This is a genomic window from Ruegeria lacuscaerulensis, from assembly GCF_013033355.1.
GTDB lineage: Bacteria > Pseudomonadota > Alphaproteobacteria > Rhodobacterales > Rhodobacteraceae > Ruegeria > Ruegeria lacuscaerulensis_A.
The window spans coordinates 1-54,550 of the sequence record NZ_WQDY01000012.1; the positions used below are offsets into that span (position 1 = coordinate 1).

Sequence of the window (54,550 nt, forward strand, 5' to 3'; positions counted from 1 at the left end):
CGGGCCTAAACGTTGCACTAAAGAAGGCCGTTCCACAGGGGCGGCCTTTTTCGTTGTGCCAGGCACTTCCTAGGTGAATCTGAATGTGTTCGAAGGGAGCAAATGCTTAGAAGGCCCGCCGTCGCCCAAGAACTGAAGCGGATTGAGGCTTCTTAATCCTTTGTCCACCTCACGCAAAGACAGGAAACCCACATGTGAAATGAAACAAAAAGTGGGGCGCGTATCTAGCGAACCGCTGAAGTAACCAGGAGGAAATCATGTTTGGTTTTGAATTCTTGAACTATGGAACGCAAATCCTTCACAGCAAGGATTTGGAGGACATGCGCGCCGCCATACTTGGAGACGACGATCAGGAAATCGAATGTGATAACAGCGACTTTTGCCGCGAGCGTAAGCGGTTCAAAGTCACGCTTGCGGAGTTGCCTAACGGAGCCTGACGCGTAAACGCGCGGCTAAAATAACTACCGTCAAGCTTCGTGCTGGTCGTTGCGTGGGGTGAAATCCATCAAGTGTCATTTTGGTTTTCTTAGGCTCAATGATTGTCGCGCGCGGGCTGTTTAGCTCATTCGTAGTCCTGCTGCGCACTATCGTTGCCAAGTTCAATCTAAAGACTGGTTTTTGGCGCCGGCTCCTGTCGCCCTTTTAGGTCCAACAAGGCCAACAAACCCCTTGCCAAACCCCACCAATCCAACTAATACGCGCGAGTTCTCGATAAGAACATCAAGGCGGGGTGATTCCCGCCTTTTGGGTTCGAAGAGGGTTGGCGATGCGCGTCTGTCCTCCTCTCAACCTCAACGCCTGATAAAAGGCTGTATCTATGCAAAGCCAAAATATCCGTATTCGGCTGAAGGCATTTGACTATCGCGTTCTGGATGCCAGCACGCAAGAGATCGTCAACACTGCCAAGCGGACCGGCGCGAACGTGCGCGGCCCGATCCCGCTGCCGAACAAGATTGAGAAGTTCACGGTTCTCCGTGGCCCTCACGTTGACAAGAAATCCCGCGACCAGTTCGAGATCCGCACGCACAAGCGTCTGCTCGACATCGTTGATCCGACCCCCCAGACCGTTGACGCGCTGATGAAGCTCGACCTCGCTGCTGGTGTGGACGTCGAGATCAAGCTGCAGTCGTAAGATCGGAGGGTATAGATTATGCGCTCTGGTATTATCGCAAAAAAAGTTGGCATGACCCGCCTGTTCATGGAAGACGGCAAGCAGATCCCTGTGACCGTTCTTCACCTGGACAACTTGCAGGTTGTTGCCCAGCGTACCGCTGACAAAGACGGCTACACCGCCGTTCAGCTGGGTGCTGGTGCGGCCAAAGCAAAACGCACCTCGAAAGCTATGCGCGGTCACTATGCTGCTGCAAAGGTCGAGCCCAAGCGTAAGCTGGCCGAGTTCCGTGTGTCGGAAGATGGCCTGATCGAAGTGGGTGCCGAGATTTCGGCAGAACACTTCCTGGAAGGTCAGAAAGTTGACGTTTCGGGCACCTCGATCGGTAAAGGCTTTGCCGGTGCGATGAAGCGTTGGAACTTTGGTGGTCTGCGCGCCTCGCACGGTGTTTCGATCAGCCACCGTTCGCACGGTTCGACCGGTCAGTGTCAGGATCCGGGCAAGGTTTTCAAAGGCAAGAAGATGGCCGGTCACATGGGTGCTGCCCGTGTTACCACCCAGAACCTGGAAGTCGTCAAAACCGACGCCGACCGGAACCTGGTCTTCATCAAAGGCGCCGTTCCCGGACCGAAATCGGGCTGGGTCACCGTCAAGGACGCCGTGAAGAAGAAAGCACCGGAAGGCCTGCCTTTCCCGGCTGCTGTGAAATCGGCTGCAACCGAAGCACCTGCGGAAGAAGCTCCCGCGGAAGGTGGTGAAGCATGAAACTTGATGTAATCAAACTGGACGGCGGCAAAGCCGGCGACATCGAGCTGAACGCCGATCTGTTCGGTCTCGAGCCGCGCGCGGACATTCTGCACCGTGTGGTCCGTTGGCAGCGCAACAACGCGCAGGCCGGCACCCACAAGGTGAAGACCCGCTCGGAAACCAGCTACTCGACCAAGAAGATCTATCGCCAAAAGGGCACCGGTGGCGCACGCCATGGTGACCGCAACGCGCCGATCTTCCGTGGTGGTGGTATCTACAAAGGCCCCGTCGTACGCTCGCACGGCCACGACCTGCCCAAGAAGTTCCGTAAGCTTGGCTTGCGCCACGCTCTGTCGGCTAAAGCCAAAGCAGGTGAACTGGTTGTGATCGAGAACGCCGAAGCCGAAGGCAAGACCGCCGCACTGGCCAAACAGGTTGCAAACCTGGGCTGGAAACGCGCTCTGGTCATCGACGGCGCGACCGTGAACGAAGGGTTCCTGAAAGCGTCCAAGAACATCGAAGGTCTGGATATCCTGCCGTCGATGGGCGCAAACGTCTATGACATCCTCAAGCGTGACACTCTGGTGCTCACCAAAGCGGCTGTCGAAGCACTGGAGGCTCGTCTGAAATGAGCGCGAAGGCAGAACACTACGACGTGATCCGCAAGCCGATCATCACCGAGAAGTCGACCATGGCGTCCGAGAACGGCGCGGTTGTCTTTGAAGTGGCGATCGACAGCAACAAGCCGCAGATCAAAGAGGCCGTTGAGGCGCTGTTTGGTGTGAAGGTCAAAGCGGTGAACACCACCGTGACCAAAGGCAAGGTCAAGCGGTTCCGCGGCCAGCTGGGCCGTCGGAAAGACGTCAAAAAAGCATATGTGACCCTGGAAGAGGGTAACACCATCGACGTATCTACCGGTCTCTGATCGGAACGGTCTATGGAAAGAATGGAAGACCCCCGCGAAAGCGGGGGTTTTTTTGTATGGCGGCGACACATAAATTTGACCTCGGATTAAAAGGCCAATTGCATAAATCGCTTGCGACGCCGGGTCAGAAGGTTATCCGGTTGAAGATAGAAAACACGGCAGGCGCATGACACATTCCATCCAACCGAACCCGGGCAATCCGCAAGTGACCGCAGCGCGGGATTGGGTGTCGACACTGGCCAAATACCGAGAGCCGAACCAGTTGCGTAGCGCGTTCGAGCTTGGCGTCAGCATCGTGCCATTTATTGCCTTGTGGGCGCTGTCGTGGATGTCACTGTCGATCAGCTACTGGCTGGCTTTTGCCATTGCAGTTCTCAACGCAGCCTTTCTGCTGCGTCTGTTTGCGATCCAGCATGATTGTGGGCACGGGGCGTTCTTCAGCAACCGGATGCTCAGCGACTGGACCGGTCGGGTGATCGGTGTACTGACCCTGACGCCTTATGATGTCTGGCGTCGTACGCATTCTACCCATCACAACAGCGCGGGTAATCTGGACAAGCGCGGGATGGGCGATATCCACACTCTGACCGTTGCAGAGTATCTGGCTTTGACGCCTCTAAACCGGTTTTGGTATCGGGTCTACCGCCACCCGGTCACCTTGTTTGGCTTAGGGCCCGGCTACCTGTTTCTGCTGCAGAACCGCCTACCGCTTGGCCTAACGGGTCTCCTGAAATTCTGGATCAGTGCCATGGCCACCAATCTGGCAATCCTTCTGGCTCTGCTGGCCATATACTATTTCGGCGGTGTGATGCCGTTGCTGCTGATCTTCCTGCCATCGACCCTGCTGGCCGCGACAGCGGGTGTCTGGCTGTTTTACGTGCAGCACCAGTTCGAAGAGACGCAATGGGATCCCGATAAGGACTGGCAATTGCACGAGGCCGCCCTGCACGGCAGTTCGCACTACATTCTGCCAACCGTATTGCAGTGGTTCAGCGCCAATATCGGCATCCACCATGTGCACCATCTGTACAGTCGCATTCCATTCTATCGCTTGACCGAAGTGTTGCGCGATCATGATGAGCTGGCCAACAGCAACCGGATGACCATCCGCGAAAGCCTCGCCAATGCGCGGTTGCACTTGTGGGACGAAAAGAGCCGTCGCCTGTTGTCCTTCGCCGAGGCGCGGGCGCTTTATGGGTAAGGGGCATGTCGCTTCTGACCTGACTTACCCATACAAAGCTATGACACGCGCTGAAGACTGCCCGTGGGATGGCACTGCAACGGTCGATCAGGGCGCTTTATGGTGCCAAATACATCCGAACTTTTAGCGAGGCGCAAATGTCCCCAAAGCGCTAGCCCGCCGGGACGGGCAGTCGCTGGCGCGGCGACCTTCTGCCGTGTTCCGCGCTTGGTTAAACAAATTTTTTCAGCCAAAATATTGCAGCGGTATCGGATGCTACTTCTATTTTGGCCCCGGTGGTACAGACTGCCGCCGAGGGTACTAGTTGGCTATGCGCTCCACACTATATCTACGAACATATAAGTTGATAGTTTCTAATCGTGAAGGATCGACGTTGTTAAGATGTGACCGGTAGATGCCAAAGTTAGGTAATGGGTCGCCGATATCAGGACCAGTGAAGCCATCGTGACGTGCAATGGTCCTGCCATCCAGTTTAACGTCTGCAAAACCGTCACGCTGGGCACTCCACTTAACGATTACTTCCAGAGCGTGCCATCTGTTCGGGCTTACTGGTTTGCCTGAGCGAACTTCGCGAACCTTTCCATCCTGAAATTCGAAATCTACTTTTGGACCCTGGCTCCGATAGTTTTTTGGTATCTCGACAGTGAGGTAAGGATTGAACCCAACCCCTCGCTTGTCACGGGGTTTGAGTTGAAAAAAAATAAACTTGGCTTCGAGCTGCCCATTTGGATCATCTATGTTTGGAAGCATGAATTGAAGTTTATAAATTACAGTTCCGCGTGCGCTACTAGAGTAATCTCTAAGCTCTTCGCGCTGGCGACCAGAAGCTTCCGCGGCGATTTCGCTTTCTCTACCATTCGGGGTCAATGTGAAATGCCACGCTTTCTCACCCTCGATTCGAACACGGCGGCTTTTTCCAACGGAATTGGATACTCGCTTAATCTTTTGGCGGATTTCTTGGGCAGAAGCAAAAAGTGGAAACTGTCCAGCCAAACCAACTGCGCCTAAACAAACCGCCTTAATGAAAACCCTGCGATCCATAAATAATTCCTCCTGAAAAATATCAATTCGTCATTTAGAAACCCAAAATCAGATCTGGCAACCTATTCCTTGAAGGTGCTCCCTCTTCAGCCCGATTCTTTAGGGCATGACTAAACAGAGAAACTTAGGCGCGCTTTCGTCCACATTGCGATCTGTGCCTGCAGCCTAAGACTTGAACAAGATTCCCCTATAGACACCCACCCCCAACACTGCTAAATGCTCCCAATCTTGCGGCCTCGGATTCGTTCCGGGGCCTCTGATATTTGTAACCGGGGACCTTCGGGGCCCTATACCCTTGGCACCTACGGGGGCCTATCACATAGCAGGGAAACCCCCTGCACTTGCTAAACGGAAGACAGAAAGCATGGCACTCAAGTCGTACAAGCCGACGACGCCGGGCCAGCGCGGGCTGGTGCTGATCGACCGTTCGGAGCTTTGGAAAGGACGTCCGGTCAAGTCTCTCACAGAGGGTTTGACCAAATCGGGCGGCCGGAACAACACCGGACGGATCACTTCACGCCGCCGCGGCGGTGGCGCAAAGCGTCTCTACCGGATCGTTGACTTCAAACGTAATAAATTTGATGTCGCGGCAACCGTCGAGCGGATCGAATATGACCCGAACCGGACCGCATTCATCGCACTGGTAAAATACGAAGACGGCGAGCAGGCATATATCCTGGCTCCGCAGCGTCTGGCTGTTGGTGACAAAGTCATCGCGTCGGCAAAAGCCGACATCAAGCCGGGCAACGCAATGCCGTTCTCGGGCATGCCGATCGGTACCATCGTCCACAACATCGAGATGAAGCCCGGCAAAGGCGGTCAGATCGCACGTGCGGCCGGTACTTACGCTCAGTTCGTTGGTCGCGATGGCGGCTATGCTCAGATCCGTCTGAGCTCGGGCGAGCTGCGCATGGTCCGTCAGGAATGCATGGCCACCGTTGGTGCCGTGTCCAACCCCGACAACAGCAACCAAAACCTCGGTAAAGCCGGTCGTATGCGCCACAAAGGCGTGCGTCCGTCGGTTCGTGGTGTTGCAATGAACCCGATCGATCACCCGCACGGTGGTGGTGAAGGTCGTACCTCGGGTGGCCGTACACCGGTTACACCTTGGGGTAAGGACACCAAGGGTAAGCGTACCCGCAACAAGAACAAAGCGTCCCAGAAGCTGATCATCCGCTCGCGGCACGCCAAGAAGAAGGGACGTTAATCCATGTCTCGCTCTGTTTGGAAGGGTCCTTTCGTCGATGCTTACGTGCTGAAAAAAGCCGAAGCAGCGCGCGAGTCGGGCCGCAACGAAGTCATCAAAATCTGGTCGCGTCGTTCCACCATTCTGCCCCAGTTCGTGGGTCTGACCTTTGGTGTGTACAACGGCCAGAAGCATATCCCCGTCAACGTCTCGGAAGACATGATCGGTCAGAAGTTCGGTGAATACTCGCCGACCCGTACCTATTATGGCCACGCCGCAGACAAAAAAGCGAAGCGGAAGTAAGTCATGGGCAAGGAAAAGAACCCCCGCCGCGTGGCTGAAAACGAAGCAATGGCGAAAACGCGCATGCTTCGCACCAGCCCGCAGAAACTGAACCTGGTTGCGCAAATGATCCGCGGCAAGAAAGTTGAGAAGGCTCTGACCGACCTGACTTTCAGCAACAAGCGTGTCGCGCAGGACGTCAAGAAGTGCCTGCAATCCGCAATCGCGAATGCCGAAAACAATCACAACCTGGACGTTGACGAACTGATCGTCGCCGAAGCATGGGTTGGCAAGAACCTGGTCATGAAGCGCGGTCGTCCGCGTGCCCGTGGCCGTTTCGGCAAGATCATGAAGCCGTTCTCGGAGATCACCATCAAGGTGCGTCAAGTTGAGGAGCAAGCCTAATGGGTCATAAAGTAAATCCGATCGGCATGCGCCTGCAGGTCAACCGCACCTGGGACAGCCGCTGGTACGCCGACACCAAGGACTACGGTGATCTTCTGCTGGAAGACCTCAAGATCCGTGAGTTCATCAACAAAGAGTGCAAGCAGGCCGGTATCGCCCGTGTGATCATCGAACGTCCGCACAAAAAGTGCCGCGTTACGATCCACACAGCACGTCCGGGCGTCATCATCGGCAAGAAAGGCGCGGACATTGAAGTTCTGCGCAAGAAGATCGCCCTGATGACAGACAGCGAACTGCACCTGAACATCGTCGAAGTGCGCAAGCCCGAGCTTGACGCGCAGCTGGTTGCCGAGTCCATCGCTCAGCAGCTGGAACGTCGTGTTTCGTTCCGTCGCGCAATGAAGCGGTCGGTTCAGAACGCCATGCGCATGGGCGCCCTGGGTATCCGGGTGAACGTCGCTGGTCGTCTGGGCGGCGCTGAAATCGCACGGACCGAGTGGTACCGCGAAGGCCGCGTGCCTCTGCACACTCTGCGTGCCGACATCGATTACGCACATGCCGAAGCGATGACCCCCTACGGGATCATCGGGATCAAGGTCTGGATCTTCAAAGGTGAGATCATGGAGCACGATCCGCAGGCACGTGACCGTAAAGCACAGGAACTCCAGGACGGCCCTGCACCTCGTGGTGCTGGTGGCGGTCGTCGTTAAGGAGGGAAAGATATGCTTCAACCAAAGCGTACTAAATTCCGCAAGATGCACAAAGGCCGGATCAAGGGTCTCGCCAAAGGCGGCTCTGATCTGAACTTTGGCACCTACGGCCTGAAAGCTCTTGAGCCTGAGCGTGTAACTGCACGCCAGATCGAAGCTGCACGTCGTGCCATGACGCGTCACATGAAGCGTCAAGGTCGTGTCTGGATCCGCATCTTCCCCGACACTCCGGTCACTGCAAAGCCGATCGAAGTTCGTATGGGTAAAGGTAAAGGTTCGGTCGACCGCTGGGCATGCAAAGTCAAGCCTGGCCGCGTGATGTTCGAGATCGACGGCGTCAATGACGACATCGCCCGCGAGGCCCTGCGCCTGGCTGCGATGAAACTGCCGATCAAGACCCGCGTCGTGGTTCGCGAAGACTGGTAAGCGATCCGGGGGCAACCCCGTTCGTTACAAGATCGACCCCCGTCGGGAAACCGGCGGGGGTTTTCTGTTGCGCTTGTGAAATTAAGGGCCGCAAAAACCGTCGACCTCGTCTCACTGCGCCCCTAGGCTGCCCGGTAGAAATGGGAGGGCCCTATGGTTCAGTTGCGCAAAAAAATGTTCGTCAAGGAAATCATAACCACCGATCAGTTGGGCCAGCCCTGCGATCCGATCAGCCGGGTTGCTGCGTTGGCGGTGTTCACGAACCCTCTAGCCAGCTGTCAGGCGGATGACCTTTCAGAGTTGTTTGAGATTGGTGCGCTTCTTGGCCCGGACCTCGCTTCCGAAGCGATATCCCAACTGGACGGTGCGCCGGTATCCTACGGCAAGGCAGCGATCATCGGTATAAACGGCGATCTTGAACAGGGCGGGGCGGCGATCCATCCCAAGCTTGGCGCGCCCATGCGCGCGGCAGTTGGCGGAGGAGAGGCCGTGATCCCTTCGAACGCCAAGCTGGGTGCGCCGGGTTGCACGATTGATCTGCCGTTGGGGCACAAGGACAATCCTTGGTCGTTCGACCATTTCGACACGATGACGTTGAACATCCCGGACGCACCTAAACCGGATGAGATCGTTCTGTGCCTCGCCTATGCCGATGGCGGTCGCCCGATTCCACGCTGTGGCAAAGGGCCCGTCAAAGGCTAATCGACTGGCCTTGCCGAAAACACTGGGGTATGCCCGGCCCATGGCACAGATTGAATCACTCTTCGTAACCCGTCTCTACCGCGCGTCCCTCTCCGAGTTCGATCCGAAGATCGACGCCCAGGAATTGGAAAGCTCATGCCTTGTCATCGCCGAGGATGATGAGGCCGGACAGGAATGGTGTGAAGAAAACGGCTATCCCGGCTACACCAGTTACGCCTCGCTGACCGATTTGCCGTGGCGGTTTCCGATCTTTGCCGATGTGGTCGCTGCGCTGGACCAGCACGTCGCCGCCTTTGCCAAGGATCTTGAGTTCGATCTGGGCGAGGGCGCGCTGAAGCTGGAAGACCTGTGGATCAACATCCTGCCCGAGGGCGGAATGCACTCCAGCCACCTGCACCCGCACAGCGTGATCTCGGGCACGACCTATGTGGCTATGCCCGAAGGCGCGAGCGCACTGAAACTGGAAGACCCTCGCTCGGGCCGCATGATGGCCGCGCCAACGCGGGTCAAAGGCGGGCGGCGTGATTTGCAGCCGTTCATCTATATGAAGCCGCAAGTCGGGGACGTGCTGCTTTGGGAAAGCTGGCTGCGCCACGAAGTGCCAATGAACATGGCCGAAGAAGAACGCATCAGCGTCAGCTTCAACTACAAGTGGGAATAACGTCGAAAGCGTGACCTCCCACGCTTATTGAAAAAGGGGCTCATCTGATTGAGCGGCTGTCTTCAGTTCTCCGATCATACGGTCGACGAAGGCCACTTGGGTGTGGGGCGACAAAAAGGTTTTGCGGCCAATTCCGATGACGTCAAATTCAACTTGCACGGGGCTGCCGTCCCGGAACACCAACCCGGTTTCCAAAATCTGACGGCGGATATTGTCTGAAACGATGACGATGGAATCAACGTAATGACCATGAGTGGCGATACCAAAGATTCCCCGTCCGAAATAGGTGATCATCGGCGCATGATCGCAAAGTGCGTCTGAGATGCACTCAGCGATATCGGTCACTTCGTCAATAAATTCCTGTGATGTGCATCTTTCATAGATGGACGCGATATTTGTAACTGTCAGGATTTGCAGCTTGGTCGCCCGGAACTTCAGCCTGCCAAGATGCGTCAGGTAGTTTTCAAAAGAATGTACTTTTAGAACCCCATCTACATCGTCGATTGTTATTGCGTCGCTGAGGGCAACGGCTTTGGTCATGTTTTGCGAAGTCGTGTCAAGTTGTTCAACACGCGCCGATGACTGCAATGCGTGCTTGATGCGTAGTCGCAGGTCATCGAAGTCCACCGGCTTGTTTACATAATCTGTCGCCCCTGCGGCAAAGGCATCGACAACATGTTTCTTGTCCGACATCGCAGTGACCATGATGATCGGCGCGTAACGATAGTCAGGCAAAGATCGAATCCGGCGGCATAGCTCGACCCCGGTCATTTTGGGCATTTGAATGTCTAGAAGGAACAAATCAAACGGACGGTCAGCGTGAGCGATTTTTTCCAAGCCCTGAATCGCGGACGATGCTGTCTCTACAGTGAAACTTCCATTAGAGGCCAGCCCAAGCGAAAGCACCTTCAAGATGTCCATATCGTCGTCGACTAAAAGAACTCTCATTGCAAACCTCCTGTATGGTTGGCGGTCTTTGGCTGAACTCAAATTTTGCTAGTTCTATGTGGTCACAAATGGATGCGACGCTGAATGCTGTTTTGAAAGTTGGTGCAACTTAAAGTGTTATTGCTTCTAGATGGTACCGTCAAAATTGCCGGACTGAAAAGATGTATTTTAGGCACAGCGCCTGCCATTGCGGATTTTCTTATCACTATCGGGTGAAAAGGCCATGCATATCGCCATCGCGACAGACAGGGTGAGTGGGAGAATGATCTTTCCCTTGCAAGCTATCCGCTAATACCTTGCGCGGCAGCATACTGCGACCTCTTGGTGTTATCATGCATCCGCTATGTCCAAGGTGGCATGCTCTGTGGTCGTCTGGTCTTTAAGGTTAAAAGGCAGGCCGTTAGGCCTGCCTTAGGTGTTTATTCGGTGATGATCTCGCCCGAAGGGCGGGGGGTCGTCGCCGTCTCGGCCGGCAGCACCGGATAAGTTACTTCAGGCAAAGTGCCGGTCAGGCTTTCCAGAAAGGCAACGATCTGGTTGGCTTCGTTGTCGCCCAGTTCCTCACCCAGTTGCGACTCGGCCATGATCTGAACCGCGACTTTCAGGTCCCATACTTTGCCTGAGTGGAAATAGGGTGCAGTCAATGCGACGTTCCGCAAAGGTGCCGCGCGGAACACATATTCGTCGTCCACGGTCTCAGTCACGGCAAAGCGGCCTTTATCGCCGACGGGCAGAACATCCGCGCCGGGTTTTTCGATCAGACCGAAGGGGTAGTACCCGCTACCGCCGACATTGACGCCCGAGTGGCAAGCGGCGCAGCCCATGTCCATGAATTGGGACAGACCGGCCAGCTGCTCTTGGGTCATGGCGTTGTCGTCACCGTTCAACCAGGCGTCGAACGGGGCAGGAGTGACAAGGGTGGCTTCGAATGCTTCGATGGCCTTGGCAAAATTGTCAAAGTTTACCGGGTCTTCTTCACCTTCGAATGATTCAGAGAACCACTCCACATATTGCGACATCGAATTTAGCGTTTGCACCAGATTAACCGGTGTGTTGGCCATTTCGACACCGGCCTGAACCGGGCCTTTCGCCTGCGCGGCCAAGTCTTCGGCGCGCCCATCCCAGAACTGCGCTTCGTTGAAAACCGAGTTCAGGGCCGTGGGGGAGTTGCGCGGGCCACGTTGCCAGCCGTGCCCGATCGAGGTTTCAAGGTTGTCGTCCCCGCCAGTCGCCAGATTGTGGCATGAGTTGCACGAGAACACACCCGATGCGGACATGCGCGGATCGAAAAACAAGGCTTTGCCCAACTCGATCTTTTCGACAGTGATCGGGTTATCATTCACCGCAGGTACGGTCGAAGGCAGGGGTTCAAAAATATCAAGCGCTTCGTTGCGCAAGTCATTCGCCTGAGCACCTGTAGCCAAGACCGCGATCATTGCTGCATGAGTGAGGCTGGATTTCAGTTTCATTGTTTGCTCCAATAACTGTAATCTCCCTGCTGAACTATTTAGTTTACTTTGAGTCAGGCACTTTGATTTAGATCAATTCTAAACTGGCTGCGCGGCACAATTTTAGACTTCTTCTAATTTGCTCTGGTGTTTTCTTAGGAACGGGTAAATACCGGTGTCATGTCCGCCGGTATTCGGGTAGCCCGGACGTGTTAGTTGGGTTAAGGACTCGCCGAAGTCTGACAACTGTCGATAGCTCAAACTTCCTCTTGCCACCTATCCCCTAAACCCTTATACGGCGGCATCCTGCGATCTCCCGGCGTTGTCGGGCGATTCGTATGTCTATCATTCATCCACCAGGTCCAAGGTGACCCTGTCAGGGGGCCTTCTGGTGTTTTGAGCAAAGGAAAAAGGCGATGAACGCCCAAGAACTGCGTGACAAGACCCCGGACCAGCTCCGCGAGGAACTGGCCAACCTGAAGAAAGAAAGCTTTAACCTGCGCTTTCAACAGGCAACCGGTCAGCTGGAAAACACTGCCGGCATCAAAGCGGCCCGCCGCAATGCCGCCCGTGTCAAAACCATTCTGAACGAAAAGGCCGCTGCAGCGGCATCCGAGGAGTAATCAGATGCCCAAGCGTATCCTGCAAGGCACCGTGACCAGCGACGCCAACGAACAGACCGTAACCGTTCAGGTAGAGCGCCGCTTTACACATCCGGTTCTGAAGAAAACCATCCGTAAGTCCAAAAAATACCGGGCTCACGATGAAAAGAACGCCTTCAAGGTCGGCGACACCGTACGCATCATCGAATGCGCGCCGAAATCGAAGACGAAACGTTGGGAAGTTCTGGAAGCGTAAGCCTCCGGGATTTTTCCATTTGTCGAAACCCTGGGGGATCTAACGAGACCAGCCCCCACAGGTCGGGAGAAACCACATGATCCAGATGCAGACCAATCTGGATGTCGCTGACAACTCCGGCGCACGCCGAGTTCAGTGCATCAAGGTCCTGGGTGGTTCCAAGCGTAAATACGCCTCCGTTGGCGACATCATTGTCGTCTCGGTGAAGGAAGCCATCCCGCGCGGCCGCGTAAAGAAAGGTGACGTCCGCAAGGCCGTCGTCGTACGCACCGCCAAGGAAGTCCGTCGCGAAGATGGCACCGCGATCCGCTTTGATCGCAACGCCGCCGTCATTCTGAACAACAACAACGAGCCCGTAGGTACCCGTATCTTTGGCCCCGTTGTTCGCGAACTGCGCGGCAAGAACTTCATGAAAATCATCTCGCTGGCTCCGGAGGTGCTTTAATCATGGCTGCTAAACTCCGCAAAGGCGACAAGGTCGTCGTGCTGGCCGGTAAGGACAAGGGCAAAGAGGGAACCATTTCCTCGGTTGATCCCAAAGCCGGTAAAGCTGTTGTCGAAGGCATCAACATTGCCATCCGTCACACCCGTCAGTCGCAAACTTCGCAAGGTGGTCGTCTGCCTCAGGCAAACCCGATCCAACTGTCGAACCTGGCGCTGCTGGACAAAAACGGCAAAGCAACCCGCGTTGGCTTCCGCATGGAAGGTGACAAGAAGGTGCGCTTCGCCAAGACCACAGGGGACGTGATCGATGCTTGATTCCGCAACCTACACCCCGCGTCTGAAAGCTCAGTACGTTGAAACCATCCGTGCCGCTCTGAAAGAAGAGTTCGGCTATAAGAACGACATGCAGCTGCCCAAGCTGGAGAAAATCGTTCTGAACATCGGTTGTGGTGCTGAGGCGGTCAAAGACTCGAAGAAAGCGAAAGCTGCTGTCGAAGATCTGACTGCGATTGCTGGTCAAAAGGCCGTTGCAACCAAGGCGAAGAAGTCGATCGCGGGTTTCCGCGTCCGTGAAGACATGCCGCTGGGCGCGAAAGTGACCCTGCGCGGTGACCGGATGTACGAATTCCTGGATCGCCTGATCACCATCGCGCTGCCGCGCGTTCGTGACTTCCGCGGTGTTAAGCCTTCTTTCGATGGTCAGGGCAACTTTGCCATGGGCATGAAAGAGCACATCGTGTTCCCGGAAATCGACTTCGACAAGGTCGACGAGGTCTGGGGCCTGGATATCGTAATTGCCACCACAGCGAAAACCGACGCTGAAGCAAAGAGCCTGTTGAAAGCTTTCAACATGCCCTTCAACGCTTAAGCGCCGCGAGGATTGAGACATGGCTAAAAAAGCAATGATCGAACGCGAAAAGAAGCGCGAACGCCTGGTGGCCAAATATGCCGCAAAGCGTGCCGAGCTGAAAGAAATCGCGAATGACGAGAGCCGCCCGATGGAAGAGCGCTTCAAAGCGCGTCTGAAACTGGCGAAACTGCCGCGCAACAGCTCGGCTACCCGTCTGCACAACCGTTGTCAGCTGACCGGTCGTCCCCACGCTTACTACCGTAAGCTGAAGGTCAGCCGTATCGCGCTGCGCGAGCTGGGTTCTGCTGGTCAGATCCCCGGCATGGTGAAATCGAGCTGGTAAGGGAGACATAGATATGAATGATCCTATCGGCGATATGCTCACCCGTATCCGCAACGCGCAAATGCGCGGCAAGTCCACCGTTTCCACCCCGGCTTCCAAGCTGCGCGGATGGGTTCTGGACGTGCTGGCGGACGAAGGCTACATCCGTGGCTATGAAAAGACGACCGGTGAAAATGGTCATCCGGCCATCGAAATCAGCCTGAAATACTACGAAGGCACCCCTGTCATTCGCGAACTGAAGCGGGTTTCGAAACCCGGTCGTCGCGTCTACATGGGCGTCAATGACATCCCGCAGGTCCGTCAGGGTCTGGGCGTGTCGATTGTCAGCACTCCGAAAGGTGTGATGTCGGACGCAAACGCTCGCTCCAACAATGTTGGCGGCGAAGTGCTCTGCACCGTCTTCTAAGGAGGTCTGCAATGTCTCGTATTGGTAAAAAACCGGTCGAGCTGCCCAGCGGCGTTACCGCCTCTGTGTCCGGCCAGACCATCGAAGTGAAAGGTCCGAAAGGCACCCGCAGCTTCACCGCCACCGACGACGTTACGCTGTCGGTTGAAGACAACGTGGTCAAGATCGACCCCCGTGGCATGTCCAAGCGTGCCCGTCAGCAGTGGGGCATGAGCCGCACCATGGTTGCCAACCTGGTAACCGGTGTGACCGAAGGCTTTAAAAAAGAGCTGGAGATCCAGGGTGTTGGTTACCGGGCTCAGATGCAGGGCAACACCCTGAAGCTGAACCTGGGCTACAGCCACGATGTTGATTTCACTGCTCCGGAAGGTGTCACCATCACCGCGCCAAAGCAGACCGAGATCGTTGTGGAAGGTATCGACCAGCAGCAGGTGGGCGAAGTCGCGGCCAAAATCCGCGAATGGCGCCGTCCCGAGCCGTATAAAGGCAAGGGCATCCGCTACAAGGGCGAGTTCATCTTCCGCAAGGAAGGCAAGAAGAAGTAAGGACGCAAACAATGGCAAACAGCAAAAGAACCCTGTTTCTGAAGCGCCGCCTGCGCGTTCGGAACAAACTTCGCAAAGTCAACGCCGGCCGTGTACGCCTGTCGGTTCACCGTTCGAACAAGAACATCAGCGTTCAGCTGATCGACGACGTTCGTGGCGTGACCTTGGCATCGGCCTCGACCCTGGAAAAAGATCTGGGTGTTGTTGGCAAGAACAACGTCGAAGCGGCCACCAAAGTGGGTGCGGCCATCGCCGAGCGTGCCAAGAAGGCAGGCGTCGAAGAGGCCTATTTCGATCGTGGTGGCTTCCTGTTCCACGGCAAGGTGAAGGCAGTTGCCGACGCCGCGCGTGAAGGTGGTCTGAAGATCTAAGACTTGCGGGCAGCTTGGCGGCTGCCCCGATGATCCGGGGGCCCTGACGTTAGTCGGGGCTCACTTGGATTGAAGAAAACGGCGCCGTATGCGCCACATGAGAAAAGGGATGCCAAATGGCAGAACGTGAAAACCGTCGGGGCCGTGGTCGCGACCGTGAAGAAGCACCGGAATTTGCAGATCGTCTGGTCGCAATCAACCGCGTGTCGAAAACAGTAAAAGGTGGTAAGCGCTTTGGCTTCGCCGCTCTGGTGGTTGTAGGCGATCAGAAAGGCCGCGTCGGCTTTGGCAAAGGTAAAGCGAAAGAAGTACCTGAAGCCATCCGTAAAGCGACTGAGCAAGCCAAGCGTCAGATGATCCGCGTGCAACTGCGCGAAGGTCGTACTCTGCACCACGATATCGAGGGCCGTCACGGCGCTGGTAAAGTGGTTATGCGCACCGCACCTGAAGGTACTGGTATCATCGCCGGTGGTCCGATGCGTGCCGTGTTCGAAATGCTGGGCGTTAAGGACGTTGTGTCCAAGTCGCTGGGCTCGCAGAACCCGTACAACATGATCCGCGCCACCATCAACGGCCTGCAAAAAGAGCAGAGCCCGCGTTCGGTCGCCGCACGTCGTGGCAAAAAAGTTGCTGACATCCTGCCCAAGCGGGACGAAGCACCGGCTGAAGCCGAAGCGTAAGGAGTAGCGTACCATGGCAAAAACCATCGTCGTCAAGCAGATCGGTTCCCCGATCCGCCGCCCCGCCGAACAGCGCGCAACCCTGATCGGTCTGGGCCTGAACAAGATGCACCGCACCCGTGAGCTGGAGGATACGCCTTCGGTCCGCGGCATGGTCAACAAGATCCCGCATCTGGTTGAGATCATCGAAGAGCGCGGCTAAGCGCGACTCTTTCAGAAGTTCTTGAAACGCCCTCGACAGTGTCGAGGGCGTTTTCTTTATTTTAATGATTGTTTGCTTTATACCCGGGCCCTCTGCACCAAAAAACCTGAAAATCTCCGATACTTCAGACCTTTAACTGCCGTTGATGCAACTATTGTGAGTGCCTGAAGGATAGGCATTCGGGGTTAAGTATCAAAGTGATGCGCAGTGTTTTGATTGGATTGAGCTGTGTGGCTGGCACTCTCGTGATAATCGGGTTTCTTGGTCAGTTTCACAGAGTTCCCGACACAATTTCGATAGGACGGCCGTTTGTCGGCCTTTTCTGTATTGCCGGTATGTTCGCTGCAAGGCCATTTTGGCTTAAGATGGCCTTCGCGTTCGTTGTTGCCGCAGCGTTCTTTACGGCGGTAAGGCTTCTTTTACCTCAACAGCCGGGCGGTGACCTAAAGGTTTACGCGAAAAATCTGTGGTTCGCTAATACCGAATTTCCGGCTTTGGTGGACGATATTGAAGCAACGGGTGCAGACGCTGTAATGCTGCAGGAGGTTTCTGATAGAAATATAGAAGTTCTAAGTCTGCTGGAAAAAAGTTACCCGTATCAACACTTTTGCAGGTTTTCGAGTTGGAGTGGGATCGCGTTGGCGTCACGTCATCCGATCCAAGGCGAGCCTATTTGCTCGAACTCACGTGCTATTGCAGCCGTGCCAGTTGTTATCGAGAATTCAAAGGTCTGGTTAGTGTCTGTTCATATCCCTTGGCCCTGGCCCCATGACAGCCTCAACAACGAAATAGATGCCGAAAGAGTTCTGACCGATCTCGATGGCGCTCTCGTCATTGCTGGTGATTTCAACTCCATGCCATGGTCCGGACGTGTTGGACGGATAGCATCGCTAACGAACACACGGCTTGCCGGGCCAGTTCGACCCACATTTAAACTTCGACATGTACCGCTGCCGCTTGATTTTGTTTTGGCACCGGGAGGCGGGTCTCAGGAAATACGGCCTTTATTCGGTTCTGACCACGCCGGAGTATTGGCGAACATCAGGCTTTGGGTGCCGTAGATGTTTCTTTAAACGAAATTTATTGCAGGACAGGATTGTCAGACAGGGACCGACTATCACCGCGAAATTGGGAAAAAAGCTGTACGGCCATTCCCCCAACGCATACCGGATAGACCGAAACATCCGTTGTTAGCGATACCCGTCCTCCTTATCTGAACGCTGTCCCAAACAGGAACGCAAACAGTATCCCGAGGAATTCGCCTTGGGCTCAGAAAGGAATCGAACCATGGCTAACACAGCAACATTTACTCGCGAGGGCTTTGGCCTGAGCGCCCGCATCGCAACGCTCGTCACCCGCGTTAAAGAGGCATATGCCCTGCGCGCCGAGTACAACCGCACCTATTCCGAGCTTCAGGGTCTGAGCGACCGTGAATTGAACGACATTGGTGTGCGTCGTTGTGACATCAAGGATATCGCACGCGAACACGCGTATTGCTCCTAACCAAAACGCGAACACGCGAAGGCTTTGATCAGGAGGCGCCGGCAGGCGCCTCTTTGCGTTTGGGTGATTAGTTTGACACGATGGCGTTGAAATCGGACTTCCTGCGTTGCAGCCCGCGCAATGATCCGCCAAACACGTTGCGAATTAGGGACGAATGAAGGGCTGGACAGGGTGACAGAATTCCAGATTGGCATGCTGTGGGTCGATGGCCCGCTAAGCTACCTCGAGCAGCTCTGCATCAAGTCTTTCTTGGATGTTGGGCAACCCGTCCGTCTTTACACCTACGGGACAGTTTCAAATGTCCCTGACGGGGTCGAGCAACGTGATGCGCGTGAAGTTCTGCAGGATAGCGAATTCGTTACCCACGGTCGAACCGGCAGTCCTGCACCTCATGCTGACAAATTTCGCTACAGAATGCTGGCGCAGGAAGCGGACCTGATTTGGGCTGACACGGATGCGTATTGCATCAAACCCTTCGAAACAGAGACCGGGCATTACTACGCGTATCTTGAAGGAACGATGGGAATTGGCGTCCTCAAATTGCCGCCAGACAGCGAGGCGCTGGCGTTGCTGAACGAATTCACGCAGGATCCGTTTCGCATCCCGCCCTGGTTGCCAAAACGACACAGACAAACGTTGCAGGCCGCACTGGACAGTGGCTCTCCAATAAATGTACCCGAGGAATATTGGGGCGCTTGGGGGCCGGGTGCTGTTTTATGGGCGCTGCACACCTCCGGAGAAATCCGTTACGCACTGCCAGAGCATGTCTTTTACCCGGTCAATTTTACCCGGAGGCGGGCTCTTGCCCGACCAGATGTTGATCTGTCACCCTATCTCAAGGACGATACGGTATCGATCCATTTTTACGGCAGGCGCATGAGGTCGATTTTGCGTAACCGTTTCGGAGGAGTGCCTGATCCGAACAGTTTAGTTGGGCAGTTGGTTGAAAAACACGGTATCGACCCGGCGGCAGCGCCCATTTTAGACACGTGAAATACGGGTTGCCCTGACAACAAACTTGCATAGATCGGCACAACGCTGTATCGGGCTGCGGTGGCCTTGTGGCCATGAGAATCAAAACCAAGAAACGCCGCGTTTGGCCCATCACGCTTCGGGGGTCACATCCGGCTAAGGAGAAGCGAAATGAAACTGAATGAATTGCGCGACAATCCCGGCGCCGCACCGAAACGGACCCGCGTTGGCCGTGGTCCGGGTTCCGGCAAAGGTAAAATGGGTGGCCGTGGTATCAAAGGCCAGAAATCCCGCTCGGGTGTGGCCATCAACGGCTACGAAGGCGGCCAGATGCCTTTGTATCAGCGTCTGCCCAAGCGTGGCTTTAACAAGCCGAACCGTAAGGAATTCGCCGTTATCAACCTGGGCCTGATCCAGAAATTCGTTGACGCCGGCAAGCTGGACGCATCGGCTGCGATCACCGAGGATGCGTTGGTCGCATCCGGTCTGGTTCGTCGCAAGCTGGACGGCATCCGCGTACTGGCCAAAGGCGAAATCAGCGCCAAAGTGAACCTGGAAGTAACCGGTGCTTCGAAATCTGCCGTTGCGGCAGTCGAGAAAGCGGGCGGCTCACTGACGGTCACAAAAGCCGCTGCGGCAGAGTAAGCGCTTGTGAGCGGGCAAAGACCCGCTTACATAGACCTCAGAGTTTTCCAAGACGCCGCCCGAGCCGGAAAACGGTTCCGGGCGGTGTTTTCATAAGAGAGACCGATTTATGGTATCAGCAGCAGAACAAATGGCAGCCAACACAAGCTGGTCTGCCCTTGGAAAAGCCACCGATCTGCGCAACCGCATCCTGTTCACGCTTGCATTGCTGATCGTCTACCGTCTGGGCACCTTCATTCCGGTTCCGGGCATCGACGGCCAAGCACTGCGCGAGTTCATGGAGCAAGCGGGGCAGGGCATCGGCGGTATGGTTTCGATGTTTACTGGCGGGGCGCTGGGGCGGATGGGGATTTTTGCCCTTGGCATCATGCCCTACATTTCAGCTTCGATCATCGTGCAGCTGCTGACATCTATGGTTCCCGCTCTCGAACAGCTCAAGAAAGAGGGCGAGCAGGGCCGCAAGAAAATCAACCAATATACCCGTTTCGGCACCGTGGCGTTGGCCACCGTTCAGGCTTATGGTCTGGCAGTGTCGCTTGAATCGGGCGATCTGGCGACCGATCCGGGCCTGTTCTTCCGCCTGTCGACCATGATCACGCTGGTTGGTGGTACAATGTTCCTGATGTGGCTGGGTGAGCAGATCACCGCACGCGGCATCGGCAACGGTATCTCTCTGATCATTTTCGTGGGCATCATCGCCGAAGTTCCGGCTGCTCTGGCACAGTTCTTTGCTTCGGGCCGCTCGGGCGCGATCAGCCCTGCTGTGATCATCGGTGTGATCGTGATGGTGATTGCCGTGATTACCTTTGTGGTCTTCATGGAACGCGCTTTGCGCAAGATCCATATCCAATACCCGCGCCGTCAGGCCGGTATGAAGATCTATGAGGGCGGCTCAAGCCACCTGCCGGTCAAAGTGAACCCTGCGGGCGTGATCCCGGCGATCTTTGCCAGCTCGCTGCTGCTGCTGCCGGTGACGATTTCGACCTTCTCGTCGGGCGCAACCAACGGGCCGGTGATGTCGTGGCTGCTGGCCAACTTTGGCCCCGGTCAGCCGCTGTATCTGCTGTTCTTCGCCTCGATGATCGTGTTCTTTGCCTATTTCTACACGTTCAACGTGTCGTTCAAACCGGACGATGTGGCGGACAATCTGAAAAAGCAAAACGGTTTTGTGCCGGGTATCCGACCAGGCAAGAAAACCGCCGAGTATCTGGAATACGTGGTCAACCGCGTGCTGGTTCTGGGTTCGGCCTATCTGGCGGCGGTCTGTCTGTTGCCTGAAATTCTTCGGGGCCAGTTTGCCATCCCGTTCTATTTCGGCGGTACCTCGGTTCTGATTATCGTCTCTGTGACCATGGACACGATCCAACAGGTCCAGAGCCACCTGCTGGCGCATCAATACGAAGGGCTTATTGAAAAGTCCCAACTGCGTGGCAAAGGTAAGAAACGCGGCAGGAAGGGACCCGCTCGTCGATGAACATCATTCTTCTCGGCCCCCCGGGGGCAGGTAAAGGAACGCAAGCGCGTCACCTGGTTGAAACCCGCGGCATGGTCCAGCTGAGCACTGGCGACATGCTGCGCGAGGCCAAGGACAGCGGCACCGAAATGGGCAACCGCGTGGCCGAGGTGATGGCTAAGGGCCAGCTTGTGACCGATGAGATCGTGATCGGCCTGATCCGCGAAAAGTTGGAACAAGGCGCTGAAGGCGGGTTCATCTTTGACGGTTTCCCGCGCACTCTGGCCCAAGCCGATGCGCTGGGTGAGCTGCTGGACAGCACCGGCGAGACGTTGGACGCGGTCATCGCGATGGAAGTGAACGATGACGCGCTGGTCGCGCGTATCACGGCTCGGTCAACCTGCGGCGGTTGCGGTGAAGTCTATAACGATATCACCAAACCGATCCCGGCGGATGGCAAATGCTCGAACTGCGGCAAGGAAGGTGACTTCAAGCGCCGCGCGGACGACAATGAGGAAAGCCTCAAGACCCGCCTGATGGAGTACTACAAAAAGACCTCGATGCTGATCGGCTATTACCACGCCAAGGGCAACCTGTCCTGGGTCGATGGTCTGGGCGAGATTGACGAGGTTCAAGGCGCGATTGCAGCCGCATTGGACGCCTGACCTGACCCGCATTTGAATATGGGCTTGACGGCACCGCCAAAAGCCCATATCGACCCCCATCCCCAAGGGGAATCAAGACCGCGTGCGGGATTCGTCCCAACCGCCCCGACCACCTCGAATAATGCTGAACCCTCTGGCGACACTGCCACGGTAAAGCGTTGTGAAAAAAGGTTCTGGAGTTACGGAACCGCAACGAAAAGGAAAGTGACACGTGGCACGTATTGCCGGCGTAAACATCCCGACTGCAAAGCGGGTACCTATCGCCCTCACATATATCACCGGAATCGGCAACACCTCGGCCAAAGCGATCTGCGAAGCCGTTGGCATTGAAGCGACCCGTCGCGTCAACGAACTGTCCGACGCCGAAGTTCTGAAAATTCGCGAATATATCGACGAAAACTTCACCGTCGAAGGCGACCTGCGCCGCGAAGTTCAGATGAACGTCAAGCGCCTGATGGACCTGGGCTGCTATCGCGGTCTGCGTCACCGCCGCAACCTGCCGGTTCGCGGTCAGCGTACCCACACCAACGCTCGTACTCGCAAAGGCCCGGCAAAGGCCATTGCTGGTAAGAAGAAATAAGGGAGGGTCTGACTGATGGCACGTGATAAGACTCGCGTTAAGCGCAAAGAGCGTAAGAACATCGCATCGGGCGTTGCCCATGTGAATTCGACCTTCAACAACACCAAGATCCTGATCTCGGACGTACAAGGCAACGCCATCTCGTGGTCGTCTGCCGGTACCATGGGCTTCAAAGGGTCGCGGAAATCGACACCCTACGCCGCTCAGATGGCTGCAGAAGATGCAGGCAAAAAGGCGCAGGAACATGGCGTCAAGACGCTGGAAGTCGAAGTTCAGGGCCCCGGTTCGGGTCGTGAATCGGCTCTGCGCGCGCTGGCTGCTGTGGGCTTCAACATCACGTCGATCCGCGACGTGACGCCGATCGCTCACAACGGCTGCCGCCCGCCGAAACGTCGCCGCGTCTAAGCGATTTTGAATTGAGCTGGGGCTGTGTTTTTGCACGGCCCCAGCACGTCATTTTGAACCTCGGGCGTCTGCACCTTGTTGGTCATGGGGCGCGGACAGGAATGGAGGGATTACATGATCCACAAGAATTGGGCAGAATTGATCAAGCCAACCCAGCTGGACGCCAAGCCGGGAAACGATCCTGCGCGTCAGGCAACGCTGATTGCTGAGCCGCTGGAGCGTGGCTTTGGTTTGACTCTGGGTAACGCGCTGCGCCGCGTTCTGATGAGCTCGCTGCAAGGTGCGGCCATCACCAGCGTCCAGATCGACAACGTTCTGCATGAGTTTTCGTCGGTCGCAGGTGTCCGCGAAGACGTCACCGACATCATCCTGAACCTTAAAGGCGTGTCGCTGCGCATGGAAGTCGAAGGCCCCAAGCGCCTGTCGATCAATGCCAAAGGCCCCGCCGTTGTCACCGCTGGTGACATCAGCGAAAGCGCCGGTATCGAGGTTCTGAACCGCGATCACGTCATCTGCCACCTGGATGATGGCGCCGACCTGTTCATGGAACTGACTGTCAACACCGGTAAGGGTTACGTCTCTGCTGAGAAGAACAAGCCCGAAGATGCACCCATCGGCCTGATCCCGATCGACGCGATCTATTCGCCGGTCAAGAAGGTTGCCTATGACGTTCAGCCGACCCGTGAAGGTCAGGTTCTGGACTATGACAAGCTGACCCTGAAGATCGAAACCGACGGTTCGATCACACCCGAGGACGCGCTGGCCTATGCGGCTCGTATCCTGCAGGATCAGCTGTCGATCTTCGTCAACTTCGACGAGCCGGAATCGGCTGGCCGCCAGGACGAGGACGATGGTCTGGAGTTCAACCCGCTGCTACTGAAGAAAGTGGACGAGCTGGAACTGTCGGTCCGTTCGGCAAACTGCCTGAAGAACGACAACATCGTTTATATCGGCGACCTGATCCAGAAGACCGAAGCCGAGATGCTGCGCACCCCGAACTTCGGCCGCAAATCGCTGAACGAGATCAAAGAAGTGCTGTCCGGCATGGGTCTGCACCTCGGCATGGATGTAGAGGACTGGCCGCCCGACAATATCGAAGATCTGGCGAAGAAATTCGAAGACGCGTTCTAAGCGCGTCTTCCCCAATGCCCGGGCTGCCGGGGACTATATGGGCGATGATGCCCCAAGGAGAGCCGGTGACACGCATCGCCGGCCAGACAAAGCAAAAACGCAAGATAGGAATTGAACAATGCGTCACGCACGTGGTTACCGCCGCCTGAACCGTACTCATGAGCACCGCAAGGCTCTGTTTGCAAACATGGCTGGCTCGCTCATCGAGCATGAGCAAATCAAAACAACTCTGCCCAAGGCAAAAGAACTGCGCCCGATCATCGAAAAGCTGGTCACTCTGGGCAAGCGCGGCGACCTGCACGCGCGCCGTCAGGCCGCAGCTCAGCTGAAAGAAGACAAAGATGTCGCCAAGCTGTTCGAAGTTCTGGGACCCCGCTATGCCGAGCGTCCGGGCGGTTATGTCCGCATCCTGAAAGCCGGTTTCCGCTATGGTGACATGGCTCCGATGGCGATCATCGAATTCGTGGATCGCGACGTCGACGCCAAAGGTGCAGCCGACAAGGCTCGCGTTGCCGCCGAAGAGGCCGCAGACGAAGAATAAGAAAGCTTCGCTTTCTGACTTTGGCCCCTGCGTCCCAGACGCGGGGGTTTTTCTTTTTAATTGCGCGATAAACCTAGCAGGTTTGCTTCCTGCGCTAAAACCGGAGCTTTTCGTGTTCGTTCGCATGTCCGTATTTGATGTTCAGGGCCTTGCCTTTGGTATCGTCATGACAAGCCTTAGCGTCGTTTTTCTGAAAGCGGCTGGTTTGGTGACAGGGCAAACTGCGGGTCTTGCGCTTTTGCTTTCCTATGTTTTGCCGATTGGATTTGGCCCTTTGTTCTTCTTGATCGGTATCCCGTTTCTGATACTGGCTTGGGTAAAACGCGGCCCAGTTTTTGCTATTCGGACGATTGTCGTGGTGATCGGGATTTCGACGCTTTCACAACTGTTGGGAAAGATAGTCATCTTCGAACGGCTTGACCCGCTGATCGCCGCTGTTCTTGGGGGTGCATGTAGTGGCATGGGATTGATTGCTATTTTCCGCCATAATGCCTCGGCGGGCGGGATGACTATTTTGGGGATCATTCTGGAACATAAGACCGGCCTGAAGGCTGGATGGTTCCAACTTTCGGTCGATGTCATGGTATTTTTGGCCTCGGCCTTTGTGCTTAGCCCGTCGCAACTGCTGTATTCCTTCCTTGGGGCTGTGATCACCAATATGGCAATCGTATGGAACTTCGACGTGGCCCAAAGCGGCACCGGGCGTCCCGGTTATGGTCGGTCTGCAAACTCATAGCGATCTTGCAAACGGTCGGTGTTGCGGACATATCAATCCGTAAACATCCATGAGGGTCACATGCTCCGCGCGCTTTTGCTTTGTCTGCCTTTTGCCCTGTTGCAAACCCCCGCCAATGCTGAAACCAAGATGCCGCAATCGCAGGCTGAGATCAGCTTAGGCTTTGCGCCGGTAGTCAAAGAGGCCGCGCCCGCGGTGGTCAATATCTATGCCAAGATCGTGCGGCAGGGGCGGGCGAACCCGTTTTTCTCGGACCCGTTCTTTCAGGATTTTTTTGGCGGCGGGTTCAACGAGCCACGACAGCGGGTAAAGAACTCGCTGGGGTCGGGGGTGATCCTGTCTGATGATGGCTATGTGGTGTCAAATTACCACGTGGTCGGCACGGCGACGGAAATCCGGGTTGTCACCACCGACCGGCGAGAGTTCTCGGCGCAGGTGGTGCTGGGTGACAAGGAAAGCGACATCGCCATTTTGCGGTTGGAGGACGCCGAGCGGCTGCCCTACCTGCCGCTGCGCGACTCCGATCAGGTTGAGGTGGGCGAGCTTGCGCTCGCTATCGGCAACCCGTTTGGTGTGGGGCAGACGGTGTCTTCGGGCATTATCTCGGGTCTGGCGCGGACGGGCACGGCCACCGGCAATGCGCGGGGCTATTTCATTCAGACCGATGCGGCGATCAATCCGGGCAATTCGGGTGGGGCGCTGATTGATGTGAATGGCGATCTGATCGGGATCAATACCTCGATCCTGACGCGTTCGGGCGGATCGAACGGCATCGGCTTTGCGATCCCGGCCAATCTGGTGGCCGAATTCCTGCGGCAGGCGCAGGCAGGTAATGACCAGTTCGTCAGCCCTTGGGCTGGGATCTCGGGTCAACACATGAGCGCAGATATCGCGGAATCTCTGGGTATGGCGATCCCACAGGGCGTGGTGATTTCCAACCTCCACCCGCTCAGCCCCTTGGCTGAGGGCGGGTTGCGTGTAGGCGATGTGGTGACGCATGTGGACGGGGATGAAGTCAATTCCCCCGCCGAGATGAAGTTCCGCATGTCTGTTGCCGGCGTCGGTGGCACGTCGGTTTTGACCTTGTTGAGTGGTGGGACGCAGGATGAGGTCGAGGTTGCCCTGATCCCGGCCCCTGATACGCCCTCGGCGGATGAAACCACGCTGGATGATCGGACGGTGATGCCGGGGCTGGTGATCTCGCGTATCAACCCGGCGGTGATCGCCAAGATGGGCCTGCGGTTGACGGAAACCGGCGTGGTTGTGTTGGATGCCGGGCGGTATGGCGGGCGCTCGGGGTTGCGCGTTGGGGATGTTCTTAACAGCATCAACGGCAACGCGATTGCCCATCCCGATGACGTTACCCGCGCGCTGACCGATCCGGGCCGCCGGGTTCAGTTTGAATTGCTGCGCGGTGGGCGATCGGTCTCGCTGCGGTTCCGGCTATGAGCGATCTGTTCAACACCGGGGGCGACCGGTCTGCGCCGCCCGCGCATCGCCCTCTTGCCGATCGGCTGCGCCCGCAGACACTGGCCGAGGTGATCGGGCAGGAACAGGTGTTGGGCCCTGATGCGCCTTTGGGGGTGATGCTGGCCTCGGGCAGCTTGTCCAGTCTGGTGTTCTGGGGGCCGCCAGGGGTGGGCAAGACCACCATCGCGCGGCTTTTGGCGCAGGAAACCGATCTGCATTTCGTTCAGATCAGTGCGATTTTTACCGGCGTTCCCGATCTGCGAAGGGTGTTCGAGGCCGCGAAAATCCGCCATCAGAACGGGCAGGGCACGCTGCTGTTCGTGGACGAGATTCATCGTTTCAACAAGGCCCAGCAGGATGGCTTCCTGCCCCATATGGAGGACGGCACGATCCTGCTGGTGGGGGCGACAACCGAGAACCCCTCGTTCGAGTTGAACGCCGCTGTGTTGAGCCGCGCGCAAGTGTTGGTGCTGGAACGCCTTGATTTGGCCGACCTGGAACGTCTGACCCAGCGCGCTGAAAAGGAGCTGGGCAAGGCGCTACCTTTGACCGGGCCTGCACGTGACGCGTTGCACGAGATGGCTGACGGCGACGGGCGGGCGTTGTTGAACCTAATCGAACAGATTGCGGCGTGGAAAGTCGATACTCCGCTGGATCGCGAGGTGCTGGCAACCCGCCTGATGCGGCGCGCGACGAAATACGACAAGTCGGGGGACGAGCACTACAACCTGATCTCGGCGCTGCACAAATCGGTGCGTGGCTCAGACCCGGATGCGGCGTTGTATTGGTTTGCCCGAATGCTGGAAGGGGGTGAAGACCCTCGCTATATCGCGCGGCGTCTGACCATCATGGCGGTCGAGGATATCAGCTTGGCCGATCCGCAGGCACAGGCTTTGGCGCTTCATGCGTGGGAAGTCTATGAACGGATTGGCAGTCCCGAAGGCGAATTGGCGCTGGCGCAGGCGGTGGTCTATTTGGCCTTGGCACCCAAATCGAACGGGGCCTATGCGGGCTACAAGGCTGCTCGTGAACTGGCGCGAAAATCGGGTAGTGAACCTCCACCCAAACATATCCTGAACGCGCCGACTTCGTTGATGAAAGAACAGGGTTATGGTGCGGGCTATGCCTATGATCACGACGCCGAGGATGGATTTTCGGGCCAGAACTATTTTCCCGATGGCATGGACCGCCCGGACCTGTACCAGCCGGTCGAGCGCGGGTTCGAGCGAGAGTTGAAGAAACGTCTGGAGTATTTCGCCAAGCTACGGGCCCAACGCAATCGTTAGTGCCGCTGCGTCAAGGGCGACAGGGCGGTAAAATCGCGCTTGGCTTGGGTCATGAGAGTTCAGGGAGGATGCTCATGACCGTATCCATAGACAAAACCGATGACGTCTGGACTATCATCCACGACCGCCCCGAGGCCCGGAATGCCGTGGACACTATCCATGCCGAGGCGCTGGTCGACGCGTTTCTGGAATTTGAAGGCGGCCCGGCCAAGGTGGCTGTGTTCTGGGGCAAGGGCGGGAATTTCTGCGCTGGATGGGATCTGAAACTGGCAGCCACTCTCTCTGACCCGGATTTGCGTGAGGCATATTTTGACCGTCTGTCCCTTCCCATCGGCTCGGCGCCCTCGATAGTCGGGCCATTGGGGCCATCAAGGCTGGAGCTGTCCAAACCCGTCATAGCCGCGGTTGAGGGCGCGGCTGTGGCTGGCGGGATGGAGCTGGCGCTGTGGTGCGATATCCGCGTGATGGCGGAAACCGCATACCTGGGTGTCTATTGCCGCCGCTGGGGGATCACGCTCATGGATGGGGGTTCAGTCCGGTTGCCGCGCCTAGTTGGGCAGGGCAAAGCTTTGGAAATCGCTCTGACCGGTCGCAAGGTTGAGGCGCAGGAGTGCTACAATATCGGATTGGCCGAAAAGATCGTGCCCCATGGACAGGCCCGTGCCGCAGCCGAGGCCATAGCGCATGAAATCGCCCGCTTTCCGCAAGAGGCGGTGCGAGCCGATCGCCGCTCGATCATCGAAACGCGGGGGATGCCGGTGCGCGAAGCGCTTAAGGTCGAATGGGCCAACGGGCTGGAAGCGATCCGCCGCGAAGGCACCACCGGGGCGGGCAGGTTCCGGGATGGGGCCGGGCGCGGGGGTGACTTTACCAATATCTGACCGGGTTGACTCTGCCGGTAAGTCACGCCACAGACGCGCATGTTTTCAATGGCACTGAATGGCACACAACCCGCGCGGATCCGGCGCGCGAAAGGGATATCGGCATGAGCGGCGTACAGATGATCACCGTGGCAGAAGGCGATGGCGACCAGCGGGTCGATCGGTGGCTGCGCCGCCTGTTTCCACATGTCAGCCAGGGCCGCATCGAAAAGATGTGCCGCAAGGGTGAGCTCCGCGTGGACGGCGGGCGGGTGAAAGCTGCGACCCGGCTTGAGGTCGGACAGGTCGTGCGGGTGCCGCCGCTGCCCGATGCCGATCACAAACCGGCCGAGGTTAAGCGACGCATTTCGGATGCGGATGCCAAGATGATCCAGTCCTGTGTCATCTACCGCGACGATCACGTGCTGGCGCTTAACAAACCGCATGGCCTGCCGGTGCAGGGCGGCAGCGGCCAGACGCGCCATGTGGACAGCCTGTCCGAGGCGCTGCGCTTTGGCTATGACGAGAACCCGCGTCTTGTGCATCGGTTGGACAAGGACACCTCCGGGGTGCTGCTGCTGGCCCGCACGCGCGAGGCAGCCAAGGGGCTGACGGCGGCCTTCCGGCATCGCGATACGCGCAAGATTTACTGGGCTTTGGTCGCCGGTGTGCCGACCCCCTATCTGGGTGAAATCAAAACCGGTCTGGTCAAGGCCGCCGGTCACGGCAAGCACGGCGAGGGTGAGAAAATGATCCCCGTCCATCTGAACGAGGTGAACGACACCCCCGGCGCGAAACGGGCGCATACGCATTATGCCACGCTCTACCGTGTGGCCGGGCGCGCTGCCTGGGTCGCGATGGAGCCGATCACCGGCCGTACCCATCAACTACGGGCGCATATGGCGGCGATTGGTCATCCGATCATCGGGGACGGCAAATATGGCGGCTCGGGTCAGGAAAACCTCGGCGATGGCTGGGGCGCGCAGTTGGGCGGGATCATCAGCAAAAAGCTGCACCTACACGCGCGGCAGGCCTCGTTCGAACACCCGGTGACACGCAAGACGATCACCGTGAAGGCCCCGCTGCCGGATCACATGAAACACAGCTGGGACACGTTCGGCTGGACCGAAGATCTGGCCGCCGACGACCCGTTCGAGGAACTGCAATGAGCGCACCGCTGCGTTTGGTGCTGTTCGACGTGGATGGCACTCTGGTTGACAGTCAGGGCAGCATCGTTGCCGCGATGACGGCCAGTTTCGACGCGCTGTCCTTGCCGGTGCCGGATCGCTCGGCGATCCTGTCCATTGTTGGCCTGTCGCTGCCCAAGGCGATGGCGCAGCTTGCGCCGCAGCATTCGGATGCGGATCAAGTGCGGCTGGTCGAGGGGTATAAACAGGCGTACCACGCACATCGGCTGGAACAGGGTATGGCGGGATCGCCGCTCTATCCCGGTGCCCGCGAGGTGATTGAGGCGTTGCACGCCATCCCCGAAGTTCTGCTGGGCGTGGCCACCGGGAAGTCTCAGCGCGGATTGGATGCGTTGATCGAAGGGCACGGGCTGCAGGGTTATTTTGTCACGAGGCAGGTGGCGGATCATCACCCCTCGAAACCGCACCCTTCGATGATTGACACCGCGCGGGCCGAGACGGGGGTTGAAGCAATCGATACCGTAATGATCGGCGACACCCGGTTTGACATGGACATGGCCACCGCTGCGGGTGTGCCCAGCGTTGGCGTCACCTGGGGTTATCACGCGCGCCCCGCGCTAGAGGCCGCGACAACCATCATTGAAACCTTTGACCAGTTGCCCAATGCGCTGGAACAAATCTGGACCTGAGACGATGAGCGACTGGAAACCCAAACGATTCTGGACCCAAAGCGCAGTAGTCGAGGCTGAAGGCGGCTTTACCGTCGAGCTGGATGGCCGCCGGGTGAAAACGCCCGCCAAGGCGGGTTTGATCGTGCCTACGCAGACCATGGCGCAGGAGATTGCCGCCGAGTGGGACGCGCAGGAAAAAGAAGTCGACCCGACCAACATGCCCTTCACCCGCTCTGCCAATGCGGCCATAGACAAGGTGCAGCATCAGCACGCCGAAGTTGCAGACATGTTGGCTGATTACGGCGATTCGGACTTGTTATGTTACCGTGCGACGCACCCGCAAGAGTTGCAGCAGCGGCAAGCCGAGCAATGGGACCCGGCGCTGGATTGGGCGGCAGAGACACTCGCCGCGCGTTTGGTGCCCGTTGCTGGTGTCTTGCACAGACCTCAGGACACGTCGACCCTGCAGAGCTTGAGGCAGCGTGTCCATGATTTCAATGACTTCCAGCTTGCAGCCTTCCACGATCTGGTCAGCCTGTCCGGGTCGCTGATCCTTGGGTTCGCCGTTTCGGCCAATTGGCGCGCGGTGGAAGATATCTGGGAAATTTCGCGGCTGGACGAACTTTGGCAAATTGAACAATGGGGCCATGACGACGAAGCGCATGCTGCGTCCGAAGTCAAACGCGCCGCGTTCCTACACGCCAAACGGTTCTTTGATATCTCGGTTTGAGCCCTGACGCCTGAAATTCCGCCAAAGACGCGGACATCTGCAAGGTGATCCATCGTTTTCGCTGATCCGACCCTTGACGTTTGTTTATGAATGCGACCAAACTCAAGCCCACTAAAGGGGAGACACCTTTGGGGAAACCTTTCCGGTGCCAAAGGTGCCGGACAGAACCGTCTCTGGACAGGGGCGGAAAATCAGGAAGAGGTAAAAATGAAAAAATCCGTAATTTTGGGCGTGGCGACCGTTGCCGGCCTGGCTGCAGGCGCAGCGACAGCGGGGACTGTCGATGATGTTAAAGCGCGCGGTAAGCTGAACTGCGGTGTAACCACCGGTCTGGTTGGCTTTGCTGCACCCGATGCAAATGGTGAATGGAAAGGCTTTGACGTTGCGGTCTGCCGTGCTGTCGCAGCAGCCGTTCTGGGCGATGCAAGCGCCGTCGAGTTTGTTCCGACAACTGGTAAAACCCGCTTTACTGCGCTGGCCTCGGGTGAGATCGACATGCTGGCCCGTAACACCACGTGGACGTTCAGCCGCGACGTGGACCTGAAGTTCGAATTCGTGGGCGTAAACTACTACGACGGTCAGGGCTTCATGGTTCCCAAGGCGCTGGGCGTCAGCTCGGCCAAGGAACTGGACGGCGCAACCGTCTGCATCCAGACCGGCACCACCACCGAGCTGAACCTGGCGGACTTCTTCCGCTCGAACAACATCAGCTACGAGCCGGTTCCGATCGAAACCAACGCTGAAGCGCAGCAGCAGTATCTGGCTGGCGCATGTGACGTTTACACCACCGACGCATCTGGTCTGGCCGCAACCCGCGCCACATTTGAAGATCCGTCGGCGCACGTCCTGCTGCCCGAAATCATCTCGAAAGAGCCGCTGGGCCCGCTGGTCCGTCATGGCGATCACGAGTGGGGCGACGTTGTCCGCTGGACTCTGAACGCGCTGATCTCGGCTGAAGAGCTGGGCGTGACCTCAGCCAACATCGACGAGATGGCCGCTGGCACCAACAACCCGGAAGTGAACCGTCTGCTGGGTACCGAAGGTACTCTGGGCGAGATGCTGGGTCTGGATGCCGACTGGGCTATGAAAGCGATCAAATCGGGCGGCAACTATGGCGAAGTCTTCGCGCAGAACATCGGCGAAGAAACTCCAATCGGTCTGGCACGCGGTCTGAACGCACAGTGGACCGATGGCGGCCTGCTGTACTCGCCGCCGTTCCGATAAAATCCATTGAAAAGGGCGCAGGGTTAACCTGCGCCCTTTTTCCAAAACAGAATGCTACGGACTGCTCGGGAGCGGGGAAAACCCTGCCGGGAAGGAAGCGTCCGAAAAGCACGGGGATCCCATAATATGTCGACTATGACTGACCCACCGAAAGCTGACTTTCGGTTGTCTATGCTCATAAACGATACCCGCTATCGCTCACTTACTTTCCAGGTGATTGCGGCAATCGTCATTGCGCTTTGTATTTGGTATCTGGGTAATAACCTGATCCAGAACCTTCGGGCCGCGGGGCTCAATATCTCCTACACATTCCTGGGCGACCCGGCCGGGTATGACATCAACCAGCGACTGATCGAGTATGACAGCCAGTCTTCGCACGGAAGAGCGGCTGTCGTCGGTATTCTGAACACCCTTTTGGTTGCGTTTTTGGCATGTATTACGGCCACAGTGTTTGGCGTAATCGCAGGTGTGCTGCGTTTGTCGAACAACTGGCTCGTTTCCAAGCTGATGGCTGTGTATGTTGAGATTTTCCGGAATATTCCGGTTCTCATCTGGATCATCATCATTTTCACCATCATGACGGCGGTTTTGCCGGGGCCGCGGGCTTTCCGAGGCGACAACCCGACTTCAAGCATGCTGTTTGATTTGTTCGCCTTCACCAACCGTGGCGTCTATATTCCCCGCCCAGAATTTACAAACGGCTTGTTTGGCGCGACGGTCTTGAATTGGCTGCTGGTTGTCGTGGTTCTGATCGGATCCTGGTTCGGATCTCGTGAAATCGAGAAACGTGCCACTTTGAAGCAAGAGCAAACCGGCGAACGGCCCAAAACCCTGGTCGTCAAGCTGGCAGTTTGGCTGGTACCGTTTGCTCTGTTGATGGTTTTGATGGGATTGACTTGGGATGTCCCGGCGCTGAAAGGCTTTAACTTCAGCGGAGGAATTAAGGTCGGTGGTCCGCTCATTGCGCTTTGGTTCGCATTGTCGATCTACACCGGTGCCTTCATCGCGGAAAACGTCCGGGCGGGTATCCAAGCGATATCGAAAGGTCAGACAGAGGCCGCCGCCGCGCTGGGTCTGCGTCAGGGTCGGATCATGAATCTAGTCATCTTGCCTCAGGCTTTGCGGGTCATCATCCCGCCGCTGATTTCGCAGTATCTCAACATCACCAAGAACTCGTCTCTGGCGATTGCGGTGGGTTACGCGGACATCACTGCGACGCTGGGCGGTATCACGTTGAACCAAACGGGTCGTGCGATTGAATGCGTCTTGCTGCTGATGCTGTTCTATCTGACAGCCTCTCTGATGATCTCGATGGTGATGAATATCTACAACGCATCCGTCAAGTTGAAGGAGCGCTGAGCATGGCTGATCAAACAACAAACCCGATCGCCTTTGTGGCTGAAGGAACTATTCCTCCTTCTCCACCGCCGGCAAACCAGACGGGTGTTGTCAAATGGCTGCGCGAGAACTTGTTCTCGGGCGTCACGAACACGATACTTACAGTTCTATCCATCTTGCTAATCTATGTGCTTCTCAAGAACACGTTGCCATGGATTTTGAACGGCGTGTGGAACGCGGACTCGCTTGCTCAATGCCGCGAGATTCTGGATGGAAAAACCGGTGCGTGCTTTGCAGTTCTGACCGAACGCTGGCATCAGTTGATCTATGGGTTCAAATACCCTGCAGAAGCTTATTGGCGCCCAAATCTGGCCTTTGTGCTTATGTTGGTGGCGCTGGCGCCGGTTCTGTTCTTTGACCTGCCGCGCAAACTTCTGGTGTTCACGGCGCTGTATCCCTTCATCGCCTTCTGGCTGATTTGGGGTGGTAGCATTCTGGTTCCAATCGTGGCGCTGCTTGGTTTTGTTGCCGCGGGTGTCGTTTTCCAGAAACTTGGCCGTAACAGCTTTGCCGCTGGGTTCTTTGGCGCGATAGTGGTGGCTCTGATCGTTTGGAATATCGGTGGGGCTCTGATCCCGGAAGGTGCCAACGAAGGTGCTATGCTCACCGCCGTTCCAAGCCGTGATCTGGGTGGCTTTATGCTGAACATGATGCTGGGTTTGACCTGCGTATCGCTTTCAGTGCCGCTTGGGATCGCTCTGGCGCTGGGTCGTCAGTCGTCAATGCCGCTGATCAAATGGGTCTGTGTCATCTTCATCGAATTCATCCGTGGCGTGCCTTTGATCACGCTGCTGTTCGTGGCTTCGGTGATGCTGGCCTACTTCTTCCCGCCTGACAGTACGGTCGACCTGTTCCTGCGCGTGGTGATCATGATCACCATGTTCTCGGCCGCTTATATCGCCGAGGTGATCCGGGGCGGTCTGGCAGCGCTTCCACGTGGGCAGTACGAGGCAGCAGATAGCCTTGGTTTGGATTACCCGCAGGCGATGCGCCTGATCATCCTGCCGCAGGCTCTGAAGATCTCGATCCCTGGTATCGTGAACGTGGCCGTAGGCCTGTTTAAAGATACCACACTGGTTTCGGTCATTTCGATGTTCGATCTGGTGGGCATGATCCGGGGGCCCATCCTGGCGTCAACCGAATGGAACGGCGTCTATTGGGAGCTTCTGGGCTTTGCCGCGCTTCTGTTCTTTGTCGTCTGCTACGGCATTTCTCAATATTCCCAGTGGCTCGAGCGTCGCCTTGCCACGGACCATCGTTAAGGAGTTCAACACATGTCTGAACTTGCAATTGAACGCGAAATCGACCGCTCGAAGATGCAGGTGAGCGACGAGGTCGCCATCGAAATCAACGGCATGAACAAGTGGTACGGGTCTTTCCACGTGCTGCGCGACATCAATCTGACCGTCAATCAGGGCGAGCGGATCGTGATCGCGGGGCCTTCCGGTTCCGGAAAATCCACCCTGATCCGCTGCCTGAACGCGCTGGAGGAACACCAGCAGGGCACGATCGTCGTGGACGGGACCGAGCTGTCGAATGACCTGAAAAACATCGACAAGATCCGGTCCGAGGTTGGGATGGTGTTCCAGCACTTCAACCTGTTCCCGCACCTGACCATTCTGGAAAACTGCACGCTGGCCCCGATCTGGGTGCGCAAGACGCCCAAGAAAGAGGCCGAAGAGCGCGCGATGCATTTCCTGGAAAAGGTGAAAATCCCCGATCAGGCGCTGAAATACCCGGGTCAGCTGTCCGGTGGTCAGCAGCAGCGTGTGGCGATTGCGCGGTCCTTGTGCATGATGCCGCGGATCATGTTGTTTGATGAACCGACATCGGCGCTGGACCCCGAGATGATCAAAGAGGTGCTCGACACCATGATCGAACTGGCCGAGGAAGGCATGACCATGCTGTGTGTGACCCACGAGATGGGCTTTGCCCGTCAGGTCGCCAACCGCGTGATCTTTATGGATGCCGGTCAGATCGTGGAACAGAACGAACCCGAAGAGTTCTTCAACAACCCGCAGAGCGAACGGACCAAGCTGTTCCTCAGTCAGATTTTGGGTCACTGATCCAGTTGAAATCTGGGAGAGGGCGGGGCTTTGGCCTCGCCTTTTTCTATTCCAGCAGCTCGCGCGGTGTGATGAAGCCCATAACATCCCCACTTCGCCAGTCGATATCTGCCCAATCCTTGATGCTAAACTGGATCACGGTAGTCGCACATGTCGGATAATCCAAGAAACGTGGGTGATCTGGGGGACGACGAACGATCCGGCGGGCGAACTCGCATATGCCCGAGTTGTGGCCTAGCATCATGACCGTTGGCTGCGTCGCGCCCGACAGTTCAATCAGCATGTCTTCGGGTTCGGCTAGATATAGTGCGCGGTGAAAGCAAATCCTGTCGGCTTGCAGCCCCATGCGATCCCATGTTTCACGCGTCCGGATTGCCGTAGAGCTGATTACTTCGTCCGGCGTCCATCCGTGTTCATTCAACCACCTGCCAATGGCGCGTGCAGATTTCCGGCCGCGTTTGTTCAGGGGGCGGTCATGATCCTCGAGCGTTGTATCGCCCCAACTGGATTTTGCGTGGCGGGTAAGGATCAGAGTCAGGCTCATGATGGGTGGAACGCTTTCATATGATGGGCGGACTGCTCGGGGTCGCGATTGGCGCCGGCGCTGACAGGGCAGGACAGACGTGCAAGGCAGCCTCCCGTCATGCAGGTTTGGCCCTCGTCTGTGGAGAGGTGCGCATGGCATGCGCCCACGTCATAGAATTCCTGATCGTTCAACGCGCCCACGGGGCAGGTCGAGGTGCAGGGCGCGGCACAGGTGGTGCACGGCGAGGGTGCTACCGCCTCGGGTATCTCGAACTCCTGTGCGAAATGCAGCGCACCCCGATATGAGATCATCATACCCACGGTGTCATGCACCAGCGCGCCCACCGGGCTGCTGAAGGTTCGCCCGGATTTCAGCGCCCAGTCGATGAAAGGTGCATAAGGTGGGCCGCCGAAAGGGAAATGCGCATCAGCCCCCAGATCAAGCGCCATTTGTCCAATCACGCGGGTTGACCAGCGGTCGACAGGATCGGGGCCGTTCCATTCCGGGGCCGCTTTCAGGACCGGCCAAAAGCCTGGCCCCGCGCCCAACAGAACCAGAGTGCCACCGTCCAGTCCCTTGGCTCCGCTGATACGGGGATGGGTCGCGCCCATGGTGATTAAACCGGCCTGATGCGCGACACGTCCCACCCAGCCATAGCTGATAGCCGCTTTATAGGCTGATGCGGGGGCTTGTCGCGTCATCTCTTCTCCGCTGTGGGGGGCTCAGTCGGGGCGGATCAGTGACCCTGCGCCGTGTTCGGTAAACAGTTCCAAAAGCACCGCGTTGGGCGCGCGACCGTCCAGAATGACCACCGCCCGTACGCCGCTGTGCAAAGCATCCAGCGCCGTTTCAGTCTTGGGGATCATACCGCCTGCGATCGTACCTTCCATGGTCATCTCGCGGATCTGACCGGCCTTCAGTTCGGTTACGACTTCGCCCGCAGCGTTCTTGACGCCCGAAACATCGGTCAGCAGCAACAGGCGATCAGCTTTCAGCGCCGAGGCAATCGCGCCTGCGGCGGTATCGCCATTGACGTTCAGCGTCTCTCCGTTCCGGCCTGCACCCAGTGGCGCGATCACTGGGATCACATCATGCGAAAACAAGTCGTGCAGGATTTTCGGGTTCATGTCCGCCGGAGAGCCTACAAAGCCAAGAGCCGGATCGGCCTGATCGCAGACCATCAGATTGGCGTCCTTACCAGACAGGCCCACGGCTGTTCCGCCCTGATCGTTGATTGCTTGGACGATGCGCTTGTTCACAAGGCCAGACAGGACCATCTCGACCACTTCGACGGTGGCTTTGTCGGTGACACGCTTGCCGCCTACAAATTCGGACTGGATGTCCAGCTTGCCCAGCATCGCGTTGATCATCGGGCCGCCACCGTGGACGACCACCGGGTTCACACCGACCTGACGCATCAGCACGACGTCGCGGGCAAAGCTTTCCATCGCCTCGTCACTGCCCATTGCGTGTCCGCCCAGCTTGATGACGACAATGGCATCGTCATAACGCTGCAGATACGGCAAAGCGCTATTCAAGGTGGCTGCGGTGGCGATCCAGTCCCGGTTCATATCTCTTGTCTTCATGGCTGCTGTCCCTCTGGCATTCCGTGTTAGGGCCTTTGCCCGGTGCTGCCAAGGGGCAAGCTATTCCAGATGCGCAATGATAGAGCGCAGCGTGGGAATCCCGTCGCCCTTTTCGGACGAGGTCAGCACGATTTCAGGGAAGGCGGCAGGGTGTTTCGACAGCGCTCCGCGTACCTGATCCAGAACCTTTTCGCGCTCGTTGGCTTTGACCTTGTCGGCCTTGGTCATCACGCATTGAAAGGTCACGGCGCTGGTGTCCAGGAGCTTCATGATCTCGGCATCGACAGGCTTCACCCCGTGGCGCGAGTCGATCAGAACAAAGGCCCTGCGCAGTGTTTGACGTCCGCTCAGGTATTGTTTCAGCAGCCGCTGCCATTTTTCGACAACCTTGACCGGCGCATTGGCATAGCCATAGCCGGGCAGGTCGACCAGATACAACTCGGGGCCTTGGGTGAAAAAGTTGATCTCTTGCGTGCGGCCCGGCGTGTTCGAGGCACGCGCCAATCCCTTGGTGCCGGTCAGCGCGTTGATCAGGCTGGACTTGCCCACATTCGAACGCCCGGCAAAACACACCTCTAGCCGGTCTGGCGCGGGTAAGCCGTTCATGGCGACCACGCCTTTGACAAACTCGGATTCGCCGGCAAACAGTTTGCGGCCACGCTCTTGCGCGAACTCATCCGGTGTTTCGGCTAAGGGAAAGGGCAGGGTGGTCATAGCAGTTGAACCTTGTCACCGGTTTTGACCTCGCCACCCCTTATCACCTCGGCGTAAACACCGAAATCCTGATGATCCCAGGTATTGAGCGCCGCCAAAGTATCGGCATCACGCGCACCTGTATCGGGGTTGGCAGTCGTCGCAAGGCATCGGGTGATACGCTCGCGGACATGCAACACAGCCTGCCCGATCTGTACTTCGCGGCCCAGCCATTCGAATTCTTCCCACAGGGGCAGCCCGTCGAACCAAATATTGCCGCGCCAGCGTACTGGAGAAAGTTCTTGCCCCAACTTCTGCTCGACCGCGCGATGCGTGGCCATGTTGCACAGGCTAATCGAAGGGAAATCGCTGTCCGTCATCCCTCGTCCAGGCACTCGGACGATGCGGGCCGAGGCCGCACGATCCGCAGGCATCAGCGGCTTGACCCAATCCAGAAAGGCATCTTGTTGCGTGGCGGGCTGAAAGTGCAGCTCGGGTCGTTCGGGATGGGTCAGTGTGACCGTATCACCTTTGGTACGGGCCGAGATTGCCATCAGCGACGGTGCTTTGGCACCGCGGCTGAAATTGACACAAGGTGCCCATTCGGTTCCATCCGTTTTCGACGCTTCGTGCGCGACGGCCCAAACACGATCCCCGGGCATGGTTTGCCCGGGGTTCAAAGTGACGGTCTGCACGGCCTCGCGGCCATGGCTTTTGATCGGATGTCGCCAGAGGTTGGTTACTTCACCTGTCATTTGTCATCCGTCTTCGGTGTTCGTTTGAAGCTTGACTTTATGTTTCCGAACACGTCCGGCTTGTAGCCCTGGCTGCGCATGATCAGGTATTGCTGGGTAAATGTAATCGTGTTGTTCGCAATCCAGTAGACCACCAGGCCACTGGCAAAGCTGCCAAGCATGAACATAAAGACCCACGGCATCCACGCAAAGATCATCGCCTGGGTCGCGTCAGTTGGTGCCGGGTTCAGCTTTTGCTGCAGCCACATTGAAACACCCAGCAACAGCGGCAGAATACCGATGAAGATCAGCGCCATCAGTGTATCGGGCTGCGGACCGGCCCACGGTAGCCAGCCAAAGAAGTTCAGTATCGAGGTTGGGTCGGGCGCGCTGAGGTCCTGGAATGGTCCAAACCACGGGGCCTGACGCAGTTCGATCGTGACAAAGATCACCTTATACAGCGAGAAGAAGATCGGAATCTGCATCAGGATCGGCAAACAACCTGCGGCGGGGTTCACCTTTTCCTTCTTGTACAGCTCCATCATGCCTTGCTGCATCTTCTGGCGGTCGTCACCAGCGGCCTCTTTCAGGGCTTCCATCTGCGGCTGCAGTTCTTTCATCTTCGCCATCGAGACGTAGGATTTGAATGCCAGCGGGAAGAGGATCGCCTTGATGATCAGGGTCAGGCCGATAATAGACCAGCCCATGTTGCCGATCAGAACGTTGATGTTGTGCAGCAGCCAGAAGATCGGCTTGGTCAGGAAATAGAACCAGCCCCAGTCGATGCTATCGATAAACTTCTGTACGCCTTCGGCTTGATACTCACGGATGGTTTCCCATTCCTTCGCGCCTGCGAACAGTTGGGTGGTCACTTCTTCTGTCGCGCCGGGGGCGACGGTCAGTGTGGGCAGGACTGTCTCGGTCTGATAAATCTTGCGGCGGGCGTCGTATTTCGCAGCAGCCTTGAAGGTCGCACCTTCTTCGGGGATCAGAGTGGTCATCCAGTAGTGATCAGTGAAGCCGACCCAGCCGCCTTCCTTGACCTGAAACACCTCGGCCTGAGCGCGTTCGTTCGGGTCGATGTCAAAGTCGCGGACGTCGCCATAGTCGATCTCGTCCAGCACGCCGTCGGCCATAACCATGACCCCTTCGTGGAGGATGAAGAAATTCTTCAGGTCGGGCAGGTCACCGTCTTCACCGATGCCGTGGCGGGCCAGAATGCCATAGGGGGCCATGCCCACCTCGGCCTGCGTGTTGTTTTCCACCGATTGGGTGACGTCGAACATATAGTTTTCGTCCACCGAGATTGTGCGGCGGAAGGTCAGGCCGTTGCCATTGTCCCATTTCAGCGTGACCGGCGTGTCGACGCCCAACGTCTCACCGCTTTCCAAAGTCCACAACGTGTTCGGGCCCGGGACATCGGTGCCTGCAACACCTGCGCCAGGTGCCCAGCCGTACAGCGCATAATAGGCCGATTCCGATCCGACCGGGGACAGCAGTTCCACAATCGGCGCGCCTTCTTCGATCGAGACTTTGTAATCCTTCAGGAATAGCTCATCGATGCGGCCACCTGACAGGGAGAGGCTGCCCTCCAGACGAGGTGTGTCGATCACAATGCGTGGTGCTTCGGCATCGGGCAGCGTTTCTTCTGCAGCAGCTGTCGCCTCACCGGTCGTGCCGGCGTTTGTGGCGCTGGGCGTCTGAACCTCGGTCGCGTCGGTGGCGCTGATTTCAGCCTGATCGGGCAGCGCGGTTTGTTCCGGCGGTGGGAACAGCACGAACCAAACAAGGATCACGAGAAAGCTGAGCGCGGTTGCGAGGATGAGATTCTTATTCTGATCGTCCATCTGGGACAGCCACCTTAAGCAGTGAAACACACCCGGTGGGTTCAACAGAGTGCAGCCCCAAAGGTCAAGCGGATTCGCCCGTCAAACCGTCGCGGATTGGGTTTTTCATGCGGAATTGGCCGATCAAGAGCCAGTTTGCCGCCCTATCTTGGGAACTCCATTCACCTTGTTCTGATGCGCTGCGATCCAGTCCAGCGTTTTTTCGAATGGCATGGGTTTTCCGATCCCAAAACCCTGAACGTGATCGCATCCCAACTGGGCCATCAATGCATGCTCTCCCGGAGTTTCCACACCTTCAGCCAGAGTTTCCAAATTCAGCCGTTCCGCCATTGTGAGAATGGCACTGACCATTTGCTGCTGGCTGGCGTCCTTGTCCGCCTTTGTCACGAAAGAACGATCAATCTTGATGCGCGAGACGTCAAAACGTTTGATCGACGCGATCGAGGCATGACCTGTACCGAAATCGTCAAGGTCAATGCAACAGCCCAGCTTTGACATACTTGTCACGTTGCGGGTGATCACGTCATCCGGTCTGCGAGAAAACACTGTCTCAAGCACTTCGACGGCCAATCTGTCCGGGGTCAGATCATTCTGATCCAACTCCCATTTTAGCCGATCAATGAGTGTAGGATCCCGTAACTCGTCCGATGAAAAGTTGATCCCGATCCGCGGCACTATAACCCCGGCGCGATCCCATTTTTGCATCGCTGTGAACGCGTGGTGGCGCATGGCCTGACCAAACCGTTCCATCAGCTCGGCCTGCTCAGCGAAGGGTAAGAAGATATTCGGACCCAGCACGCCCTTTTGCGGATGCTCCCACCGGGCCAGCGCCTCGAATCCGGTCACGCGTCCCGTATCGGTCGAGACTTGCGGTTGGAACCATGGACGGATTTCTCCGCTGTCCAGAGCCGCGTCGAACTCTTTACGTAAATTTGCACGAATGCGCGATCGACGACGCGTTTCGTTGGAATAAGCGCGTATGGTCGAGGGCCCATTTCTTTGCGCCTCTTCCAGCGCGGATGAGGCTGCGTCGATCCAAGTTTCGAATCCGTCGTCGCGTAAATAGGTTAGCAAGCTGAACCCGATCGAGCATGAGACGTAGATTCCAGAACCATTGAGGGTCAAGGGCTCTTCAATGGCAGATTGGATACGACCGGACATCTGAATGCAAGCCTCAAGGTCAAGGTGCTTTGACGGCCGCAACCCGATGGCAATCTTGTGCGGGTCCAGCTGCGTGGCAACATCCTGCGCACGGATGGCAGATAAAACGCGGGCACAGAATTGTTCTGCCATATGGTTGGCCGCCGCATTCCCGTGCAGATCAATAAACTCGTCGAAGTTGTCCAAAGCGACGATCAGGCAGGCGGATTCTTCGCGGACATTGCGCGCCGTTTGATAGAACCCCTCGATTTCCGAGGCGAAACTGCCAATAGATTTAAGGCCGTTGGCTTCGCTTCGGTCTGCGTGTGACTTAGCAGTATCTGCAGCCGTCAGGATGATTGCTACTAGAACCGGTAGGGACAGGGCCACGATGACCAGGGCGCGTTCCCCGCCGATCCAGAAGGCAGCGAGGCTGATCGCAGGGATGAAAGCCAAGGCCTGAGGGCCGCTGAGTACGGTTGTCAGGACATTCAGAACTCTGCTGACAGAGATATTTTTCCACATCAGATTACGGGCCTTTTTCTTGGGCGTCGCACGCTGTGGTCAACCCTAGAAAAGCAATCTGATTCAGACGTTAACGCAGATGTGGAATTTCGTCAGCAATTTTGCCTTTTTCGCCGGGTTCTAAAGAAAGCCCTGCGAAATCAAACAATTTTGGGTCCAAAAGATGAGACGGCCGCGCGTTTGTCAGAGCGCGGAACATCACTTGTCGCCGACCGGGGCTGTTCTTTTCCCACTGGTCGATAATCTGTTTCACCTGCTGACGCTGCAACCCGTCCTGACTGCCGCACAGATCGCAGGGGATGATTGGGTAGCTCATTGCGTTGGCGAATTTCTCGCAATCGGCTTCGGCCACATGTGCCAGAGGGCGGAAGACGAACAGGTCACCTTCTTCATTCACCAGTTTCGGCGGCATCGTGGCCAGACGTCCGCCGTGGAACAGGTTCATGAAGAACGTCTCGAGGATGTCGTCGCGGTGGTGCCCCAAAACGACGGCGGAACAGCCTTCCTCACGCGCAATACGATAGAGATTGCCACGGCGCAGACGCGAGCAAAGTGCACAATAGGTGCGGCCCTGTGGTACCTTGTCCATCACGACAGAATAGGTGTCTTGATATTCGATCCGGTGGGGTACGCCCATCCGGTCCAGAAACTCGGGCAGGACGGTGGCGGGAAAGCCGGGTTGGCCTTGATCCAGATTGCAGGCCAGCAGATCGACGGGCAGAAGGCCCCGCCATTTCAGCTCATACAGCACTGCCAGCAGGGTGTAGCTGTCCTTGCCGCCCGACAGACAGACCAACCAGCGTGGAGGCTTGCCGTCTTTGTCATGGGCCGACGGGTCCACCATCCCGTAGTGTTCGATGGCTTCGCGGGTCTGGCGCACGATGCGCTTGCGCAGCTTCTTGAACTCGGTGGTCGAGGGCGCGCCGGCAAAGAGCGGGTGGATATCGTCAGCTTCGTCAAACATGCGCAGCCCCTACAATAGTTGGCGCAACCGGGCAAGGGTGACGCTTAGCCCAGCCGTGCGAGCAAGGCATCTGTGTCTAGCCCCCGGACCGATCCGGGCACCCGCCCGTTGTCGCCTGTCAGGCGCGTCGCGATGAACCCGTCGGCCACGGCGGATGGGGCGTTGCGCAACAGGAGCGAAGCCGTCAGCAACAGAGCGGTGCGTTCAGCAAACCAGCGCGCCTCGGGTTCAGAGGGCAGGCCGGGCCATTGGGCGCGATAGGCTTGCAGTGCCGCGTCATAAGCGCGGTCTGTGCCGCGCGCGATCTCCAGTTCGGCCTGCAAAACCTCGGAGGCCAAAGGCTCGCGCGCCAGCGTTCGCAGGATATCAAGGCAGATCACATTGCCCGACCCCTCCCAAATGCCATTCAGGGGTGCCTCGCGGTAGAGAAGGGGAAGGGGCGTATCTTCGACGTACCCCATGCCGCCCAGAACCTCCATCGCTTCGACTACGACCACGGGACAGCGTTTGTTGTTGAGGAACTTGGCCAGCGCCACGCTGATGCGGGCAAAGGCGCGGTTCTCGGGGGTTTGCCCGTCAAAGGCCTGTGCGACGCGCATCCCGAGGGTCAGCGCGCCCTCCCAATCCAGAATCAGATCACTCAGAACGGCGCACATCAGGGGTTGGTCGATCAGGCGGCGTTGAAAGGCACTGCGGTGACAGACCCAGTGATGCGCCGAGGACAGGGCCGCGCGCATCAGCCCGGCGGGGGCCATCGCGGTATCAAGCCGTGTGTGATGCACCATCTCGAGGATCGTGCGAATGCCCGCGCCCTCGTCTCCCAGCTGATAGGCCAGAGCGTCGTGATATTCGATCTCGGCCGAGGCGTTGGCGCGATTGCCCAGCTTGTCTTTCAGGCGCATCAGATGGATGGCGTTGCGCTCGCCCTCCAGCCAGCGTGGCACAAGGAAACAAGTCAGCCCGCCCGGGGCCTGCGCCAGCGTCAGGAACCCATCCGACATCGGGGCCGAGCAGAACCATTTATGCCCGCGCAAGCGCCACTGATCACCGTCCCGTACGGCCGTGGTGGTATTGGCGCGGATGTCTGAGCCTCCCTGTTTTTCGGTCATCGCCATGCCCAGCGTGGCGCCGTGTTTCTGCGCTATGGGCTGGATTGCAGGATCGTAAGTATGCGCGGTCAGTTTGGGCACCCAGCGCTGGGCAATATTGGCGTCGGCTTTTAACACAGGCACCGCCGCATAGGTCATTGTCAGAGGGCAGCAGTGGCCGGGCTCGATCTGGCTGGCCATATAGACCATTGCAGCATGGGTTGCATGACCGCCGGGCTGACTATCCCACGGCAGCGCGGCGTATCCGGCGCTTTGGCTCAGCAGTATCAACTGGTGATAGGCGGGGTGAAACCGCACTTCGTCCAACCGCCGCCCTCCGGTATCGAACAGGCGTAGTTCCGGGGCATTCCGGTTCGCATCGCGCGCGGCCTCTTGGGTTTGGGCTGTTCCCAGAGCACGCCCATAGGCCGCCAGCGGGTCAACGCGCCCCTTCGCGCGGTTCACGCACCCTTGCAGTACCGGGTCCGAAGTCCAGAGGTCGATATCGCCGCGCTCGGGCGGTTGGTTCAGAACGTCATGTGTCGGCAGGGTGTCGCGGGCGCGTGTGGTCATGGGCCGAGTGTCAGGCCGGGGTCGCGCGCGGTCAACCCTCGTCGGTATCGTCGGGCACCGGGTCATAGCCCGTGCCACCCCACGGATGGCATCGGCCAATGCGGCGCGCGGTCAGCCATGCGCCCTTGATGGCGCCGTGCTTTTCCAACGCCTCCAACGCATAGGCAGAACAGGTGGGTTGATAGCGGCAATTATGCCCGACCCAAGGGCTGAAGATCAGACGGTATGCCTTGACGGGCAGGGCAAAGACACGCGCCAGCAGGGTCATTTCCGTTCACTATGGATTTTGCGCAGCGCATAGCGCAGATCGCCCAGCAGCGCCTCAAAGGCGCGATCCGCCGTGACCTCGGCCCGGCCAATCAGGACGTAATCCCAGCCGTCGTGACCCTGAACCGGCAGAACGGCGCGCGCAGCCTCGCGTAGACGGCGTTTGGCGCGATTGCGGGCGACGGCATTTCCGACTTTCTTAGAACAGGTAAAGCCTACGCGAATCCCCGATGCTTCGTCCGGGGCGCGTTTACGGGCCTGCACCATCATCGACGACGTCCCCTGCCGCCGCGCGCGGGCGGCCTTCAGGAAATCGGATCGCTTTTTGAGGATGATCAAAGGTTCAGACACACAAACGGACGCCGCCGGAGGCTTGCTGGGTTGGTGTGAACCATCCTCAGGGGCCTCCGGCGGCGTCATGTTCATAACCTGAAGGGTCGAGCGGCTTACGCGCTCAACGACTTGCGGCCGCGTGCGCGACGTGCGTTCAGGATTTTGCGGCCGGCCTTGGTGGCCATGCGCGCGCGGAAACCGTGGCGGCGTTTGCGAACCAGGTTCGAAGGCTGATAGGTGCGTTTCATCGCTCCGTCTCCAATCTATAGCGGTCGGGTGCGGCGCAGATTCGCCTTGCCCTAGTGTTCGAAGCCCGTCCTCTACTGGGTGGCGGGGGGTAAGTCAAACCCCTAGGTGGGGGTTTTGCCGCCTTTTGCAACAATTCTGTAACCGCCACAGTTGAAAAGTTTCAATTTGACGGTTTTGCCGCCTGAAACCCTCACATTCCCTACCGTAAACATCAAGGCGGCGTGAGGCCCCTGTTGCAGCGCTGCGCGACGTCGCATGTTGAGCGTAGATGAAACGCACAAAACCGGACACAGACATGAGCGATACAACTCAGGCCCCCCGTAGCGGGCTTGCGCGCCATATTCCATTGTTGGTGATTCTTGCCGTAGCCGTGGCGGGGTTCTTCACTTTGGGCGACTACCTGACCTTTGAGACCCTGCGCGACAATCGCGAGTCCCTGCTGGCGTGGCGGGATGCGAATTATTGGGCCATGGCAGGTGCATTCGTGGCGATCTATATCGTGATCGTCGCATTCTCATTGCCCGGTGCCGCCGTGGCTTCGATGACAGGCGGGTTCCTGTTTGGCCTGTTTGCGGGTACCGTGTTCAACGTTTTCGCGGCCACCATCGGCGCATCGGCGATCTTTCTGGCGGCGCGCTGGGGGTTAGGAGAGTCTCTGACAGCGAAACTGGAATCCTCGGAAGGAACGGTCAAAAAGCTGAAGGACGGGCTTCGCGAGAACGAAATCTCGGTCCTGTTCCTGTTGCGCCTTGTACCGGTGGTGCCTTTCTTTGTTGCAAATCTGGTGCCGGCACTGGTGGGGGTGAAGTTCCGTAACTTCCTGTTTACCACCGCGCTGGGCATTATTCCGGGCGGTATCGTCTATACTTGGATCGGCGTTGGCCTGGGTGGTGTGTTCGATCGGGGCGAAACACCGGATGTGTCCTTGTTGTGGGAGCCGTTCGTGATTGGGCCTATCATTGGCTTGTGTGTATTGGCGGCATTGCCCATCGTTATCAAAGCTGTGCGCGGCAAAAAGGACGCCTGATCTTATGCAAGAATTGAAGACGGATATCCTGGTGATCGGCGCCGGGTCGGGTGGCCTGTCGGTTGCGGCCGGGGCCAGCCAGATGGGCGCGGATGTGATCCTGCTGGAGGGTCACAAGATGGGTGGAGACTGCCTGAACTTTGGTTGCGTGCCTTCGAAGGCGCTGATCGCCAGCGGTAAGGCGGCTTATGGGCAGGCGCATTCATCCGCGCTGGGCGTGGCCGATGTGGTGCCGCAGGTGGACTATGCCGCCGCCAAGGATCACGTGCATGATGTGATCGCGCAGATTGAGCCGATGGACAGTCAGGAACGGTTCGAAGGTTTCGGCGTCAAAGTGATCCGCGAATATGGTCACTTCGTGTCGCCCACGCAGGTGCAGGCGGGCGATCATCTGATCACCGCGCGCCGGGTGGTGATTGCGACCGGCTCGTCGCCGTTGGTGCCGCCGATCCCCGGTCTGGATCAGGTGCCGTATTGTACCAACGAGACGATCTTCGATCTGCGCGACAAACCCGAGCATCTGCTGATCATCGGCGGCGGCCCGATCGGAATGGAGATGGCGCAGGCCCATATCCGTCTGGGCTGCAAAGTCACCGTGATCGAGGGGATGCAGGCGCTGGGCAAGGACGACCCCGAGGCGGCAGAGATCGTGCTGGACTCGTTGCGCGCCGAAGGTGTCGAGATTCACGAGCAAGCTATGGTCGCACAGATTCGCGGCGCGGACGGCAAGGTCGAGGTTGTGACCGAGACCGGCCAGATCTACTCGGGCTCGCACCTGTTGTTGGCCGCGGGGCGCAAAGCCAATACTGACCGGTTGAACCTTGAGGCGGCGGGGATCGAACCTATGCGCACCGGTATCAAGGTGGATGACTCGCTGCGCACCACAAATAAGAAAGTCTATGCCATCGGCGATGTCGCGGGTGGGCTGCAATTCACTCATGTCGCGGGCTATCACGCGGGCATCATCATCCGGTCTGCGCTGTTTAGTCTGCCCTCCAAGGCGAAAACCGCGCATATACCATGGGCCACCTATACCGATCCCGAATTGGCGCAGGTTGGTCTGACCGAGGCGCAGGCACTCGCGCAGCACGGTGACAAGGTGGAATTCGCGCGCTTTGATTATCACCACAACGACCGCGCCATATCTGAGCGCAAGACGAAAGGCTTCATTAAGGTCATGGTCGTAAAAGGGCGCCCGGTGGGTGCGACAATCGTGGGCCATCAGGCGGGTGAGTTGATCAACTTGTGGTCTCTGGCATTGGCCAATAACCTAAAGATGGGACAGATAGCCGCGATGGTTTCGCCCTATCCGACGATCGGAGAGCTTAACAAACGCGTGGCAGGTGCCTATTTCTCGCCAAGGCTGTTTGAGAATCAGACAGTTAAACGAGTGGTCAGGTTCGTCCAGCGCTGGATGCCCTGACCGGGAGGAGAGTGCAAAGTGAACTCGCTGTCGGGCCGATTTCTGATCCTGACCACGGTCTTCGTCATGTTGGCCGAGATCCTGATCTTTGTCCCCTCGATTGCGCGGTTCCGCGAGGACTTTCTGCTCAACCGGCTTGAACGCGCCCAAATTGCGTCGCTGGCGCTGCTGGCAGATGACATGCTAGCCGATGATCTTGAGGCCGAACTGCTGGCCAATGCGGGCGTCTATAACGTCGTACTGCGGCGCGATGAGGTGCGGCAACTGATGCTGTCCTCGCCAATCCCCCAACAGATCATCAAGACATTTGATCTGCGTGACGCGACCCCCTGGGTTTTGATCCGCGACGCCGTGGCGCGCCTGTTCACGCCGGAAAACGAGATCATCCGAGTGATCGGAGAGCCTGTCAAAGGGGCGGGGTTGTTGATTGAGGTGACCACTGACAGCAAGCCGTTACACATGGCGATGACAGATTACGGCCTGCGGATACTTGGCCTGTCCTTTGTAATCTCAATTATTACTGCGTTTTTCTTGTTCCTTGCCGTGCGGGTGGTTCTGGTTCGTCCGATTAAGGGTGTCGTCGGATACATGCAGCGCTACGCAGGTGCGCCCGAAGACGCGCGGGGGATCATTTCCCCCAACTCCAAGGTAACCGAGCTGCGCGAGGCGGAAGAGGCGCTGCAACAGTTGCAGACCGAACTGACCCAGGCTCTGAAGCAACGCGAGCGCCTTGCTCAACTTGGTGGTGCGGTGGCCAAAGTCAGCCACGACCTGCGGAATATCCTGACGTCGGCTCAGTTGTTCACGGACAGGATCGAATCCAGTGATGACCCACTTGTGCGCCGTATGGCTCCTAAACTGGTGAATTCGATTACCCGTGCTGTCTCTCTCTGTGAAGGGACGCTCGCGTTTGGTCGGGCTGAGGAACCTGCGCCGACTTTGACGATGGTCCCCTTGCATACTATCGCCGATGACGTCGTAGCCAGCGAACAGCTGGCTGTGGCGGACGCCTGCGTTGAGATCCGAAACGACTTGCCCGAAGATTTGGTTGCGCGAGCAGACCCAGAACAGATTTTCCGAGTCATAATGAACCTAGTCCGCAACGCCCGTCAGGCACTTGTGGCGTCGGGCAAGCCCGGGAAAATCACGATTTCGGGCTGTGAGTACGAGAACAGCTGGTGCGTCGAGGTCAAAGATACCGGTCCCGGTCTTCCGCCCAAGGCCCGTGAAAACCTGTTTACACCATTTCAGGGGGGCGTGCGCAAAGGAGGGTCGGGGCTTGGTCTGGCGATTTCGCAGGAGCTGGTGCGCGGACACGGTGGAGATCTGCTGTTATCCAAAACCGGACCGATGGGAACGACCTTTGAAATCCGTCTCCCGCGGGGCGACGTGACTTTTTGATTTTTTTTTGCAGAATCGGCTTGCACGTATCTAACGCCGGGTCTAAACACCGCCTCACCAACGCGGACCGATAGCTCAGCTGGATAGAGTACTTGACTACGAATCAAGGGGTCGGGGGTTCGAATCCTCCTCGGTCCGCCACTAAATCAACAACTTAGATTGTGGCGGTTGACTCTTAGGCCTTGCGGGCGAGACAGGAGCGAGACAAAGGCGCTTGTTTTACCCAGGCTCAAGCTGAGTTCTTGGTACATGAGTTAGTGGTTTGGTCGGAAACTACTTGTACTGGATAGTTGGCCTTCCTATGCGATTTACACGCTTTTCGAGCACGTCTAGGAATCCCGGATCATAGCTTCCGCTTACGTGGTTAAGCGAGGCCGCGTTTCTCCCCATGCAAGGATTGACCAAAGAAATGGCTGCGCACTCCGTTGATAGTAGAAAGGTGCACACAATACTGGAAGCGGCTCTACAAAGCAGTTTTCCCAGGCCGGCTACTGGAATCACGACCCACTAGGAGAACGGATGCGCCGTTTCGCCTTTCGAGTGTGCTTTTGACGCATCAAAGACAAACAGGAAAATGTGCCTGCCGCTCGATCTCTACCAGCCCAGATCGCATTGAGTGCTGCAGGGCTCCAATATAGCAGCCCGGAAAACACGATTTGGGTTATTGGAAGGTATTTCGTCTCCCGGTTTCATGTCGAGACTTTTGTATTCTACGTGGGCGGTGGTGAGCCTTCATCCCTACCACGATGCCGCCTGTCCATGATCCAATAAACTCGGGAAAAATCCTTTGCTTGTCACCTGAAAGACAAGCCATTAACCCTAGCAACTGTGTTTCTTCGCAGTATCGACGATAAATTAATAATGACTCTGATGATCGTTTGCTGATTTCATCAATTCTGGAATGCAGATTATACGATGCTATCCAAATCAGATTACATGATGTTTCTCAGGCACCCCGCCTGGCTCTGGATCAAGAAACACGCCAGGCATCTGCTGCCGCCGATTGACCCTTCATTGCAAGCGCGTTTTGACGAGGGGCACGCGTTTGAGCCATATGCTGAGGAGCTATTTGGTGATCTCGTTCGCCTCGGTTTTTCAGATTTTTCTGAATACCAGGCTCTGCCCGCGCGTACTTTGAAGGCTTGGAGAAACGGTGCAAACGCAGTGGCGCAGGGACGCTATGAAGATGGAACCATAACTTGCATCTCCGACATCGTGAGCCGCAGTGGCGATGGGTACGTTCTGACAGAGATCAAGAGCGGGACATCTGCAAAGCCCGAACACACTTTTGATCTCGCATTCCAGCGTGTCGTGCTTGAGGCAGCGGGGTTCCCCATTGCGCGCTGCGAAGTGGCACATGTGAACCGTGATTACGTCAGAAACGGCGAAATCAATCCGCAAGAGCTTGTCAGCATCACTGACATCACGGATGCGGTGACTGAGCAGCTCGAAAAAACACGCACGCGTATCGATCAGGCATTGAGCTTCGTTGCCAGCGGTACGATGCCTGATCCGTCCCCCGAACGTGCGCGCCTTAAATCCTATGGTGAATGGCTGGAGATCCGCGAAAAACTCGACCCACCTCTCGCGCATGACAGTATCCACCGCCTTCCGTTCATGAATGCGGAAAAAGCCTCGGAACTCATCGCAAATGGGATCACAAAGATTGACGAGATCAGTGATCCATCTGTGTTGGGCAAGTCGACACAGCGCTACTTGAGAGCAGTGGCGAACGGTGAACGCACAATCGATCATCAGGAGTTAAGCAGGTTTCTGAGCGAGATTGTCTATCCGGTTTATTACTTTGACTACGAGACGTCTCAGAGTTTGCTGCCACCCTGGGACGGAACGCGTCCCTATCAGCAAGTGGCTTTCCAGTATTCCTTGCATATCCAGCATGAGCCTGGCGGAGAAATTGAGCACAGGGAGTATCTCCACCGAGACGCCAGTAACCCAATGCCAGCCTTGCTGAAAAGGCTTCGTGAGGACATGGGAGACGTTGGCTCCGTTGTGGTTTGGTATGCGCCGTTCGAGAAATCGCGCAATACGGAAATGGCGGAAACTTATCCAGAGCATGCAGAGTTTCTAGAAGACTTAAACGCCCGCGTTGTAGATCTGATGAAGCCGTTTGCGGATGAAGTGATCAACGATCCCACGTTCAAGGGAAGCGCCTCTATCAAGGCCGTTCTTCCAGCGTTTTTGCCAGAACTTTCATATGATGATCTGGACATCAAAGAGGGGGCGAGCGCGTCTCGCCTTTGGAAGGACGTAACACTGACGGAACCGGATGATTCAGCGCGCGAGAAGGTCTATGCTGATCTTGTTGCGTATTGCACGCGTGACACATGGGCGATGGTCGCAATTCATCGGGAATTGCTGGCGATGTGAGGTTTAGTGACTATCGTTTATTTCCTCTCTGTAAGATGGTACGCATCCTCCACCAAGCGGCCAAACTCTCCATTTTCTCAATGCTTTGGCGCAGTCCGCTTCTCCGTCTGGTAGTTTTTTCACCTCATGGCTTGCTTCGTATTCTGCAATCGCCTGTTTTTCCGCTTGGGTTAGTTTAGCCATTGTTCTGCACCTGTTAGAACTTAGAAAGGGATGTCGTCATCCAGATTATGCATTGGTGAGTCAGCGGGCTTAGGCCAGCCGCTCACTAGGTCCGATTGATGAATGCCTCCGCTCAGCACTTTCATCTCGCCTCGAAATTTTCGGAGAACTATCTCGATGGTGTGCACGGTCTGACCTTCAACATTTTTCCAGGTACGTGTCTCAATCGCTCCCTCGACATACACTTTCGTACCTTTGGTTAGCCGCCGTTTGGCTAGGTCCACCAAGTATTCGTCTCGTAGAACGATTTGATGCCACTGCGTCACCTCTCGCCACGCGCTGGTTTTCTTGTCTTTCCAGCTTGAATTCGTGGCGAGCGAAAACCGACAAATGGATTCGCCATTGTCGAAGATCTTGACCTCTGGCTTTGCACCCAGATTTCCGATGAGAATTGCTTTGTTACTTGATGACATTTTTTCCTCCTGGAACATACTTGTCCCCTGACGACGCAGAGCGCCGCCCTTGAAATACTTCAGTGAATTCGTTGTAGGTTTTGGGCTTAGCGCAAGTTGCGCTTGCGCTTGGCCACCCTGCTACGACGCTTGTGCGCGCGCAACGTGCGCTCAGAACAATGATAGCAAGTGACTACGCCCCCGGATGGTGACACGATCACTCGCAGCTTGCATGCTTCATCAAGGACAGGTTGGTCTGCCATTTCCGCAACCAATTCTCTCGCCACTTTTCTGCTCAGCCTGTAGCCATAACAGCCGTCACGTGTGTCAGATTCGTCCCCGAATTTGAGCAGCAGCAAAAGCGCTTTGCTTGTTATACAGCGTTGAGCAGCACGTTGTTTTGCGTGTTTTGTGAGGGCAATTGGATTTGAGCGTGAGTGGTTCATCCTTCATCCCCTTCCTCAAAAAGCAAATCCTCGAATGTTGCTGCTGCTTTTGGGTCCCTGTCTTTCAAACGCTCAATGAATTTCTTCATGTCGGCCTTGGGCGGCAAGTTGTCCTTCAGCCACTTTAACCTTTCATCGGTGCGGTTCTCGTTCCACAAATCTCTGTGCATCAAGTCGAGCCTAATCTTACCGTCTGCTATTGCAGTCGCGAGCTCTTTGTCTCCGCAGGTCAATTCAAGGAGAGCAGTTTCGTCGACAACAAAGTCCTTGCTTCCAGGACATTCACCCAGAGGAGTAAACCGAGTTCTAGAAGAACCACCTGCTAAATAGTCAATGCAATTCGCGAACGGGTTACCAATTCCAATGCAGTCTAAGTAGTCTCCGGTTTCACTATCCGTTCCAAATATCAGTCCGCTTTCCGCAAACGCCAGTTCAACCGCGACATGTTGTACAGAACTTGGATCAATCGGGTAGCGTTGGCTCGCCTTCTCGAGTTCGCTGGCCTCTTGCCTTGCAAGCGTGTCAGAAAACTTTGCGATTGCCGCGAACATTATGGGTGCCAACTCGATTACTTCCGTCTGGCTTACGCCGTAACGGTTCTTCAAGATTTGATAAGCATTATGGGAAGCCACAGACAGCCTGGCGCTCACTTGAATCTTACCAGCACTTTGCTCTTCCAGCCGAGGGTCGAGTTTTTCGGGTTCGATATTTAGTTTGGACGCAATTGTCCTGATGTCTTCCTCTCCAGGT

Annotated in this window: 67 protein-coding genes and 1 tRNA gene (1 of these 68 cut by a window edge); 50 read left to right on the forward strand and 18 right to left on the reverse strand. The window is 57.0% G+C overall.

Annotated features, from left to right (window positions below; genetic code table 11):
- The first annotated feature begins 257 nt into the window (after positions 1–257).
- From GOW48_RS18145 to GOW48_RS18170, 6 genes are all read left to right on the forward strand, one after another.
- Positions 258–437 carry a hypothetical protein gene (locus tag GOW48_RS18145; RefSeq protein ID WP_170755571.1) on the forward strand — a complete coding sequence of 60 codons (180 nt, stop codon included), beginning with the start codon at positions 258–260 and terminating at the stop codon, positions 435–437.
- Positions 438–817: 380 nt separating this feature from the next.
- Positions 818–1,132: a 30S ribosomal protein S10 gene (gene rpsJ, locus GOW48_RS18150; protein ID WP_008756422.1), complete on the forward strand. Its 315-nt coding sequence runs from the start codon at positions 818–820 to the stop codon at positions 1,130–1,132.
- A gap of 18 nt (positions 1,133–1,150) precedes the next feature.
- Complete coding sequence (gene rplC / locus GOW48_RS18155) at positions 1,151–1,876, forward strand: 50S ribosomal protein L3 (protein ID WP_170356691.1); 726 nt, start codon at positions 1,151–1,153, stop codon at positions 1,874–1,876.
- The gene (gene rplD, locus GOW48_RS18160; protein WP_008756644.1) at positions 1,873–2,490 is read left to right on the forward strand and encodes a 50S ribosomal protein L4; all 618 of its coding nucleotides are present in this window, start codon (positions 1,873–1,875) and stop codon (positions 2,488–2,490) included. Before rplC ends, rplD begins: the two co-directional genes overlap by 4 nt.
- A complete protein-coding gene (locus tag GOW48_RS18165; protein ID WP_008757532.1) occupies positions 2,487–2,783 on the forward strand; it encodes a 50S ribosomal protein L23 in 297 nt (98 codons plus the stop codon). The genes rplD and GOW48_RS18165 overlap by 4 nt, the downstream gene beginning before the upstream one ends.
- Positions 2,784–2,949: 166 nt before the next feature.
- The gene (locus GOW48_RS18170) at positions 2,950–3,984 is read left to right on the forward strand and encodes a fatty acid desaturase (protein ID WP_170755572.1); all 1,035 of its coding nucleotides are present in this window, start codon (positions 2,950–2,952) and stop codon (positions 3,982–3,984) included.
- 300 nt (positions 3,985–4,284) lie between these two features.
- On the opposite strand, the gene GOW48_RS18175 is transcribed toward GOW48_RS18170, so the two are convergent.
- On the reverse strand, positions 4,285–5,025 hold the full coding sequence (locus GOW48_RS18175; protein WP_170755573.1) for a heparin lyase I family protein: 741 nt from the start codon (positions 5,023–5,025) through the stop codon (positions 4,285–4,287).
- 364 nt (positions 5,026–5,389) lie between these two features.
- Between GOW48_RS18175 and rplB the strand changes: the two genes are divergently transcribed.
- The 7 genes from rplB to GOW48_RS18210 all read left to right on the forward strand — a co-directional run bounded on the left by rplB (position 5,390) and on the right by GOW48_RS18210 (position 9,397).
- A complete protein-coding gene (gene rplB, locus GOW48_RS18180) occupies positions 5,390–6,232 on the forward strand; it encodes a 50S ribosomal protein L2 (protein ID WP_170356688.1) in 843 nt (280 codons plus the stop codon).
- 3 nt (positions 6,233–6,235) lie between these two features.
- The gene (gene rpsS, locus GOW48_RS18185; RefSeq protein WP_005980699.1) at positions 6,236–6,514 is read left to right on the forward strand and encodes a 30S ribosomal protein S19; all 279 of its coding nucleotides are present in this window, start codon (positions 6,236–6,238) and stop codon (positions 6,512–6,514) included.
- Positions 6,515–6,517: 3 nt separating this feature from the next.
- Positions 6,518–6,898 (forward strand): 50S ribosomal protein L22, encoded by a 381-nt coding sequence (rplV, locus tag GOW48_RS18190; protein WP_039538267.1) that lies wholly within the window; start codon positions 6,518–6,520, stop codon positions 6,896–6,898.
- Positions 6,898–7,608 (forward strand): 30S ribosomal protein S3, encoded by a 711-nt coding sequence (gene rpsC / locus GOW48_RS18195; RefSeq protein WP_170356687.1) that lies wholly within the window; start codon positions 6,898–6,900, stop codon positions 7,606–7,608. The genes rplV and rpsC overlap by 1 nt, the downstream gene beginning before the upstream one ends.
- A 12-nt stretch (positions 7,609–7,620) precedes the next feature.
- Positions 7,621–8,034 (forward strand): 50S ribosomal protein L16, encoded by a 414-nt coding sequence (rplP, locus tag GOW48_RS18200; RefSeq protein ID WP_058283513.1) that lies wholly within the window; start codon positions 7,621–7,623, stop codon positions 8,032–8,034.
- Positions 8,035–8,187: 153 nt separating this feature from the next.
- Positions 8,188–8,736, forward strand: coding sequence for an amino acid synthesis family protein (locus GOW48_RS18205; RefSeq protein WP_170755574.1), 549 nt, complete (start codon positions 8,188–8,190; stop codon positions 8,734–8,736).
- Between the two features lie 40 nt (positions 8,737–8,776).
- Positions 8,777–9,397, forward strand: a complete 621-nt coding sequence (locus GOW48_RS18210) for a 2OG-Fe(II) oxygenase family protein (RefSeq protein WP_170755575.1) — start codon at positions 8,777–8,779, stop codon at positions 9,395–9,397.
- A gap of 24 nt (positions 9,398–9,421) precedes the next feature.
- On the opposite strand, the gene GOW48_RS18215 is transcribed toward GOW48_RS18210, so the two are convergent.
- Both GOW48_RS18215 and GOW48_RS18220 read right to left on the reverse strand, forming a co-directional pair.
- Positions 9,422–10,387 carry a response regulator gene (locus GOW48_RS18215; RefSeq protein ID WP_170755576.1) on the reverse strand — a complete coding sequence of 322 codons (966 nt, stop codon included), beginning with the start codon at positions 10,385–10,387 and terminating at the stop codon, positions 9,422–9,424.
- 377 nt (positions 10,388–10,764) lie between these two features.
- Positions 10,765–11,814 (reverse strand): cytochrome-c peroxidase, encoded by a 1,050-nt coding sequence (locus tag GOW48_RS18220; protein WP_170755577.1) that lies wholly within the window; start codon positions 11,812–11,814, stop codon positions 10,765–10,767.
- A 395-nt stretch (positions 11,815–12,209) separates the two neighbouring features.
- On the opposite strand from GOW48_RS18220, the gene rpmC reads away from it, so the two are divergent.
- From rpmC to GOW48_RS18380, 32 genes are all read left to right on the forward strand, one after another.
- Positions 12,210–12,416 (forward strand): 50S ribosomal protein L29, encoded by a 207-nt coding sequence (gene rpmC / locus GOW48_RS18225; protein WP_010437082.1) that lies wholly within the window; start codon positions 12,210–12,212, stop codon positions 12,414–12,416.
- Between the two features lie 4 nt (positions 12,417–12,420).
- Entirely contained in the window at positions 12,421–12,651 is a 231-nt protein-coding gene (rpsQ, locus tag GOW48_RS18230; RefSeq protein WP_170356682.1) for a 30S ribosomal protein S17, read from the forward strand.
- A gap of 76 nt (positions 12,652–12,727) precedes the next feature.
- On the forward strand, positions 12,728–13,096 hold the full coding sequence (rplN, locus tag GOW48_RS18235; RefSeq protein WP_008757934.1) for a 50S ribosomal protein L14: 369 nt from the start codon (positions 12,728–12,730) through the stop codon (positions 13,094–13,096).
- Positions 13,097–13,098: 2 nt separating this feature from the next.
- Positions 13,099–13,410, forward strand: a complete 312-nt coding sequence (rplX, locus tag GOW48_RS18240) for a 50S ribosomal protein L24 (RefSeq protein ID WP_170356681.1) — start codon at positions 13,099–13,101, stop codon at positions 13,408–13,410.
- Positions 13,403–13,963 (forward strand): 50S ribosomal protein L5, encoded by a 561-nt coding sequence (gene rplE, locus GOW48_RS18245; protein ID WP_170755578.1) that lies wholly within the window; start codon positions 13,403–13,405, stop codon positions 13,961–13,963. The genes rplX and rplE overlap by 8 nt, the downstream gene beginning before the upstream one ends.
- 19 nt (positions 13,964–13,982) lie before the next feature.
- Positions 13,983–14,288 (forward strand): 30S ribosomal protein S14, encoded by a 306-nt coding sequence (rpsN, locus tag GOW48_RS18250; protein WP_068340744.1) that lies wholly within the window; start codon positions 13,983–13,985, stop codon positions 14,286–14,288.
- Positions 14,289–14,301: 13 nt separating this feature from the next.
- The gene (rpsH, locus tag GOW48_RS18255) at positions 14,302–14,694 is read left to right on the forward strand and encodes a 30S ribosomal protein S8 (protein ID WP_068340741.1); all 393 of its coding nucleotides are present in this window, start codon (positions 14,302–14,304) and stop codon (positions 14,692–14,694) included.
- Between the two features lie 11 nt (positions 14,695–14,705).
- Complete coding sequence (rplF, locus tag GOW48_RS18260) at positions 14,706–15,239, forward strand: 50S ribosomal protein L6 (RefSeq protein ID WP_170373361.1); 534 nt, start codon at positions 14,706–14,708, stop codon at positions 15,237–15,239.
- 11 nt (positions 15,240–15,250) lie between these two features.
- Positions 15,251–15,610 (forward strand): 50S ribosomal protein L18, encoded by a 360-nt coding sequence (gene rplR / locus GOW48_RS18265; RefSeq protein WP_039523386.1) that lies wholly within the window; start codon positions 15,251–15,253, stop codon positions 15,608–15,610.
- 116 nt (positions 15,611–15,726) lie between these two features.
- Positions 15,727–16,290 (forward strand): 30S ribosomal protein S5, encoded by a 564-nt coding sequence (gene rpsE / locus GOW48_RS18270; RefSeq protein WP_170356677.1) that lies wholly within the window; start codon positions 15,727–15,729, stop codon positions 16,288–16,290.
- Positions 16,291–16,303: 13 nt separating this feature from the next.
- The gene (rpmD, locus tag GOW48_RS18275; protein WP_074736195.1) at positions 16,304–16,492 is read left to right on the forward strand and encodes a 50S ribosomal protein L30; all 189 of its coding nucleotides are present in this window, start codon (positions 16,304–16,306) and stop codon (positions 16,490–16,492) included.
- 230 nt (positions 16,493–16,722) lie between these two features.
- Entirely contained in the window at positions 16,723–17,553 is an 831-nt protein-coding gene (locus GOW48_RS22490) for an endonuclease/exonuclease/phosphatase family protein (RefSeq protein WP_170756550.1), read from the forward strand.
- Between the two features lie 226 nt (positions 17,554–17,779).
- Complete coding sequence (locus tag GOW48_RS18285) at positions 17,780–17,995, forward strand: DUF1127 domain-containing protein (RefSeq protein ID WP_170755580.1); 216 nt, start codon at positions 17,780–17,782, stop codon at positions 17,993–17,995.
- A gap of 120 nt (positions 17,996–18,115) precedes the next feature.
- Positions 18,116–18,988 (forward strand): hypothetical protein, encoded by an 873-nt coding sequence (locus GOW48_RS18290; RefSeq protein WP_234899541.1) that lies wholly within the window; start codon positions 18,116–18,118, stop codon positions 18,986–18,988.
- A gap of 150 nt (positions 18,989–19,138) precedes the next feature.
- Positions 19,139–19,612, forward strand: coding sequence for a 50S ribosomal protein L15 (gene rplO / locus GOW48_RS18295; protein WP_170356674.1), 474 nt, complete (start codon positions 19,139–19,141; stop codon positions 19,610–19,612).
- 109 nt (positions 19,613–19,721) lie between these two features.
- Positions 19,722–21,086 carry a preprotein translocase subunit SecY gene (gene secY / locus GOW48_RS18300; protein WP_170356673.1) on the forward strand — a complete coding sequence of 455 codons (1,365 nt, stop codon included), beginning with the start codon at positions 19,722–19,724 and terminating at the stop codon, positions 21,084–21,086.
- The gene (locus GOW48_RS18305; RefSeq protein ID WP_170755581.1) at positions 21,083–21,730 is read left to right on the forward strand and encodes an adenylate kinase; all 648 of its coding nucleotides are present in this window, start codon (positions 21,083–21,085) and stop codon (positions 21,728–21,730) included. The genes secY and GOW48_RS18305 overlap by 4 nt, the downstream gene beginning before the upstream one ends.
- Positions 21,731–21,941: 211 nt before the next feature.
- Positions 21,942–22,310, forward strand: coding sequence for a 30S ribosomal protein S13 (rpsM, locus tag GOW48_RS18310; RefSeq protein ID WP_170332212.1), 369 nt, complete (start codon positions 21,942–21,944; stop codon positions 22,308–22,310).
- Positions 22,311–22,325: 15 nt separating this feature from the next.
- Complete coding sequence (gene rpsK / locus GOW48_RS18315) at positions 22,326–22,715, forward strand: 30S ribosomal protein S11 (RefSeq protein WP_008757289.1); 390 nt, start codon at positions 22,326–22,328, stop codon at positions 22,713–22,715.
- 114 nt (positions 22,716–22,829) lie between these two features.
- Positions 22,830–23,846 (forward strand): DNA-directed RNA polymerase subunit alpha, encoded by a 1,017-nt coding sequence (locus tag GOW48_RS18320; RefSeq protein WP_170356671.1) that lies wholly within the window; start codon positions 22,830–22,832, stop codon positions 23,844–23,846.
- A 118-nt stretch (positions 23,847–23,964) separates the two neighbouring features.
- Positions 23,965–24,387, forward strand: coding sequence for a 50S ribosomal protein L17 (gene rplQ, locus GOW48_RS18325; RefSeq protein ID WP_170356670.1), 423 nt, complete (start codon positions 23,965–23,967; stop codon positions 24,385–24,387).
- A 112-nt stretch (positions 24,388–24,499) separates the two neighbouring features.
- A complete protein-coding gene (locus GOW48_RS18330; protein ID WP_331251874.1) occupies positions 24,500–25,123 on the forward strand; it encodes a YitT family protein in 624 nt (207 codons plus the stop codon).
- A gap of 60 nt (positions 25,124–25,183) precedes the next feature.
- A complete protein-coding gene (locus GOW48_RS18335; RefSeq protein WP_170755583.1) occupies positions 25,184–26,572 on the forward strand; it encodes a trypsin-like peptidase domain-containing protein in 1,389 nt (462 codons plus the stop codon).
- Complete coding sequence (locus GOW48_RS18340) at positions 26,569–27,879, forward strand: replication-associated recombination protein A (RefSeq protein ID WP_170755584.1); 1,311 nt, start codon at positions 26,569–26,571, stop codon at positions 27,877–27,879. Before GOW48_RS18335 ends, GOW48_RS18340 begins: the two co-directional genes overlap by 4 nt.
- A 74-nt stretch (positions 27,880–27,953) precedes the next feature.
- The gene (locus GOW48_RS18345; RefSeq protein WP_170755585.1) at positions 27,954–28,760 is read left to right on the forward strand and encodes a crotonase/enoyl-CoA hydratase family protein; all 807 of its coding nucleotides are present in this window, start codon (positions 27,954–27,956) and stop codon (positions 28,758–28,760) included.
- Positions 28,761–28,864: 104 nt separating this feature from the next.
- Positions 28,865–29,908: an RluA family pseudouridine synthase gene (locus tag GOW48_RS18350; RefSeq protein WP_170755586.1), complete on the forward strand. Its 1,044-nt coding sequence runs from the start codon at positions 28,865–28,867 to the stop codon at positions 29,906–29,908.
- Positions 29,905–30,576 (forward strand): HAD-IA family hydrolase, encoded by a 672-nt coding sequence (locus GOW48_RS18355; RefSeq protein WP_170755587.1) that lies wholly within the window; start codon positions 29,905–29,907, stop codon positions 30,574–30,576. The genes GOW48_RS18350 and GOW48_RS18355 overlap by 4 nt, the downstream gene beginning before the upstream one ends.
- Positions 30,577–30,580: 4 nt before the next feature.
- Entirely contained in the window at positions 30,581–31,288 is a 708-nt protein-coding gene (locus tag GOW48_RS18360; protein ID WP_170755588.1) for an ATP12 family chaperone protein, read from the forward strand.
- Positions 31,289–31,495: 207 nt separating this feature from the next.
- Positions 31,496–32,512 (forward strand): amino acid ABC transporter substrate-binding protein, encoded by a 1,017-nt coding sequence (locus tag GOW48_RS18365; protein ID WP_170356663.1) that lies wholly within the window; start codon positions 31,496–31,498, stop codon positions 32,510–32,512.
- A 126-nt stretch (positions 32,513–32,638) separates the two neighbouring features.
- The gene (locus tag GOW48_RS18370; RefSeq protein ID WP_170356662.1) at positions 32,639–33,871 is read left to right on the forward strand and encodes an amino acid ABC transporter permease; all 1,233 of its coding nucleotides are present in this window, start codon (positions 32,639–32,641) and stop codon (positions 33,869–33,871) included.
- A 2-nt stretch (positions 33,872–33,873) separates the two neighbouring features.
- Positions 33,874–35,172, forward strand: a complete 1,299-nt coding sequence (locus GOW48_RS18375; RefSeq protein ID WP_170755589.1) for an amino acid ABC transporter permease — start codon at positions 33,874–33,876, stop codon at positions 35,170–35,172.
- Between the two features lie 12 nt (positions 35,173–35,184).
- A complete protein-coding gene (locus GOW48_RS18380; RefSeq protein WP_269149621.1) occupies positions 35,185–35,976 on the forward strand; it encodes an amino acid ABC transporter ATP-binding protein in 792 nt (263 codons plus the stop codon).
- Between the two features lie 46 nt (positions 35,977–36,022).
- On the opposite strand, the gene GOW48_RS18385 is transcribed toward GOW48_RS18380, so the two are convergent.
- The 12 genes from GOW48_RS18385 to rpmH form a co-directional block, all read right to left on the reverse strand.
- Complete coding sequence (locus GOW48_RS18385) at positions 36,023–36,520, reverse strand: SixA phosphatase family protein (protein WP_170755590.1); 498 nt, start codon at positions 36,518–36,520, stop codon at positions 36,023–36,025.
- Positions 36,517–37,203 carry a ferredoxin gene (locus GOW48_RS18390; RefSeq protein WP_170755591.1) on the reverse strand — a complete coding sequence of 229 codons (687 nt, stop codon included), beginning with the start codon at positions 37,201–37,203 and terminating at the stop codon, positions 36,517–36,519. The genes GOW48_RS18385 and GOW48_RS18390 overlap by 4 nt, the downstream gene beginning before the upstream one ends.
- A gap of 21 nt (positions 37,204–37,224) precedes the next feature.
- Positions 37,225–38,088, reverse strand: a complete 864-nt coding sequence (argB, locus tag GOW48_RS18395) for an acetylglutamate kinase (protein ID WP_170755592.1) — start codon at positions 38,086–38,088, stop codon at positions 37,225–37,227.
- Between the two features lie 60 nt (positions 38,089–38,148).
- The gene (yihA, locus tag GOW48_RS18400; RefSeq protein WP_170356657.1) at positions 38,149–38,802 is read right to left on the reverse strand and encodes a ribosome biogenesis GTP-binding protein YihA/YsxC; all 654 of its coding nucleotides are present in this window, start codon (positions 38,800–38,802) and stop codon (positions 38,149–38,151) included.
- Positions 38,799–39,536 carry an MOSC domain-containing protein gene (locus GOW48_RS18405; RefSeq protein WP_170755593.1) on the reverse strand — a complete coding sequence of 246 codons (738 nt, stop codon included), beginning with the start codon at positions 39,534–39,536 and terminating at the stop codon, positions 38,799–38,801. The genes yihA and GOW48_RS18405 overlap by 4 nt, the downstream gene beginning before the upstream one ends.
- A complete protein-coding gene (gene yidC, locus GOW48_RS18410) occupies positions 39,533–41,362 on the reverse strand; it encodes a membrane protein insertase YidC (RefSeq protein WP_170356655.1) in 1,830 nt (609 codons plus the stop codon). Before yidC ends, GOW48_RS18405 begins: the two co-directional genes overlap by 4 nt.
- Positions 41,363–41,485: 123 nt before the next feature.
- Positions 41,486–43,027 (reverse strand): putative bifunctional diguanylate cyclase/phosphodiesterase, encoded by a 1,542-nt coding sequence (locus GOW48_RS18415; protein ID WP_170755594.1) that lies wholly within the window; start codon positions 43,025–43,027, stop codon positions 41,486–41,488.
- A 70-nt stretch (positions 43,028–43,097) separates the two neighbouring features.
- Complete coding sequence (ttcA, locus tag GOW48_RS18420; protein ID WP_170755595.1) at positions 43,098–43,991, reverse strand: tRNA 2-thiocytidine(32) synthetase TtcA; 894 nt, start codon at positions 43,989–43,991, stop codon at positions 43,098–43,100.
- 44 nt (positions 43,992–44,035) lie between these two features.
- Complete coding sequence (locus GOW48_RS18425) at positions 44,036–45,652, reverse strand: acyl-CoA dehydrogenase family protein (RefSeq protein WP_170755596.1); 1,617 nt, start codon at positions 45,650–45,652, stop codon at positions 44,036–44,038.
- Positions 45,653–45,683: 31 nt separating this feature from the next.
- Entirely contained in the window at positions 45,684–45,920 is a 237-nt protein-coding gene (gene yidD / locus GOW48_RS18430) for a membrane protein insertion efficiency factor YidD (RefSeq protein ID WP_170356651.1), read from the reverse strand.
- Positions 45,917–46,339 (reverse strand): ribonuclease P protein component, encoded by a 423-nt coding sequence (rnpA, locus tag GOW48_RS18435; RefSeq protein ID WP_170755597.1) that lies wholly within the window; start codon positions 46,337–46,339, stop codon positions 45,917–45,919. Before rnpA ends, yidD begins: the two co-directional genes overlap by 4 nt.
- Positions 46,340–46,365: 26 nt before the next feature.
- Positions 46,366–46,500: a 50S ribosomal protein L34 gene (gene rpmH / locus GOW48_RS18440; protein ID WP_005980833.1), complete on the reverse strand. Its 135-nt coding sequence runs from the start codon at positions 46,498–46,500 to the stop codon at positions 46,366–46,368.
- A gap of 296 nt (positions 46,501–46,796) precedes the next feature.
- On the opposite strand from rpmH, the gene GOW48_RS18445 reads away from it, so the two are divergent.
- From GOW48_RS18445 to GOW48_RS18465, 5 genes are all read left to right on the forward strand, one after another.
- Positions 46,797–47,528 (forward strand): TVP38/TMEM64 family protein, encoded by a 732-nt coding sequence (locus GOW48_RS18445; RefSeq protein ID WP_170356702.1) that lies wholly within the window; start codon positions 46,797–46,799, stop codon positions 47,526–47,528.
- A gap of 4 nt (positions 47,529–47,532) precedes the next feature.
- Entirely contained in the window at positions 47,533–48,951 is a 1,419-nt protein-coding gene (locus GOW48_RS18450; RefSeq protein WP_170755598.1) for a dihydrolipoyl dehydrogenase family protein, read from the forward strand.
- A gap of 18 nt (positions 48,952–48,969) precedes the next feature.
- On the forward strand, positions 48,970–50,352 hold the full coding sequence (locus tag GOW48_RS18455) for a sensor histidine kinase (RefSeq protein ID WP_331251833.1): 1,383 nt from the start codon (positions 48,970–48,972) through the stop codon (positions 50,350–50,352).
- Positions 50,353–50,416: 64 nt separating this feature from the next.
- Positions 50,417–50,493 (forward strand) — tRNA-Arg (locus tag GOW48_RS18460).
- Between the two features lie 774 nt (positions 50,494–51,267).
- On the forward strand, positions 51,268–52,740 hold the full coding sequence (locus GOW48_RS18465) for a DUF2779 domain-containing protein (RefSeq protein WP_214648676.1): 1,473 nt from the start codon (positions 51,268–51,270) through the stop codon (positions 52,738–52,740).
- Positions 52,741–52,743: 3 nt separating this feature from the next.
- On the opposite strand, the gene GOW48_RS18470 is transcribed toward GOW48_RS18465, so the two are convergent.
- From GOW48_RS18470 to GOW48_RS18480, 3 genes are all read right to left on the reverse strand, one after another.
- Positions 52,744–52,923: a hypothetical protein gene (locus GOW48_RS18470; protein ID WP_170755600.1), complete on the reverse strand. Its 180-nt coding sequence runs from the start codon at positions 52,921–52,923 to the stop codon at positions 52,744–52,746.
- A 20-nt stretch (positions 52,924–52,943) separates the two neighbouring features.
- Positions 52,944–53,393 carry a single-stranded DNA-binding protein gene (gene ssb / locus GOW48_RS18475; RefSeq protein ID WP_170755601.1) on the reverse strand — a complete coding sequence of 150 codons (450 nt, stop codon included), beginning with the start codon at positions 53,391–53,393 and terminating at the stop codon, positions 52,944–52,946.
- Between the two features lie 403 nt (positions 53,394–53,796).
- Positions 53,797–54,550, reverse strand: partial view of a helix-turn-helix domain-containing protein gene (locus GOW48_RS18480; RefSeq protein ID WP_170755602.1) — the 3' portion only. Its footprint extends 125 nt past the window's final position; only the last 754 of its 879 coding nucleotides appear in the window; its start codon lies beyond the right edge, outside the window; its stop codon occupies positions 53,797–53,799.

Bases quoted from the DNA above. Each gene is read 5' to 3' on its own strand.
- GOW48_RS18145 (WP_170755571.1), top strand. From the start codon at position 258: ATGTTTGGTTTTGAATTCTTGAACTATGGAACGCAAATCCTTCACAGC.
- rpsJ (WP_008756422.1), top strand. From the start codon at position 818: ATGCAAAGCCAAAATATCCGTATTCGGCTGAAGGCATTTGACTATCGC.
- rplC (WP_170356691.1), top strand. From the start codon at position 1,151: ATGCGCTCTGGTATTATCGCAAAAAAAGTTGGCATGACCCGCCTGTTC.
- rplD (WP_008756644.1), top strand. From the start codon at position 1,873: ATGAAACTTGATGTAATCAAACTGGACGGCGGCAAAGCCGGCGACATC.
- GOW48_RS18165 (WP_008757532.1), top strand. From the start codon at position 2,487: ATGAGCGCGAAGGCAGAACACTACGACGTGATCCGCAAGCCGATCATC.
- GOW48_RS18170 (WP_170755572.1), top strand. From the start codon at position 2,950: ATGACACATTCCATCCAACCGAACCCGGGCAATCCGCAAGTGACCGCA.
- GOW48_RS18175 (WP_170755573.1), bottom strand. From the start codon at position 5,025: ATGGATCGCAGGGTTTTCATTAAGGCGGTTTGTTTAGGCGCAGTTGGT.
- rplB (WP_170356688.1), top strand. From the start codon at position 5,390: ATGGCACTCAAGTCGTACAAGCCGACGACGCCGGGCCAGCGCGGGCTG.
- rpsS (WP_005980699.1), top strand. From the start codon at position 6,236: ATGTCTCGCTCTGTTTGGAAGGGTCCTTTCGTCGATGCTTACGTGCTG.
- rplV (WP_039538267.1), top strand. From the start codon at position 6,518: ATGGGCAAGGAAAAGAACCCCCGCCGCGTGGCTGAAAACGAAGCAATG.
- rpsC (WP_170356687.1), top strand. From the start codon at position 6,898: ATGGGTCATAAAGTAAATCCGATCGGCATGCGCCTGCAGGTCAACCGC.
- rplP (WP_058283513.1), top strand. From the start codon at position 7,621: ATGCTTCAACCAAAGCGTACTAAATTCCGCAAGATGCACAAAGGCCGG.
- GOW48_RS18205 (WP_170755574.1), top strand. From the start codon at position 8,188: ATGGTTCAGTTGCGCAAAAAAATGTTCGTCAAGGAAATCATAACCACC.
- GOW48_RS18210 (WP_170755575.1), top strand. From the start codon at position 8,777: ATGGCACAGATTGAATCACTCTTCGTAACCCGTCTCTACCGCGCGTCC.
- GOW48_RS18220 (WP_170755577.1), bottom strand. From the start codon at position 11,814: ATGAAACTGAAATCCAGCCTCACTCATGCAGCAATGATCGCGGTCTTG.
- rpmC (WP_010437082.1), top strand. From the start codon at position 12,210: ATGAACGCCCAAGAACTGCGTGACAAGACCCCGGACCAGCTCCGCGAG.
- rpsQ (WP_170356682.1), top strand. From the start codon at position 12,421: ATGCCCAAGCGTATCCTGCAAGGCACCGTGACCAGCGACGCCAACGAA.
- rplN (WP_008757934.1), top strand. From the start codon at position 12,728: ATGATCCAGATGCAGACCAATCTGGATGTCGCTGACAACTCCGGCGCA.
- rplX (WP_170356681.1), top strand. From the start codon at position 13,099: ATGGCTGCTAAACTCCGCAAAGGCGACAAGGTCGTCGTGCTGGCCGGT.
- rplE (WP_170755578.1), top strand. From the start codon at position 13,403: ATGCTTGATTCCGCAACCTACACCCCGCGTCTGAAAGCTCAGTACGTT.
- rpsN (WP_068340744.1), top strand. From the start codon at position 13,983: ATGGCTAAAAAAGCAATGATCGAACGCGAAAAGAAGCGCGAACGCCTG.
- rpsH (WP_068340741.1), top strand. From the start codon at position 14,302: ATGAATGATCCTATCGGCGATATGCTCACCCGTATCCGCAACGCGCAA.
- rplF (WP_170373361.1), top strand. From the start codon at position 14,706: ATGTCTCGTATTGGTAAAAAACCGGTCGAGCTGCCCAGCGGCGTTACC.
- rplR (WP_039523386.1), top strand. From the start codon at position 15,251: ATGGCAAACAGCAAAAGAACCCTGTTTCTGAAGCGCCGCCTGCGCGTT.
- rpsE (WP_170356677.1), top strand. From the start codon at position 15,727: ATGGCAGAACGTGAAAACCGTCGGGGCCGTGGTCGCGACCGTGAAGAA.
- rpmD (WP_074736195.1), top strand. From the start codon at position 16,304: ATGGCAAAAACCATCGTCGTCAAGCAGATCGGTTCCCCGATCCGCCGC.
- GOW48_RS18285 (WP_170755580.1), top strand. From the start codon at position 17,780: ATGGCTAACACAGCAACATTTACTCGCGAGGGCTTTGGCCTGAGCGCC.
- GOW48_RS18290 (WP_234899541.1), top strand. From the start codon at position 18,116: ATGATCCGCCAAACACGTTGCGAATTAGGGACGAATGAAGGGCTGGAC.
- rplO (WP_170356674.1), top strand. From the start codon at position 19,139: ATGAAACTGAATGAATTGCGCGACAATCCCGGCGCCGCACCGAAACGG.
- secY (WP_170356673.1), top strand. From the start codon at position 19,722: ATGGTATCAGCAGCAGAACAAATGGCAGCCAACACAAGCTGGTCTGCC.
- GOW48_RS18305 (WP_170755581.1), top strand. From the start codon at position 21,083: ATGAACATCATTCTTCTCGGCCCCCCGGGGGCAGGTAAAGGAACGCAA.
- rpsK (WP_008757289.1), top strand. From the start codon at position 22,326: ATGGCACGTGATAAGACTCGCGTTAAGCGCAAAGAGCGTAAGAACATC.
- GOW48_RS18320 (WP_170356671.1), top strand. From the start codon at position 22,830: ATGATCCACAAGAATTGGGCAGAATTGATCAAGCCAACCCAGCTGGAC.
- rplQ (WP_170356670.1), top strand. From the start codon at position 23,965: ATGCGTCACGCACGTGGTTACCGCCGCCTGAACCGTACTCATGAGCAC.
- GOW48_RS18335 (WP_170755583.1), top strand. From the start codon at position 25,184: ATGCTCCGCGCGCTTTTGCTTTGTCTGCCTTTTGCCCTGTTGCAAACC.
- GOW48_RS18340 (WP_170755584.1), top strand. From the start codon at position 26,569: ATGAGCGATCTGTTCAACACCGGGGGCGACCGGTCTGCGCCGCCCGCG.
- GOW48_RS18345 (WP_170755585.1), top strand. From the start codon at position 27,954: ATGACCGTATCCATAGACAAAACCGATGACGTCTGGACTATCATCCAC.
- GOW48_RS18350 (WP_170755586.1), top strand. From the start codon at position 28,865: ATGAGCGGCGTACAGATGATCACCGTGGCAGAAGGCGATGGCGACCAG.
- GOW48_RS18355 (WP_170755587.1), top strand. From the start codon at position 29,905: ATGAGCGCACCGCTGCGTTTGGTGCTGTTCGACGTGGATGGCACTCTG.
- GOW48_RS18360 (WP_170755588.1), top strand. From the start codon at position 30,581: ATGAGCGACTGGAAACCCAAACGATTCTGGACCCAAAGCGCAGTAGTC.
- GOW48_RS18365 (WP_170356663.1), top strand. From the start codon at position 31,496: ATGAAAAAATCCGTAATTTTGGGCGTGGCGACCGTTGCCGGCCTGGCT.
- GOW48_RS18370 (WP_170356662.1), top strand. From the start codon at position 32,639: ATGTCGACTATGACTGACCCACCGAAAGCTGACTTTCGGTTGTCTATG.
- GOW48_RS18375 (WP_170755589.1), top strand. From the start codon at position 33,874: ATGGCTGATCAAACAACAAACCCGATCGCCTTTGTGGCTGAAGGAACT.
- GOW48_RS18380 (WP_269149621.1), top strand. From the start codon at position 35,185: ATGTCTGAACTTGCAATTGAACGCGAAATCGACCGCTCGAAGATGCAG.
- GOW48_RS18385 (WP_170755590.1), bottom strand. From the start codon at position 36,520: ATGAGCCTGACTCTGATCCTTACCCGCCACGCAAAATCCAGTTGGGGC.
- GOW48_RS18390 (WP_170755591.1), bottom strand. From the start codon at position 37,203: ATGACGCGACAAGCCCCCGCATCAGCCTATAAAGCGGCTATCAGCTAT.
- argB (WP_170755592.1), bottom strand. From the start codon at position 38,088: ATGAAGACAAGAGATATGAACCGGGACTGGATCGCCACCGCAGCCACC.
- yihA (WP_170356657.1), bottom strand. From the start codon at position 38,802: ATGACCACCCTGCCCTTTCCCTTAGCCGAAACACCGGATGAGTTCGCG.
- GOW48_RS18405 (WP_170755593.1), bottom strand. From the start codon at position 39,536: ATGACAGGTGAAGTAACCAACCTCTGGCGACATCCGATCAAAAGCCAT.
- yidC (WP_170356655.1), bottom strand. From the start codon at position 41,362: ATGGACGATCAGAATAAGAATCTCATCCTCGCAACCGCGCTCAGCTTT.
- GOW48_RS18415 (WP_170755594.1), bottom strand. From the start codon at position 43,027: ATGTGGAAAAATATCTCTGTCAGCAGAGTTCTGAATGTCCTGACAACC.
- ttcA (WP_170755595.1), bottom strand. From the start codon at position 43,991: ATGTTTGACGAAGCTGACGATATCCACCCGCTCTTTGCCGGCGCGCCC.
- GOW48_RS18425 (WP_170755596.1), bottom strand. From the start codon at position 45,652: ATGACCACACGCGCCCGCGACACCCTGCCGACACATGACGTTCTGAAC.
- yidD (WP_170356651.1), bottom strand. From the start codon at position 45,920: ATGACCCTGCTGGCGCGTGTCTTTGCCCTGCCCGTCAAGGCATACCGT.
- rnpA (WP_170755597.1), bottom strand. From the start codon at position 46,339: ATGACGCCGCCGGAGGCCCCTGAGGATGGTTCACACCAACCCAGCAAG.
- rpmH (WP_005980833.1), bottom strand. From the start codon at position 46,500: ATGAAACGCACCTATCAGCCTTCGAACCTGGTTCGCAAACGCCGCCAC.
- GOW48_RS18445 (WP_170356702.1), top strand. From the start codon at position 46,797: ATGAGCGATACAACTCAGGCCCCCCGTAGCGGGCTTGCGCGCCATATT.
- GOW48_RS18450 (WP_170755598.1), top strand. From the start codon at position 47,533: ATGCAAGAATTGAAGACGGATATCCTGGTGATCGGCGCCGGGTCGGGT.
- GOW48_RS18465 (WP_214648676.1), top strand. From the start codon at position 51,268: ATGCTATCCAAATCAGATTACATGATGTTTCTCAGGCACCCCGCCTGG.
- GOW48_RS18470 (WP_170755600.1), bottom strand. From the start codon at position 52,923: ATGGCTAAACTAACCCAAGCGGAAAAACAGGCGATTGCAGAATACGAA.
- ssb (WP_170755601.1), bottom strand. From the start codon at position 53,393: ATGTTCCAGGAGGAAAAAATGTCATCAAGTAACAAAGCAATTCTCATC.